62 protein-coding genes, 1 other RNA gene and 1 riboswitch (2 of these 64 only partly in view) are annotated in these 56,437 nt (G+C 40.5%); of the genes, 36 read left to right on the top strand and 27 right to left on the bottom strand.

Annotated elements, in window-relative coordinates:
- Nucleotides 1–492 carry the 3' portion of an EamA family transporter RarD gene (rarD, locus tag H5058_RS00565; RefSeq protein WP_011329218.1) on the top strand. It extends 429 nt beyond the left edge of the window, so 492 of the gene's 921 nt are visible here — the last part of the coding sequence; its start codon lies beyond the left edge, outside the window; the stop codon is at nt 490–492.
- Between the two features lie 106 nt (nt 493–598).
- On the opposite strand, the gene H5058_RS00560 is transcribed toward rarD, so the two are convergent.
- Nucleotides 599–973, bottom strand: coding sequence for a DUF413 domain-containing protein (locus H5058_RS00560; RefSeq protein WP_011329217.1), 375 nt, complete (start codon nt 971–973; stop codon nt 599–601).
- A 90-nt stretch (nt 974–1,063) separates the two neighbouring features.
- Here H5058_RS00560 and H5058_RS00555 point away from each other — a divergent pair, with 90 nt between their 5' ends.
- The 8 genes from H5058_RS00555 to ung all read left to right on the top strand — a co-directional run bounded on the left by H5058_RS00555 (nt 1,064) and on the right by ung (nt 8,726).
- On the top strand, nt 1,064–1,927 hold the full coding sequence (locus H5058_RS00555) for a LysR family transcriptional regulator (protein ID WP_011329216.1): 864 nt from the start codon (nt 1,064–1,066) through the stop codon (nt 1,925–1,927).
- Between the two features lie 162 nt (nt 1,928–2,089).
- A complete protein-coding gene (locus tag H5058_RS00550; RefSeq protein WP_182676507.1) occupies nt 2,090–3,028 on the top strand; it encodes a porin in 939 nt (312 codons plus the stop codon).
- Between the two features lie 45 nt (nt 3,029–3,073).
- Nucleotides 3,074–3,215: riboswitch (cobalamin riboswitch) on the top strand.
- Nucleotides 3,216–3,293: 78 nt separating this feature from the next.
- The gene (locus H5058_RS00545; protein ID WP_179806964.1) at nt 3,294–4,106 is read left to right on the top strand and encodes an ABC transporter ATP-binding protein; all 813 of its coding nucleotides are present in this window, start codon (nt 3,294–3,296) and stop codon (nt 4,104–4,106) included.
- Between the two features lies 1 nt (nt 4,107).
- Nucleotides 4,108–5,109: an iron ABC transporter permease gene (locus H5058_RS00540; RefSeq protein ID WP_011329213.1), complete on the top strand. Its 1,002-nt coding sequence runs from the start codon at nt 4,108–4,110 to the stop codon at nt 5,107–5,109.
- Nucleotides 5,110–5,118: 9 nt separating this feature from the next.
- Nucleotides 5,119–6,609, top strand: coding sequence for a cobyric acid synthase (locus H5058_RS00535; protein ID WP_179806965.1), 1,491 nt, complete (start codon nt 5,119–5,121; stop codon nt 6,607–6,609).
- Nucleotides 6,593–7,192, top strand: coding sequence for a cob(I)yrinic acid a,c-diamide adenosyltransferase (gene cobO, locus H5058_RS00530; protein WP_011329211.1), 600 nt, complete (start codon nt 6,593–6,595; stop codon nt 7,190–7,192). Before H5058_RS00535 ends, cobO begins: the two co-directional genes overlap by 17 nt.
- Nucleotides 7,192–8,067 carry a cobalamin-binding protein gene (locus H5058_RS00525; protein ID WP_179806966.1) on the top strand — a complete coding sequence of 292 codons (876 nt, stop codon included), beginning with the start codon at nt 7,192–7,194 and terminating at the stop codon, nt 8,065–8,067. Before cobO ends, H5058_RS00525 begins: the two co-directional genes overlap by 1 nt.
- A complete protein-coding gene (ung, locus tag H5058_RS00520) occupies nt 8,064–8,726 on the top strand; it encodes a uracil-DNA glycosylase (protein WP_179806967.1) in 663 nt (220 codons plus the stop codon). The genes H5058_RS00525 and ung overlap by 4 nt, the downstream gene beginning before the upstream one ends.
- A 57-nt stretch (nt 8,727–8,783) precedes the next feature.
- On the opposite strand, the gene H5058_RS00515 is transcribed toward ung, so the two are convergent.
- Both H5058_RS00515 and tal read right to left on the bottom strand, forming a co-directional pair.
- Nucleotides 8,784–8,963, bottom strand: coding sequence for a DUF3545 family protein (locus tag H5058_RS00515; protein WP_011329208.1), 180 nt, complete (start codon nt 8,961–8,963; stop codon nt 8,784–8,786).
- 269 nt (nt 8,964–9,232) lie between these two features.
- Nucleotides 9,233–10,183, bottom strand: a complete 951-nt coding sequence (tal, locus tag H5058_RS00510) for a transaldolase (protein ID WP_179806968.1) — start codon at nt 10,181–10,183, stop codon at nt 9,233–9,235.
- Nucleotides 10,184–10,414: 231 nt separating this feature from the next.
- Here tal and yaaA point away from each other — a divergent pair, with 231 nt between their 5' ends.
- Nucleotides 10,415–11,194: a peroxide stress protein YaaA gene (yaaA, locus tag H5058_RS00505; protein WP_011329206.1), complete on the top strand. Its 780-nt coding sequence runs from the start codon at nt 10,415–10,417 to the stop codon at nt 11,192–11,194.
- 132 nt (nt 11,195–11,326) lie between these two features.
- On the top strand, nt 11,327–12,283 hold the full coding sequence (locus H5058_RS00500) for a mechanosensitive ion channel family protein (protein ID WP_182676505.1): 957 nt from the start codon (nt 11,327–11,329) through the stop codon (nt 12,281–12,283).
- An 87-nt stretch (nt 12,284–12,370) separates the two neighbouring features.
- Here the strand turns inward: H5058_RS00500 and mgtE are convergent, their stop codons facing one another.
- The 12 genes from mgtE to H5058_RS00440 form a co-directional block, all read right to left on the bottom strand.
- The gene (gene mgtE / locus H5058_RS00495) at nt 12,371–13,729 is read right to left on the bottom strand and encodes a magnesium transporter (RefSeq protein WP_011329204.1); all 1,359 of its coding nucleotides are present in this window, start codon (nt 13,727–13,729) and stop codon (nt 12,371–12,373) included.
- A 147-nt stretch (nt 13,730–13,876) separates the two neighbouring features.
- On the bottom strand, nt 13,877–14,149 hold the full coding sequence (locus H5058_RS00490; RefSeq protein WP_011329203.1) for an HPr family phosphocarrier protein: 273 nt from the start codon (nt 14,147–14,149) through the stop codon (nt 13,877–13,879).
- A gap of 43 nt (nt 14,150–14,192) precedes the next feature.
- Complete coding sequence (gene rapZ, locus H5058_RS00485) at nt 14,193–15,038, bottom strand: RNase adapter RapZ (RefSeq protein ID WP_182676503.1); 846 nt, start codon at nt 15,036–15,038, stop codon at nt 14,193–14,195.
- A 21-nt stretch (nt 15,039–15,059) separates the two neighbouring features.
- Nucleotides 15,060–15,512: a PTS IIA-like nitrogen regulatory protein PtsN gene (gene ptsN, locus H5058_RS00480; protein ID WP_182676501.1), complete on the bottom strand. Its 453-nt coding sequence runs from the start codon at nt 15,510–15,512 to the stop codon at nt 15,060–15,062.
- Nucleotides 15,513–15,516: 4 nt separating this feature from the next.
- Nucleotides 15,517–15,804, bottom strand: coding sequence for a ribosome hibernation promoting factor (hpf, locus tag H5058_RS00475; RefSeq protein ID WP_011329200.1), 288 nt, complete (start codon nt 15,802–15,804; stop codon nt 15,517–15,519).
- A gap of 26 nt (nt 15,805–15,830) precedes the next feature.
- Entirely contained in the window at nt 15,831–17,324 is a 1,494-nt protein-coding gene (locus H5058_RS00470; protein WP_041454568.1) for an RNA polymerase factor sigma-54, read from the bottom strand.
- 69 nt (nt 17,325–17,393) lie between these two features.
- Nucleotides 17,394–18,119: an LPS export ABC transporter ATP-binding protein gene (gene lptB / locus H5058_RS00465; protein ID WP_011329198.1), complete on the bottom strand. Its 726-nt coding sequence runs from the start codon at nt 18,117–18,119 to the stop codon at nt 17,394–17,396.
- A complete protein-coding gene (gene lptA / locus H5058_RS00460) occupies nt 18,116–18,661 on the bottom strand; it encodes a lipopolysaccharide transport periplasmic protein LptA (RefSeq protein WP_182676499.1) in 546 nt (181 codons plus the stop codon). Before lptA ends, lptB begins: the two co-directional genes overlap by 4 nt.
- Nucleotides 18,651–19,208: an LPS export ABC transporter periplasmic protein LptC gene (lptC, locus tag H5058_RS00455; protein WP_089368740.1), complete on the bottom strand. Its 558-nt coding sequence runs from the start codon at nt 19,206–19,208 to the stop codon at nt 18,651–18,653. Before lptC ends, lptA begins: the two co-directional genes overlap by 11 nt.
- The gene (gene kdsC / locus H5058_RS00450) at nt 19,205–19,756 is read right to left on the bottom strand and encodes a 3-deoxy-manno-octulosonate-8-phosphatase KdsC (RefSeq protein ID WP_182676497.1); all 552 of its coding nucleotides are present in this window, start codon (nt 19,754–19,756) and stop codon (nt 19,205–19,207) included. Before kdsC ends, lptC begins: the two co-directional genes overlap by 4 nt.
- A complete protein-coding gene (locus tag H5058_RS00445) occupies nt 19,757–20,728 on the bottom strand; it encodes a KpsF/GutQ family sugar-phosphate isomerase (protein ID WP_011329194.1) in 972 nt (323 codons plus the stop codon).
- A 9-nt stretch (nt 20,729–20,737) separates the two neighbouring features.
- On the bottom strand, nt 20,738–21,706 hold the full coding sequence (locus H5058_RS00440; protein ID WP_182676495.1) for a calcium/sodium antiporter: 969 nt from the start codon (nt 21,704–21,706) through the stop codon (nt 20,738–20,740).
- A 266-nt stretch (nt 21,707–21,972) separates the two neighbouring features.
- On the opposite strand from H5058_RS00440, the gene H5058_RS00435 reads away from it, so the two are divergent.
- From H5058_RS00435 to murA, 7 genes are read left to right on the top strand one after another with little or no spacing between them, the layout of a single operon-like run.
- Nucleotides 21,973–22,788: an ATP-binding cassette domain-containing protein gene (locus tag H5058_RS00435; RefSeq protein WP_011329192.1), complete on the top strand. Its 816-nt coding sequence runs from the start codon at nt 21,973–21,975 to the stop codon at nt 22,786–22,788.
- Entirely contained in the window at nt 22,788–23,567 is a 780-nt protein-coding gene (gene mlaE / locus H5058_RS00430) for a lipid asymmetry maintenance ABC transporter permease subunit MlaE (RefSeq protein WP_179806993.1), read from the top strand. The genes H5058_RS00435 and mlaE overlap by 1 nt, the downstream gene beginning before the upstream one ends.
- A gap of 13 nt (nt 23,568–23,580) precedes the next feature.
- Nucleotides 23,581–24,129: an outer membrane lipid asymmetry maintenance protein MlaD gene (gene mlaD / locus H5058_RS00425; RefSeq protein WP_011329190.1), complete on the top strand. Its 549-nt coding sequence runs from the start codon at nt 23,581–23,583 to the stop codon at nt 24,127–24,129.
- A gap of 5 nt (nt 24,130–24,134) precedes the next feature.
- On the top strand, nt 24,135–24,815 hold the full coding sequence (locus tag H5058_RS00420) for a phospholipid-binding protein MlaC (RefSeq protein WP_179806970.1): 681 nt from the start codon (nt 24,135–24,137) through the stop codon (nt 24,813–24,815).
- Nucleotides 24,808–25,101 (top strand): lipid asymmetry maintenance protein MlaB, encoded by a 294-nt coding sequence (locus tag H5058_RS00415; protein WP_011329188.1) that lies wholly within the window; start codon nt 24,808–24,810, stop codon nt 25,099–25,101. Before H5058_RS00420 ends, H5058_RS00415 begins: the two co-directional genes overlap by 8 nt.
- A 5-nt stretch (nt 25,102–25,106) precedes the next feature.
- Nucleotides 25,107–25,364: a BolA family protein gene (locus H5058_RS00410; RefSeq protein ID WP_011329187.1), complete on the top strand. Its 258-nt coding sequence runs from the start codon at nt 25,107–25,109 to the stop codon at nt 25,362–25,364.
- Nucleotides 25,365–25,377: 13 nt separating this feature from the next.
- Entirely contained in the window at nt 25,378–26,637 is a 1,260-nt protein-coding gene (murA, locus tag H5058_RS00405) for a UDP-N-acetylglucosamine 1-carboxyvinyltransferase (protein WP_179806971.1), read from the top strand.
- Between the two features lie 67 nt (nt 26,638–26,704).
- On the opposite strand, the gene H5058_RS00400 is transcribed toward murA, so the two are convergent.
- The 3 genes from H5058_RS00400 to H5058_RS00390 all read right to left on the bottom strand — a co-directional run bounded on the left by H5058_RS00400 (nt 26,705) and on the right by H5058_RS00390 (nt 30,067).
- Nucleotides 26,705–27,787, bottom strand: coding sequence for a trypsin-like peptidase domain-containing protein (locus H5058_RS00400; RefSeq protein ID WP_179806972.1), 1,083 nt, complete (start codon nt 27,785–27,787; stop codon nt 26,705–26,707).
- A 99-nt stretch (nt 27,788–27,886) separates the two neighbouring features.
- The gene (locus H5058_RS00395; protein ID WP_086995406.1) at nt 27,887–29,239 is read right to left on the bottom strand and encodes a Do family serine endopeptidase; all 1,353 of its coding nucleotides are present in this window, start codon (nt 29,237–29,239) and stop codon (nt 27,887–27,889) included.
- 393 nt (nt 29,240–29,632) lie between these two features.
- The gene (locus H5058_RS00390; RefSeq protein WP_011329183.1) at nt 29,633–30,067 is read right to left on the bottom strand and encodes a YhcB family protein; all 435 of its coding nucleotides are present in this window, start codon (nt 30,065–30,067) and stop codon (nt 29,633–29,635) included.
- 125 nt (nt 30,068–30,192) lie between these two features.
- Here H5058_RS00390 and zapE point away from each other — a divergent pair, with 125 nt between their 5' ends.
- The 8 genes from zapE to H5058_RS00350 all read left to right on the top strand — a co-directional run bounded on the left by zapE (nt 30,193) and on the right by H5058_RS00350 (nt 36,690).
- Nucleotides 30,193–31,281 carry a cell division protein ZapE gene (zapE, locus tag H5058_RS00385; protein WP_182676493.1) on the top strand — a complete coding sequence of 363 codons (1,089 nt, stop codon included), beginning with the start codon at nt 30,193–30,195 and terminating at the stop codon, nt 31,279–31,281.
- 315 nt (nt 31,282–31,596) lie between these two features.
- Complete coding sequence (gene rplM, locus H5058_RS00380; RefSeq protein ID WP_011329180.1) at nt 31,597–32,025, top strand: 50S ribosomal protein L13; 429 nt, start codon at nt 31,597–31,599, stop codon at nt 32,023–32,025.
- Nucleotides 32,026–32,033: 8 nt separating this feature from the next.
- Nucleotides 32,034–32,426: a 30S ribosomal protein S9 gene (gene rpsI / locus H5058_RS00375; protein WP_086995409.1), complete on the top strand. Its 393-nt coding sequence runs from the start codon at nt 32,034–32,036 to the stop codon at nt 32,424–32,426.
- Between the two features lie 525 nt (nt 32,427–32,951).
- A complete protein-coding gene (gene petA / locus H5058_RS00370; protein WP_011329178.1) occupies nt 32,952–33,542 on the top strand; it encodes a ubiquinol-cytochrome c reductase iron-sulfur subunit in 591 nt (196 codons plus the stop codon).
- Nucleotides 33,542–34,807, top strand: coding sequence for a cytochrome b N-terminal domain-containing protein (locus H5058_RS00365; protein ID WP_011329177.1), 1,266 nt, complete (start codon nt 33,542–33,544; stop codon nt 34,805–34,807). Before petA ends, H5058_RS00365 begins: the two co-directional genes overlap by 1 nt.
- Nucleotides 34,804–35,547 (top strand): cytochrome c1, encoded by a 744-nt coding sequence (locus H5058_RS00360; RefSeq protein ID WP_011329176.1) that lies wholly within the window; start codon nt 34,804–34,806, stop codon nt 35,545–35,547. Before H5058_RS00365 ends, H5058_RS00360 begins: the two co-directional genes overlap by 4 nt.
- 79 nt (nt 35,548–35,626) lie before the next feature.
- On the top strand, nt 35,627–36,253 hold the full coding sequence (gene sspA, locus H5058_RS00355; protein ID WP_011329175.1) for a stringent starvation protein SspA: 627 nt from the start codon (nt 35,627–35,629) through the stop codon (nt 36,251–36,253).
- A complete protein-coding gene (locus H5058_RS00350) occupies nt 36,253–36,690 on the top strand; it encodes a ClpXP protease specificity-enhancing factor (protein WP_011329174.1) in 438 nt (145 codons plus the stop codon). Before sspA ends, H5058_RS00350 begins: the two co-directional genes overlap by 1 nt.
- Nucleotides 36,691–36,962: 272 nt before the next feature.
- On the opposite strand, the gene dolP is transcribed toward H5058_RS00350, so the two are convergent.
- The 4 genes from dolP to H5058_RS00330 are packed head-to-tail and all read right to left on the bottom strand — an operon-like array spanning nt 36,963 to nt 40,412.
- On the bottom strand, nt 36,963–37,529 hold the full coding sequence (gene dolP, locus H5058_RS00345; RefSeq protein ID WP_182676491.1) for a division/outer membrane stress-associated lipid-binding lipoprotein: 567 nt from the start codon (nt 37,527–37,529) through the stop codon (nt 36,963–36,965).
- The gene (locus H5058_RS00340) at nt 37,522–38,115 is read right to left on the bottom strand and encodes an SIS domain-containing protein (protein WP_011329172.1); all 594 of its coding nucleotides are present in this window, start codon (nt 38,113–38,115) and stop codon (nt 37,522–37,524) included. Before H5058_RS00340 ends, dolP begins: the two co-directional genes overlap by 8 nt.
- A gap of 34 nt (nt 38,116–38,149) precedes the next feature.
- Nucleotides 38,150–38,521, bottom strand: a complete 372-nt coding sequence (locus H5058_RS00335) for a YraN family protein (RefSeq protein WP_011329171.1) — start codon at nt 38,519–38,521, stop codon at nt 38,150–38,152.
- Between the two features lie 13 nt (nt 38,522–38,534).
- Complete coding sequence (locus H5058_RS00330) at nt 38,535–40,412, bottom strand: penicillin-binding protein activator (RefSeq protein ID WP_182676489.1); 1,878 nt, start codon at nt 40,410–40,412, stop codon at nt 38,535–38,537.
- A gap of 61 nt (nt 40,413–40,473) precedes the next feature.
- Here H5058_RS00330 and rsmI point away from each other — a divergent pair, with 61 nt between their 5' ends.
- Nucleotides 40,474–41,331, top strand: a complete 858-nt coding sequence (gene rsmI, locus H5058_RS00325; protein ID WP_086995415.1) for a 16S rRNA (cytidine(1402)-2'-O)-methyltransferase — start codon at nt 40,474–40,476, stop codon at nt 41,329–41,331.
- Between the two features lie 43 nt (nt 41,332–41,374).
- Nucleotides 41,375–41,739: RNase P RNA component class A (rnpB, locus tag H5058_RS00320), an RNA gene on the top strand.
- Between the two features lie 109 nt (nt 41,740–41,848).
- Here rnpB and H5058_RS00315 read toward each other — a convergent pair.
- Nucleotides 41,849–42,928, bottom strand: coding sequence for a mechanosensitive ion channel family protein (locus tag H5058_RS00315; RefSeq protein ID WP_011329168.1), 1,080 nt, complete (start codon nt 42,926–42,928; stop codon nt 41,849–41,851).
- 114 nt (nt 42,929–43,042) lie between these two features.
- Here H5058_RS00315 and H5058_RS00310 point away from each other — a divergent pair, with 114 nt between their 5' ends.
- Nucleotides 43,043–44,002 carry a YihY/virulence factor BrkB family protein gene (locus H5058_RS00310; RefSeq protein WP_011329167.1) on the top strand — a complete coding sequence of 320 codons (960 nt, stop codon included), beginning with the start codon at nt 43,043–43,045 and terminating at the stop codon, nt 44,000–44,002.
- Between the two features lie 60 nt (nt 44,003–44,062).
- Here the strand turns inward: H5058_RS00310 and H5058_RS00305 are convergent, their stop codons facing one another.
- The gene (locus tag H5058_RS00305) at nt 44,063–47,086 is read right to left on the bottom strand and encodes an EAL domain-containing protein (RefSeq protein WP_256620715.1); all 3,024 of its coding nucleotides are present in this window, start codon (nt 47,084–47,086) and stop codon (nt 44,063–44,065) included.
- A 335-nt stretch (nt 47,087–47,421) separates the two neighbouring features.
- Here H5058_RS00305 and H5058_RS00300 point away from each other — a divergent pair, with 335 nt between their 5' ends.
- Complete coding sequence (locus H5058_RS00300; protein WP_086993251.1) at nt 47,422–48,264, top strand: pirin family protein; 843 nt, start codon at nt 47,422–47,424, stop codon at nt 48,262–48,264.
- Nucleotides 48,265–48,367: 103 nt separating this feature from the next.
- Here H5058_RS00300 and H5058_RS00295 read toward each other — a convergent pair whose 3' ends face one another.
- The 3 genes from H5058_RS00295 to H5058_RS00285 form a co-directional block, all read right to left on the bottom strand.
- The gene (locus tag H5058_RS00295) at nt 48,368–48,610 is read right to left on the bottom strand and encodes a hypothetical protein (RefSeq protein WP_011329164.1); all 243 of its coding nucleotides are present in this window, start codon (nt 48,608–48,610) and stop codon (nt 48,368–48,370) included.
- Nucleotides 48,611–48,810: 200 nt separating this feature from the next.
- Complete coding sequence (locus H5058_RS00290) at nt 48,811–49,266, bottom strand: hypothetical protein (protein ID WP_011329163.1); 456 nt, start codon at nt 49,264–49,266, stop codon at nt 48,811–48,813.
- A gap of 6 nt (nt 49,267–49,272) precedes the next feature.
- Complete coding sequence (locus tag H5058_RS00285) at nt 49,273–49,599, bottom strand: hypothetical protein (protein ID WP_011329162.1); 327 nt, start codon at nt 49,597–49,599, stop codon at nt 49,273–49,275.
- Nucleotides 49,600–50,092: 493 nt separating this feature from the next.
- On the opposite strand from H5058_RS00285, the gene mraZ reads away from it, so the two are divergent.
- The 6 genes in view from mraZ to murF are tightly spaced (at most 28 nt apart) and all read left to right on the top strand, a layout consistent with a single transcriptional unit that may run on beyond the window.
- On the top strand, nt 50,093–50,551 hold the full coding sequence (mraZ, locus tag H5058_RS00280; RefSeq protein ID WP_011329161.1) for a division/cell wall cluster transcriptional repressor MraZ: 459 nt from the start codon (nt 50,093–50,095) through the stop codon (nt 50,549–50,551).
- A gap of 28 nt (nt 50,552–50,579) precedes the next feature.
- Nucleotides 50,580–51,518 (top strand): 16S rRNA (cytosine(1402)-N(4))-methyltransferase RsmH, encoded by a 939-nt coding sequence (gene rsmH, locus H5058_RS00275; protein ID WP_089368734.1) that lies wholly within the window; start codon nt 50,580–50,582, stop codon nt 51,516–51,518.
- Nucleotides 51,515–51,841 (top strand): cell division protein FtsL, encoded by a 327-nt coding sequence (ftsL, locus tag H5058_RS00270; protein ID WP_011329159.1) that lies wholly within the window; start codon nt 51,515–51,517, stop codon nt 51,839–51,841. Before rsmH ends, ftsL begins: the two co-directional genes overlap by 4 nt.
- The gene (locus H5058_RS00265; RefSeq protein ID WP_182676487.1) at nt 51,838–53,655 is read left to right on the top strand and encodes a penicillin-binding transpeptidase domain-containing protein; all 1,818 of its coding nucleotides are present in this window, start codon (nt 51,838–51,840) and stop codon (nt 53,653–53,655) included. Before ftsL ends, H5058_RS00265 begins: the two co-directional genes overlap by 4 nt.
- The gene (gene murE / locus H5058_RS00260; RefSeq protein WP_182676484.1) at nt 53,648–55,126 is read left to right on the top strand and encodes a UDP-N-acetylmuramoyl-L-alanyl-D-glutamate--2,6-diaminopimelate ligase; all 1,479 of its coding nucleotides are present in this window, start codon (nt 53,648–53,650) and stop codon (nt 55,124–55,126) included. Before H5058_RS00265 ends, murE begins: the two co-directional genes overlap by 8 nt.
- Nucleotides 55,123–56,437, top strand: partial view of a UDP-N-acetylmuramoyl-tripeptide--D-alanyl-D-alanine ligase gene (gene murF, locus H5058_RS00255; RefSeq protein ID WP_182676482.1) — the 5' portion only. It continues 68 nt past the right edge of the window; the window shows 1,315 of its 1,383 coding nt (coding positions 1–1,315); it begins with the start codon at nt 55,123–55,125; its stop codon lies off the right edge, out of view. Before murE ends, murF begins: the two co-directional genes overlap by 4 nt.

The raw sequence follows: 56,437 nt of genomic DNA, 5'->3' as shown, positions 1-56,437 counted from the left end.
CAATTAATAAGTTTTGGTTCATTTCCTGTGGTTGCTTTTTCGTTAGCTATATCATTTGCAATATATGGTTTACTGCGTAAGAAACTGCCAGTGGAAGCATTGTCCGGTATTTCAATAGAAGCATTTATACTCTTGCCCGTAGCGCTTATTTATTGGTATTTAATGGTGCCTACAGCAACGTCAAGCTTGCCTGCTAATGACTGGCATACCAATGTGTTACTCATTAGTGCCGGGATCATTACCACCTTACCACTACTGTGCTTTACCGGCGCTGCTAAGCGTTTGCAATACACCACTTTAGGCTTTTTTCAGTACATAGGGCCAAGTTTGATGTTTATATTAGCTGTGATGCTTTACGGTGAAGTGTTTGATGCCGAGCGAGTAGTTACATTTGTTTGTATTTGGAGTGCATTGGCTATTTTTAGTTGGGACTCTTTTAGGCAATCTCGTAAACGTAAAAAAGCCGCTATTGTGGCCTCAGGCGTGGTTTAAAAGTTAGTTAACTTAAGTAAGCACGTAGCGCGATGTATTTTGTACTCGCGCTAGGCTTGGTGTATGTTTAACTATTTAAAATGTAAAAATTAAATAGTTAAAGCAATTACATACTGTCTGACTCGGCGTAATAGTCTTGGCTTATTGGTGCTGGGGTCGCTATTTTTGAGCGGCCAAATAATGTATGGAACTTTGCTTTGCTGGTTGTTAACTTTAAGTATTTAACCCAAGCGCGCTCAATTGCATTGGTTGGCTCTAAAGCACCACTAATAACAGCGACAAATTGTTGCTGATGTTCATTTTGTGGCTCTAGGGCTTTATTATGTAAGCCTTTTAAAACAACACCGTGTTGCTCTAATATACTGGCTTCTAATAAGGTAAAGTTTCCGCTGCGACCAAATCCGCGTGGGAAATTTTGATCATCAAAAAACTGACGTTGACTAACAAATGCTTGGCGAAGTAGTGAAATATCATTGCTCATTGTTGTACCCTCATACCTTGGTAATTGCTGGAGTATGCGGCAAGTTTGCAAATATTTTAAACAAGTTATTTTTATCGTGAGGATAAAAAATTGGATATCGATTTATTAAAAACATTTGTTGAGGTAGTACGCACTCGTCACTTTGGCAAAGCGGCTGAAAACCTTTATATCACGCAGTCTGCAGTAAGCTTTAGAATTCGTCAATTAGAGCAAGGGCTTGGTGTTAATTTGTTTATTCGCCAGCGCAATAATATTCAACTAACAGCGCCAGGTGAGCGTTTATTACCCCATGCACAAATGATCATTACCGGCATGCAAAGAGCAAAAGTAGATGTGGCACTTGCCGATAATATGCATAAACAAATTTGCCTAGCGGGTACACCAAACATTTGGGATGCATTTTTACAGTTTGGTATTACTAATATTGTATCGGCAATGCCCGGTGTGTCTTTGGTGGCTGAGGTAAAAGCACAACAAGAAAGTACCCGCCTGTTATTAGAGCGCACCTTAGATTTAGCTATTTTATTTGATCCACCAAAAGTTGATGAGCTGGTGGTTGAGCGAATTTGTGAACTACCCATTATACCGGTAAGCGCGTTTGATACTGCCAGTTACGATAACTTTTTTGATAACCAGTACGTATATGTTGACTGGGGCACGACATTCTCACTGTGGCATGCTCGCCAGTTTACTGGCAAAACCCCACCCTACTTTAGAACAAGTACTGGGCGTATAGCACTTGATTTAATATTGCAATGCGGAGGGAGTGCATTTATTCCTCAAGTACTTGTTGCAGCGCATTTAGAAAAAGGCGAGTTATTTCATGTGAAAGACGTAGAAACCACCTCGCGCGATATATTTGTTGCCTATCACAGAGACAATGAGCAAAAAGAGTTAATAGAAACATTAGTAAATTTATTAACCCAAATGACCCCTAAGTTACCCGTAGAGTAAGGCCAATGGATTTGCTGTATATGTACGTTTGATTGCAACTATTATGTATTTTTATGAATTTAAAAGTGTAAAAATATGACGGCTGTAATATTTTTGTCATTTAACAGTGCCAAACTCCTGTTGCATTAAAAACGAGTCTGTTGTGATTATCGAGGAAATAACATGAAATTTGTAAAGTCGAGCTTATGTATAGCTTTATTAGGTGGTTTGTCTTTTAATGCGCTTGCTGAAGTGGATTTTTACGGTAAAGCGAACGTAACACTACAGTCGTCGGATGATGGTGAGGGGTCTTTTACCGAAATTAAAAGTAACTCATCACGTTTGGGCTTAAAAGGGTCTGAAAAAATATCTGATGGCTTAGAAGCTGTTTATAAGTTTGAATTTCAAGTTGATGTTTCTGACGCCGACTCAAAAGGTGATAATGACGACAATATCTCTGCTCGTAATCAGTATATAGGTTTAAAAGGCGCGTTTGGCCAAGTTGTTATTGGCCGTAACGATACCGCGCTTAAGCAGTCACAAGGTAAAGTTGATTTATTTAGCGACCTTGAAGGCGACATTAAAAATGCCTTTAAAGGTGAAAATAGAATGGGCAGTAGTGTTTCTTATGCCTCTAATTCTTACCAAGGTTTTAAGCTTTTGGCTACGTTTGTTGCAGAGGATAGCGATGCAGCAGGTGCTAAAAATGGCTATTCAATGGCAGTAACTTATGGTGACGCAGCCCTTAAAAAGAGCGCAATATATGCCGCTATTGCTGCCGATAGCGAAGTGAACGGCTACGATGTAGTGCGCGCATCAGTACAAGGTAAAGTAGCCGATTTTAAATTAGGCGCTATGTATCAAACGCAAGAAAAAGTTGATGGCAGTAGTGAGGCCGACGGTTATTTATTAAGTGCGGCTTACACTATGGCTAGCAATACCTTTAAATTGCAGTACCAGGCAATGGATTTTAAAGGCAGTGATGACAAAACGGCTATTTCGGCAGGTGTTGATCATCAGTTAAATAAAAACACTAAATTATTTGGTTTTTATTCTAATTTCGATATGGACAACAACGTTGACCAAGACTACTTAGGTGTAGGTATAGAATATAAATTTTAAGCAGTGCTTAGCACTGCCTTTTTAAGCCGTACTTTGTTAAGTGCGGTTTTTTTTGCTTTAAATTATTTACTTAGCCGCCCATAATAGAGTATTCATTTGGAATGAGGTGCAACTCCTCAACTGTTCCCGCAACTGTAATTAGCATAACGCTTTAAGTCAGATACAAATAAACTATTTTAACGAGCGGGTTTACTCATCTTCAAGTTATGTACTAGCCATAGTTAGTTGCATTGTTAGTGAGCGCATTCCTGCCTAGGGCTAACTATTGCAAACTCAAACGCCATTAAATACACCATTGTTAAATGTTAATCACGTGTCGTGGAATATTGGCAGTAAAACTATCCTCAACAATGTTAATTTGCAAATAAAGCAAGGTAAGTTCGTTGGCTTAATTGGCCCCAATGGCGCAGGTAAATCTAGTTTACTGCGGTGTTTGTATCGCTTTAATCAGCCCACTGCAGGGCAAATTAAATTTAATAATACTGATATTTGGCAGTTAAAAAGCCATGAATACGCAAAGCAGGTTGCGGTTGTTTTACAAGAAACCCCATCACAATTTAATTTAACTTTATTAGATGTGGTTGCACTTGGGTTAACCCCGCATAAAGCATTATTTAGCACCACCACAACAGCCGACACACAAAAAATAAACCAAGCTATAGCGCGAGTTGGCTTGCAGGATCATGCAAGCCAACGTTTTGAGTCGCTTTCGGGAGGAGAAAAACAACGTGCATTAATTGCTCGGGCTATGGTGCAGCAACCGCAACTATTAATTATGGATGAGCCAACCAGCCACTTAGATGTGAAGTATCAAATTCAGGTAATGGAGTTGGCTAAATCGCTTGGCGTTACTGTGTTTGCATCGTTTCATGATTTAAATTTAGCCGCTGCTATGTGCGATGAGCTGGTGGTTATAAATCACGGCGAAATTGTTAATACAGGCTCTCCCATCGATGTGCTCAGCGAGGACATGCTCAATGATGTATTTGGTGTATGTGCACAAGTAAGCCACCACCCGCAAATGTCTAAACTAGGTGGTGTTATTCCACATATTACTTACTTTTATAGGTATGAATAATATGCGCATGCTTAACAATCATTCAATAGCACTTTTAGTCACAGTACTAGCTGCATTATTTACGTTATTTACGGCGCTGAGTTATGGCGCTGCCGACACATCATTAACTGATGTATTTAAAAGTATTTTCACCTCAACAGAGGGCTCCTTTAACACTCGAATTATTGTTGAATTAAGAATGCCACGCACATTACTGGCATTTTTAGCTGGCAGTGGTTTAGCCATTGCCGGGCTTATTTTGCAAACCGTGACGCGTAATCCGTTAGCAGATCCTTATTTATTTGGGATATCGTCTGGGGCGTCTTTGGGGGTAGTTATACTCATGGCGTTTGTGGGCATTAGTGCGGGCTTTGCATTATCGGCAGCGGCATTGGCTGGCAGTTTAGTCGCTATGAGTTTACTTATATTGATTGCAGGGCGGCAGCAAAGTGGGCAAGTAGAATCTATGCTGCTGGCAGGTGTGGCCTTGTCATTTTTATTTAGCGCATTTACCAGTTTATTACTTTACTGGAGCGATCCTCAGGCAGTTGCGGCTATTTTATTTTGGACGCTCGGCAGTTTTGCACGAGCGCAGTGGGCAACGCTGTGGTTACCTTTTGTGGTTATTGTATTGTGTACATTTACAATGCTTAGTTTTAGGCGCCAACTTAATGCCATGCTGCTCGGCGATGAAAGTGCTATAACACTGGGTGTGCGGGTACATCGCTTTAGAATATTGATGCTAGTTTTAAGTTCGCTGATAACGGCAGTGTTAGTGGCTATGTGTGGCGGAATTGGCTTTGTAGGATTAATGGTGCCGCATATAGTGCGCTTTTTTATCTCCCAAGGTAGCTTATCAGGCTTACTGGTAACGAGTTTGGTGGGCGGTACTTTTATGGTTTGGGTTGATGTGCTAGCACGCACGTTATTAACTAATCAAGAGTTACCCGTTGGGGTTATTACTGCAGCTATTGGTAGCGTGTTCTTTTTAAGCTTATTGTATTTTCGTAAGCGCCAGGTGTAGGGCTATAAAATGAAAACGTTAATGGTGCAAGGCACCACATCCGATGCGGGTAAAAGTACACTGGTTGCGGCGCTGTGTAGAGTATTTGCTAATAGAGGGCTAAATGTAGCGCCATTTAAGCCACAAAATATGGCATTAAATAGTGCAGTTACAGATGATGGTGGTGAAATAGGTCGTGCTCAAGCACTGCAAGCTATAGCGGCAAAGGTAGCCCCTGAAACTGACTTTAATCCCATATTACTTAAGCCAAATAGCGATACTGGCGCGCAGGTTATTATTCATGGTAAAGCCATAAGTAATATGGAAGCTGGGGCGTATCACGATTATAAAAAAGTAGCTATGGATGCAGTACTCACGTCGCATAACCGTTTAGCAAAACGTTTTGATTTATTGCTGGTGGAAGGGGCGGGCAGCCCAGCCGAAATAAACCTCAGAGCCAACGACATTGCTAATATGGGCTACGCCGAAGCCGTTGACTGCCCCGTAATTATAATTGCCGATATAGATAAAGGCGGTGTGTTTGCTCATTTAGTGGGTACTTTGGCATTGTTGAGTGAGTCGGAGCAAGCGCGGGTAAAAGGCTTTGTAATAAATCGTTTTAGAGGCGATATAAGCTTATTACAAAGTGGACTTGATTGGCTGGAACAGTACACAAGTAAACCGGTGTTAGGCGTATTGCCGTATTTACACGACCTTGCATTAGATGCTGAGGATGCAATTGCTATTGATAATACGCTAACTAATGCCAGCGTTAATATTGCCGTGCTGCTTGTGCCGCACATTAGCAACCATACTGACTTTGATGCACTGCGCTTACATCCCAATATAAATATTAATTATGTAGCGCATACACAAGCGATCCCCGATGTTGATTTGATCATTTTACCGGGGAGTAAAAACGTATTAAGTGATTTAGCCTTTTTAAAAAATGAAGGTTGGGATACACAAATAAAACGCCATTTACGTTATGGTGGTAAAGTGCTCGGTATTTGTGGTGGTATGCAAATGCTTGGCAATAGTATTAATGATCCCCTAGGTGTTGAGTCATCATTACAGCATATGCCGGGGCTAGCGTTAAGTGATTTTACCAGCACACTTACAGCACAAAAAATATTGAGTAATGTAACCGCGACTATGCAATTAAATAACCAGCAAACACTTTGTAGTGGCTACGAAATTCATGCAGGCATTAGCCAAGGTGAAGCACTTAATAAACCATTTTTAAGCTTTAATGAACACCCAAATGGCTTTACAGCCGATGGGTTTATTAGTGATGATAACGCCATAGCGGGTACTTATTTACATGGCTTATTTGATCAAGCGAGTGCCACATTGCAAATATTAAAGTGGCTCAAAGCCGATACAGTTATTAATCCGGTTAATATTAACCAGCACCGTGAGCAGCAACTAGAGCGTTTAGCTGCCATGTGTGAAACGCATTTAAATATTGCACACATTATTAAAATTTATGAAGGGCATAATCATGAGCGAACAAAGTAAAGATAAACATCAGCAACGCCAACAAAAATTAAAAGATCAAGTTGATGCACGAATAGCTGCAGCGCAACAAGAAAAAGGTATTTTTCAAGTTATAACTGGTAATGGCAAAGGTAAGTCGACCTCAGGATTTGGTGTGGTAGCACGTTGTGTTGGCCATGGAAAAAAAGCCGCTGTGTGTCAGTACATAAAAGGCACTTGGGAATGCGGAGAGCGTAACTTGTTACAGGGTGTGGGTGTGGAGTTTGTGGTAATGGGCACAGGCTTTACATGGAATACCCAAGACAAAGAGAGCGATACCGCAGCCGCGCAAGCTGCTTGGCAAGAATCAAAGCGACTGCTTAGCGATGCAAGCCTAGATGTAGTGCTGCTCGATGAGCTTACCTACATGGTAACCTATGGGTATATTGATGTAGATGAAGTGCTAGAGGCGATTGGCAACAGACCGCCAATGCAGTCGGTTATTATTACCGGCCGCGCAGCCCATCGTAAATTAATAGAACTGGCTGACACAGTAAGCGAAGTGCGTAATGTAAAACATGCATTTGATGCAGGTGTTAAAGCTCTGCAAGGTTTTGATTACTAATGTTTAAACAGCTTGTTGTTGGCCTATTGTTACTCTGTTTATCCCAGCATGCGCAGGCCAACAAGGTACAAATTGATAAAATACAGTCAGCTAAAGCGCTGCGTATTGTGGCACTGGCTCCGCACATAGTAGAAAACCTGTATGCAATAGGCGCGGGAGATAATATTGTTGGCACAGTTGATTACGCCGACTACCCAGCAGCGGCAAAAAGTATTACTCGTATTGGCGGTTACTATGGTATTTCAATCGAAAAGCTTTTAGTACTTAAGCCCGATATAGTGATTGCGTGGAAAAGTGGTAATCAAAGCGATGATTTAGCACAAATAGAGCGCTTAGGTATTAAGCTTTATTTAACTGATCCAACGACAATTACAGGTATTGCCGATGAGTTGCTTATGCTAGGAAAACTTACCGGTAACATTAAACAAAGCGAGCAAGTGGTAAAAGCTTTTAATGCTAAACTTGCAGCCATTAAAGCCAAGCAACAGGGTAAAAGTAAACTCACTGGCTTTTATCAACTCTGGTCTGAGCCGATGATGACAGTGTCGAAAAATACCGGAATAAGTGAGTTAATAGCCACTTGCCAAGTAACCAATGTATTTGCAAATAGCCGCACCGACTATCCACAAATAAGCATAGAAAATGTGATTGTGGCTAAGCCGCAAATTATAATTATTCCGGATGAAAAATCAGCAACACCGCAACCTACTATTAATTGGCAGCAATGGCCAGAAATACCCGCAGTAAAAAATAAGCAGTTTTTATCTGTAAATGCCGACTTACTACATCGTTTTTCAGCGCGTATGCTAGATGGGCTGGCCGATATGTGTGATAAAATAGACGTATCACGTCAACAAATAAAGAGCATACAATGAGCGATTGGACTGCATTTTTAAAACAAGAATTACAGCAAGCATATATGCAGCAAACACTCGACTACGTTGCTAAGCGCCGCAGTGAAGGTGTTGCTGTTTATCCTCCAAAAGATCAAGTGTTTAGCGCATTTACTGCAACACCGCTTAGTGATATACGCGTTGTTATTTTAGGGCAAGATCCTTACCACGGTGAAGGCCAAGCGCATGGTTTGTGTTTTTCAGTATTACCTGAGGTTAAAAAGCTACCACCTTCGCTTAAAAATATTTATAAAGAGCTGGCTAGCGATATAAACGATTTTGTTATTCCTACCCATGGTTACTTGCAAAGCTGGGCAGAGCAGGGAGTGTTTTTACTCAATACAGTACTTACGGTAGAGCAAGGCCAAGCCCATTCGCATAAACACTTAGGGTGGGAGCAATTTACCGATAAGGTTATTGCGCATATAAACACCCATTGTGAAGGAGTAATATTTATTTTGTGGGGGGCTCATGCACAAAAAAAAGGTAAGGGAATTGATAGCGCACGCCAGCATATTTTAGCAGGGCCGCACCCATCGCCACTGTCTGCTCATCGAGGTTTTTTTGGTTGTAGGCATTTTTCAGACGCGAATGCGTTATTACAATCTCAAGGTAAAACGCCGATTAATTGGCAAGTATAATTTTAACTTTTAAAACCAAAGGCCCGCACAGTAATGCGGGCCTTTTTAGTTAGTCGTTTAAAAGTCGAGCTCATTAACGGCTATGCTGTCTGTAAAGTAGTCCAACTCCTGTAGTTCTTTGCGTAAACGATACTTTTCTTGTATTGCTTCGATTTCGCGCCATCTTCTTTTTTTATTTTTTTGAGAAGCTTCCTTTTTTGTTTCAGGACCTTCTATTATATTGCTTAGGCTATCCATGAATATCTCCTTTAGACTGCATTTGATACCAGTCTTATTAAAAACTAAGCTATAACTGCTCACTAATTTAATGGTATAGGTATTAACTTCGCGAATACCTAAACCATAGGCCTAGCTAAAATAGAATATAAAAGTGACATTTATGTTACTAAAGTGTGATTTGTTGATGAAGCTTTACTTTATGATGGGTTTATAAGTTTTTTGCATATAAATTACCGGCATAAAAAAACGTCGCAACTGCGACGTTTTTATACAAGCGTTTGAGCCAATTACATGGCTTTAAAGCGTGCTTCTAATTGCTCTTGAGCATCAGCAAAAGAGCGAATACCTTCAGCTAACTTTTCAGTCGCCATAGCATCTTGGTTATGCAACCAACGAAATTGAGCTTCGTTAAGCGGTGCCGGTTTTGGCTGCTGCGCAACATCTTTTGCTAGTAAGTATTCTGGTGCATCTTCAAGGTTACCCAACTCTTCTAAAAGATTAGGGCTAATAGTTAGCTTATCGCAACCAGTAAGGGCAATAATTTCGCCGGTATTACGAAAACTTGCACCCATAACTACCGTTTTGTAGTCGTGGCGTTTATAAAATTCAAAAATGCTGCGTACCGATTGTACCCCAGGATCTTGCAGTGGGTCGGTCGGTTTTTCCATACCGTTAGCAACATGCCAATCTAAAATACGACCAACAAATGGCGAGATTAAAAATACGTTAGCATCGGCGCAAGCACGTGCTTGGGCATCACTAAACAATAAAGTAAGGTTACATTTAGTACCTTCTTTTTCTAGTTGTTCAGCGGCTTTAATGCCTTCCCAAGTAGAGGCTACTTTAATTAAGATTTTATCTTTGCTTACGCCTTCTTTTTCGTAAAGACTAAGTAGCGTGTGCGCTTTATCAATAGTTGCTTGGGTATCAAACGAAAGACGTGCATCTACCTCAGTAGAAATATAACCAGGTACAATAGCGCTAATTTCTTTACCTAATAATACCGCAAAGTAGTCGCATGCTAGCGCTAGTTGCTTAGCTGGATCTTGCTCGGTTTCTTTGGCGTAGCTCCATGCTTTATTTAAATAAGGCTTATAGGCTTCAATCTCGCTCGCTTTTAATAGCAATGACGGATTGGTCGTTGCGTCTTCTGGTTGATGCTTTTTAATTGCTTCAATATCACCCGTGTCGGCCACGATTGATGAATGTTGTTTTAGCCTTTGTAGCGCGTTAGTCATTTGCTTTCCTCATTCCAAGCAAGTTAAAAGAAAATCTAAACTACTTTAATATTACACCATACTGCAACAGCGAAGTAATGCTTGATAGGTCTTATGTCCTTATCAATATAAAAACGGTTATGTATGAATTATTAAGGTAGGATCAGTCTGTTTAATATTAAACAAAACGTGCTTTTCGTTTCATTTAATGTTGAAATTGACATTAAATAAATTACAAGTCAATAGCTAACTATGATCACTGTTATTTCACCTGCAAAAAATCTTGATTACACCACGCCACCTGCAACCGATAAGTTCACTCAACCGGAATTACTTGAGCACAGCGAAGCACTGATGCAAGTATGCCGTGAACTAACCCCTGCGCAAATTGGCAGCCTGATGAAAATTAGCGATAAGCTCTCAGGGCTTAACGCTGCTCGCTTTAGTGAGTGGGCACAGCCATTTACCACAGAAAACGCTAAACAAGCGGTACTGGCCTTTAATGGCGATGTATATGGTGGTTTAGATGCTAGCACGCTAACGGCTAATCAGCTTGATTACGCACAAAGCCACCTACGCATATTATCGGGCTTATATGGGCTTTTAAAGCCGCTTGATTTAATGCAAGCGTATCGCCTTGAAATGGGCACCAAGCTTGAAAACAGTCGTGGTAAAAACCTGTATGAGTTTTGGGGCAGTGTAATTGCCAATAAACTTAACGAGGTATTAAAAGCCGAGGACGCCCAATACTTAGTTAACCTTGCTTCAAACGAGTACTTTAAAGCGGTTGATAAAAAAGCCCTTAATGCACAAATAATTACTCCACACTTTAAAGACTGTAAAAATGGTCAATATAAAGTAATTAGTTTTTACGCTAAAAAAGCACGAGGCATGATGGCGCGTTACCTCATCGAAAATAAAGTAACTCAGCTAAGCCAGCTTAAAGAGTTTACAGTAGCGGGTTATTACTTTAGCGCCGAAGCAAGTGTGAAAGAGCTTGAGCCAGTATTTTTACGCGATGAACAAAGCTAAAACTTAAACCTTTACCTAATCTATAAAAGCCATGCACAGCATGGCTTTTTTAATACTGGCGCTATACTTGCAATTGATATGCGAATTCAAGATTGATTCTAATCACATTATAAATCAATAGGTGCAAGTTACATGTTTAGTATTCCCTCAATTAGCGACGCCGAAAAACTTATCGAAGAAAAGCTCGGAGGGTGGTTTGATGTCGTTATAAGCCATATTCCTAATTTTATTGTGGCAGTTATTATTGTCATTCTATTTTCTATGCTGGCTCGCTTTGCCGGTAACTTAATGAAAAATTTATTACGCCGCTCCCTCGATTCAAAACAGATAGCTGATTTAATGGCTTCTATATTTAAAGTGCTGATATTAAGTGTAGGAGTGTTTATAGCACTGGATTTTATGGGCTTAAAAGGCACGGTAACGTCATTACTAGCTGGTGCCGGTATTGTTGGTTTAGCGATTGGTTTTGCATTTCAAGATATGACCGAAAACTTAATAGCAGGTATTGCTATGGGTATTCGTAAGCCATTTAAACCAGGTGATGTAATAAAAACTGATGATGTGTTTGGCTCTGTGCATTCAATAAACCTGCGTAATACACTAATAGAGAGCTTTTATGGGCAGCAAATACTAGTGCCTAATAAAATACTATTTAGAAATGTATTGCGAAACTACAGCACGCTAGGCATTAGACGCATAGAAGTGCCGGTAAGAATTTCATTAACAGAAGACATAGAAAAAGCCGCAAACGTTATTGTGGATAAAATTAATCAATTTGAGTTTGTAATACGCCAAGATGAAACGGCCGTATACGCAGAGAGTTTTGGCGACAGTAGTATTAATTTATTATTGTGGTTTTGGATTAAATACCCTGGTGAGCCAGACTTTATGACAGTACGCCACAAAGGTGTTGTGGCAGTACAGCAAGCACTAAATGAGGCTGATATTCGTATTCCATTCCCAATACGTAGTTTAGATTTTGGGGTTAAAGATGGCGAAAACCTCGATGCAATAATAAGTAATAAAGTAAATACACAATCGTCAAAGCAAGAAGGAGCCGATGGCTCTACAATCAATAAAGAAGACTAGATAACCTGAACGCTGGTTAAATTATATTGCGTAAAAGTTACTTTTAACCAGCGCGTATTTACACAGTAATGTGCGCTGGTTTATTTATTAAACCAGCAACCAAGTTGCGGTGCCTAAAAAGGCAAATATACCTACTATATCGGTTACTGTAGTGAGTATTACACTGCCAGCAAGTGCAGGGTCTATTTTCATACGTTTAAGTATTATAGGAATACACGCACCCGCCACACCCGCAACAACTAAGTTCATAAACATTGCAAACGCCAGTACCGCGCCAAGCATTAAGTCCCATTGCCATAGGGCTATAACACTGGCAATTAAAACAGCCCATAAAATACCGTTTAATGCACCAATGGCGAGCTCTTTTATCATTACAAAACGTTGGTTAGTTTGGTTAATATGACCCACTGCTATACCACGAATAACCAAGGTTAATGACTGGCTACCGGCCACCCCACCCATTGAGGGGACAATGCCGTTAAGCACGGCTAAAATAGGCAGTATTGCTAAAGTGCCTTCAAAAAAGCTGGCAACAAAAGCAGCTGCCAGAGCCGTTAATAAGTTAACACCTAGCCAAACAGAGCGTTTTTTTGAGCTTTTTAAAACCGGTGCAAAGGTATCTTCTTCATCATCAAGACCCGCTAAACCTAATAAGTGATGCTCTGCGTCTTCACGAATTACATCAACAATGTCATCGATAGTAACACGGCCAAGTAGCTGGGCGTTGTCGTCAACTACTGGGGCTGATATCCAGTTATGACGTTCAAATAACTGCGCCACTTCGCTTTCATCCATCGAAATAGGAATAGACTCACAGTCTTCATCCATCAGGTCGTGAACAATTTTTTCGGGCGAATTGGTTAGTAAGGTACTTAACGATAAAGCGCCTAAAAAACAGTTATGCTTATCGACAACGTAAAGGTCGTCGGTACCCTCAGGGAGTTCGCCGCGCAGACGAATGTAACGCAGTACCACATCTAGGGTTACATCAGGGCGAATGGTTACTGTATCTGTGTTCATCAGCGCGCCAGCAGAGCGTTCCTGATAGGAGAGTGCTTGCGTAGCACGTTCTCTATCTTGAATGTCCATGGCGCTAACCACGTCTTTATAAACCGTGTCAGGCAGGCTTCGCAGTACTTCACCTAAGTCATCGTGGCCCATGTCTTCAGTGGCAGCAGCAATGTGCTTAGGTTCCATTTGGGCAATAATGCCTAAACGTACATCTTCAGAGAGTTCTTCAAGGACATCACCTTGTACATCTGGATCAACTAATTGCCAGAGCAGGCGACGAACTTTATGTGGTGATGATTCTAGTAAAAGTGCGGTATCACAAGGAGCTGTTTTTGCCAGCATGCGCCTAACTTGAACAAACTGGCCACTATTGAGTGACTTGGTCACTTGTTGTAATTGTTGTAGTGGATAGTCTTGTTCGAAAGTTTCGGGCATTGGCGTCCTTAATTTATTTTTATAACGTTAGGGAAGAAGTTAGTCATTAACTTCGTTCAGTTTATCTTACTTTTTTTAGCCAAACTAGCTTAAGGTTTCACTAACCCTATATTTTAGCTCGTTTACTTGGTTTAAATAAAGTGCCTACTATTCTTGTTCGTTAAAGCGCTGCGCTATTAATTGGCCAACGGCATGTAAAGCATGCTCTGCATCGGGTCCTTCGCACACTACTTTTACTTCTTTACCTTGGCTGCTTTCTAGTAACATTAAAGCCAGTACGCTATCGCCAGCGGCTTCTTTTTCATCTTGAAATAAGGTAATAGATGCGTCAAATTGTACCGCTAATTGTGCTAATACGGTAGCAGCTCTAGCATGCAGGCCTAGCTTGTTTTTTATTAAAAATGTATTTTCTAAGCGCATAAGATACTCTACTTAAGCTGAACAGATGATTATTTAAATTGAATTATTTTTCTTGCTCGCGATGGCGAATTTTTACATTAGGGTGAGACATAGCAAAGCTTTCACCAATTGTTTGCGCTAAATAAACTGAGCGGTGCTGACCACCAGTACAACCAATAGCAATGGTTAAATAACTGCGATTATTACGCTCTAGGTGTGGTAACCACGTTTGTACAAAGGTTTGAATTTGCCAAGTGAATTTTTGCACAATACTATGACTAGCTAAATAATCTTTTACAGGTTGATCTAATCCAGTTAAAGGCTTGAGCTCCGGTTCCCAGTGTGGGTTTGGTAAAAAACGCGCATCAAAAACATAATCAGCACCTTTGGGAATACCATGCTTAAAGCCAAACGACTCAAAGGTAATGATAAGCTGTTTGTCTTTTTTACCGAGTATGGTTTCACGCATAGATTCAGCAAGTTGATGCACACTTAAATCGGTTGTATCAATGACATGATCAGCCTGCGTTACGAGTACATCGAGTAATTCTTTTTCTTTTTGTATTGCTAAATCTAGCGGTAGCGAATCAATCGAAAGCGGGTGCAAACGACGTGTTTCTGAATAACGGCGGATTAATGTTTGATCGTCGCTATCTAAATAAAATAACGTTGGTTTAGCAAAGTCGGGCAAGTACTCAAGAATATCGTTAAACTGCTGCTGGTCTTTAGGCAGGTTACGCACGTCTATACTAACGGCTATTTTATCGTAGTTATCAGAGACACTGCGCACTAATGAAGGCAGCAAATTTACCGGAATATTATCTACACAATAGTAACCTAAATCTTCTACAACACGTAAAGCAACTGACTTACCAGAACCTGATCGGCCACTTATAATAATTAATTCCATTTACCACCCCTTTATTAGTAACTAGGATTGATTCAAAATAACTTGGTATAACGCTTCATCAGACTTTGCCGCACGCAATTGCTTACAAAACTCTTTATCGTTTAGTTTATCAGCTATTGTGGCTAGTGTTTTCAAGTGCTGCTGGTTATCGCCATCGGGCACTATAAGCGCAACAAAAATATCAACTGGACGATTATCAATTGCATCAAAATTAATAGCGGTTTCGCTTATTAAAATTAAGGCAAGAGGCTCTTGTGCCCCGCTCATACGGCCATGTGGAATTGCTATTCCTCGGCCAATACCGGTACTACCTAACTTTTCTCTTGCCAATAAAGCAGTGAGAATATCTTGCTGAGGTAAATACGGCATTTTTTTATGCGCGAGTTCACTGATGAATTCTAAAATTCTTTTTTTACTATTAAAAAGGACCACAGCTTTGCTGCAGTCCTGGCATATAAGTGAGCTTAATTTCATAGTGTTAGTGTCGAGCAAACTTCTCTTTGTGTTTAATTACTTGACGATCGAGTTTGTCAATCAACGAGTCAATGGCAGCGTACATATCTTGGTGTTCGGTCGATGCAAATAGCTCAGCGCCACTTACAAAAATTGTTGCTTCAGCTTTTTGACTTAATTTTTCTACATCGAGAATAACATGCACATTAGTTATGTGATCTGAGTGTCTTTGCAGCTTTGCAAATTTATTATTTACATAGTCTCTTAATGAGTCTGTAATGTCTACATGACGACCAGTTAAGTTTAGTTGCATCAGCATTTTCCTCTTTGTTGTACGTCTTAAATCAAGCTTTTACGTTGATTCGACGGGGGAATAGCCAGAGATTCGCGATATTTTGCAATTGTCCGTCTAGCTACTTTAATTCCTTGCTCAGCCAATATATCTGCAATCTTGCTATCACTCAATGGTTTGGCTAAGTTTTCTGCAGCTATCAACTTTTTAATCAAGGCACGTATGGCAGTTGATGAACATTCGCCACCATTTTCGGTGCTTACATGGCTTGAAAAAAAGTACTTAAGCTCAAAAATGCCACGTGGAGTGTGCATATATTTTTGCGTAGTGACCCGTGAAATAGTCGACTCGTGCATTTCAACTATTTCGGCAACATCGTTTAAAACCATAGGTTTCATGGCTTCTGGGCCATGTTCAAAAAACGCTTGTTGCTGCTTAACAATACAATTAGTTACTTTCAGGAGGGTTTCGTTTCTACTTTCTAGGCTTTTAATAAACCATTTAGCTTCTTGTAAGTGCGAGCGAATAAATTGGCTGTCACCGCTGGATTTTACTGTACGAGACATAGCCGCATATTGGCTGTTAACACGTATTTTTGGCATGCTATCTGGGTTTAGCTCTACCACCCAGCGGCCTTTTATTTTTTTAACAGACACGTCAGGTATAACGTATTCAGACTCTTCTCTGACAATAGTATCCGCAGGCTTAGGATTAAGCGTATGAATAAGTGTCATTATTTCTTTAAGCTCTTCTTCTTTGAGCTTAGTTTTTTTCATTAACGTACGATAGTCGCGAGCAGCGAGTAAATCGATATGATCAGTTAACACCATTTTTGTTTCGTTAATATAAGGGGTGTCTTTATCAAATTGATTTAATTGAATGCATAAGCATTCTTGCAAGCTGCGAGCTGCAATACCAACAGGATCAAATAATTGAATGCGCTTTAGCACTGCTTCTATTTCATCTAGTTCTACTTCGTGTTCGTCGTCAGTTTCTTGGTTAAAGCTTGCTAAAAGGTCTTCGCAACTGAGGGTTAAAATACCAGAGTCATCTACGGCTTCAACGATAGCTATGGCAATAGCTTCGTCGGTAGGGCTAAAAGGGGTGAGCTGTAATTGCCACATTAAGTATTCATGCAGGGTTTCGGTTGATGCACCTTGATAAATAGATTCATCTTCAGGCATTGGCCCTGATGAAGAGGCAGGCGCTGCGCTCATATATTCATCCCATGATACATCCATGGCCATGTCGTCGCTTATGGTGTCTTTATTTAGTGCTTCGCCGCTATCTTGCTCATACTCGCTTGGGGTGTCGTCAGCAGAGGCGCTAACAGTAATGTCATCTGCTTTTTGCTCGTTTTTACCTGCTGATTCTTCCGTGTAATCTTGTTCATCAACTTCAAGTAATGGGTTGCTATCAAGTGCTTCTTGTATTTCTTGCTGGAGATCCAAGGTACTAAGCTGCAATAAGCGAATAGCCTGTTGCAGTTGCGGAGTCATTGTAAGTTGCTGGCCCATGCGCAGCTGTAATGATTGCCTCATTTATCTCTAACAATCCTTATAAATTGATATGATTAATCTTAGCAGATGCTTATAGTAATAACATAAATATTACAGTTTGAACTGCTCGCCTAAATAAACATCACGTACTGTTTTATCGTTTAATACAAATTCAGGAGTACCAGATGCAATTAGCTCCCCATGAGAAACAATGTAGGCTTTTTCACAAACATCAAGGGTTTCCCTTACATTGTGGTCGGTAATTAGTACGCCAATACCACGATTTTTAAGGTGTTCTATAATTTTTTTAATATCGAGTACTGAAATAGGATCCACGCCAGCAAAGGGCTCATCAAGCAATATAAATTTAGGATCTGCAGCTAAAGCACGTGCTATTTCTACGCGGCGACGTTCACCACCAGATAGCGCCATACCTAAGCTGTCGCGAATATGTTGCAGGCTAAATTCGTCCAATAAACTATTTAGGGTTTCTTCCCTGGCTTGTTTATTTAGTTGCTTACGCGTTTCTAAAATAGCCATTAAATTTTGATACACAGTGAGCTTTCTAAAAATAGAAGATTCTTGTGGTAAATAACCAATACCTAAACGAGCACGGCTGTGCATAGGAAGTAAGGTAATATCGTTATCATCAATTAATATTTTACCTTTGTCGCTAGGAACTAAGCCTACAATCATGTAAAAGGTAGTGGTTTTACCTGCGCCATTTGGGCCAAGTAAACCAACAATGCTGCCAGCTTTTACTTCAAGTCCTACATTTTTAACAACTTCACGGCCTTTATAGCTTTTTGCTAATAGCTCTGCTTTTAATGTACTCATGGCTGACCTTTATTGAGTTTTTGTTCTTTTTTTACGTCTATAGGCACTAAAATAGTGTGTACCCGATCAGTTGAGTTTTCATCTTTTTCAGCACTTATAAGCTGTTGCTCTATATCGTAGGTGATGCTTTTAGCCGTAATTTTTTGCCCAGCTTGAGAAATGTTTGCATCTCCTACCAGGGTTAAAAAACGTTTCGCTACATCGTAACGTACTTCGTTAGCGCTGGCGCTCATGACAGTACCATCTGCTTGCTTTTCTTCAAAATATGCAGGACTGCCCGTGGCAATTAATAGTTGTTTATTATCGCCAAGTTCGTCGCGCTTATGTACTTCTAAACGATCGGCGGTGATACGACGATTGCCGTGAATTATCTCGACATTTTTTTCAAAAATACCAACGTTTTCTTTTAGTTGACCTTCTTGTCGGTCAGCACTAATAGAAATTTGATTAGCTAATGGGGAAGTACTTTGCTCTGCCGCATTACTATTAAATACAAGTATAAGCGATGGAATAATAAGTATTTTTGCAAGGTTATTGGTCATAATATAGTGTTCGCGTATGGTTAATTAGTTTTATCACCTCGGTTGTTAAATTGGCTTCAAGGCCTTTACCGGTGATCTTTAAATTCGGTCCAGTTATAATAACGGGCTGTTCGCTGCGCATAGTGAGTAGCATTATATCTACTTGAATATTGTCGGCGGTAATTTTGTCTATCATTGCGCCATCAATTAAGTTTTGGGCAGTTACATTACCCTCTAAAATTAATTGTCTTTCATCGTAAAGTGTTGCTTCATCAGCATTGATACGCCACGTTTTTTGTCTGTCGTCGTACAATATGAAAGTAGGTTTTTCGAATAAGGTAAATCCTAGCTGCTCGTAAAGCTCCGTTTTAACCGCAGTTACTTTATGGCTAATTTCACCGTTTTCGTCAAAAGCTGTTTGTTTTAGCTCAATGGCGGTGTAATCGGGTTTAGCTATTACTTCTGAGTCGGCTTTAGCAACCGTATTTACCTGAGTAAAATAAGGGTACCAAAGCCAAACCATACAGGTGATGAATAAAACGCTTAAGACTATGCGCGCTATATTCATGAACTGGTGCCTTGGCTAGTTAATGGTTTATTGTTTTCAAGCATAAGTAAGTCGGTTAGCTCTCTTACTGCACCAAAACCACCCGGCATTCGCGTAGTGTAATGTGCTAAGCGTTTAATTAGTGGGTGCGCGTCGTTTACTGCGACTGCAAAGCCAACTAACTCCATAACAGGCATATCAGGGCCATCATCACCAATATAAGCAATTTGCTCATCGCTCAAATTAAGCTTGTTTTTAAGTTCTTGGTAGGCAATAAGCTTGTTTTCTTGACCTTGATAAATATGCTGCACGGTTAAGCTGGTCATACGTTGTTGTACTATTTGCGAGTGCCTGCCGGTAATAACCGCTACTTCAAAGCCGCTGTTAATAAGTGCTTTAATACCAAAGCCATCTTTTGTATTAAATGCTTTTAGCTCTTCACCTTGGTTGCCAAGATAAATTCGGCCATCAGAAAATACACCATCAATGTCGCATATAAGTAGTTTTACTTTTTTTGCGCGCGCTTTAGCGTCATCACTTAGCGCTTGATAGAGTTCTTCAAATTGCATTTATAATACTCCTGCTTTAAGTAGGTCTTGCATATTGAGTGCCCCAATAGGCTGATTATGCTCATTAATAATAATTAAGCCATTAATGCGTTTATGTTCCATGATATTAAGCGCTTGCGCAGCAAGCATATCTTGGGTTGCCGTGGTACACGATTTAGTCATTACTGCATCTATTGACGTGGTATGAATATCAACGCGTTGCTCTAAAATACGGCGTAAATCACCATCGGTAAATAACCCAGCGAGTTGCTGATTATCGTCAACTATGGCGGTCATACCTAAGCCTTTAGCTGTCATTTCAATCAGCGCATCTTTAATAGTTTGCGAAGTAGTTATAATAGGCGTATTTACACCGCTGTGCATAACATCTTTTAAGGTGAGCAGTAATCGCTTCCCTAAACTGCCACCGGGATGCGATAGTGCAAAGTCATCGGCAGTAAATCCGCGTGCTTCTAACAGTGCTACCGCCATTGCATCGCCCATAGCGAGTGTTGCCGTGGTACTGGCTGTTGGTGCTAAGCCTAATGAGCAGGCTTCTTTTTCTACTTTAATGCATACATGCACGTTAGCAAGTGTGGCCATGGTTGATTGTGTATTTCCTGTCATGGAAATAATTTTTGCACCAAGGCGTTTTAACACTGGAATAATATTAAGTACTTCACTGGTTTCGCCTGAGTTAGAAATAAGCATAACGACATCGTTTTTAGTGATCATGCCCAAATCGCCGTGGCTGGCTTCGCCTGGGTGCACAAAAAAAGCAGGGCTACCAGTGCTTGCTAAAGTTGCCGCAATTTTATGGCCAATATGCCCCGACTTACCCATACCAATAATTATAATACGGCCGCTGCAGTCATACATAAGCTGACATGCCTGATGAAAATTATCATCTACATATTGTTTTATATCAAAAAGTGCTTGGCGCTCGATATCAAGAACACGTAGCCCTTGCTCGATAAAACTTAGCTTGGTCATAGACAACTCTTACCCTATTTGACTAAAGATGTAACCTTGGTAAATCAAAAATGCGCTTAGCAGTAAACCACCTTCTACTCTATTGATACGCTGAGCGCCTCTAAAGTTCAATGACATAACAATAAGTGCCAAGGTTGCTGCAATCATAATCAGTACATCACGATTAGCAATAGAAGGGTCGATTATCGATGGATTGATAATACCGGCAAGTGGTAACACGGCTAAAATATTAAAAATATTTGAGCCCACAATATTACCCAGTGCTAGGTCATCTTCATTTTTAAGCACACCTGCAACAGACGCTGCCAGTTCTGGTAAACTGGTGCCAATAGCAATAATAGTTAAGCCAATTACCAAGTCACTTAAGCCAAAGAATTTTGCAATATCGACAGCTGAGCCAACTAAAAAGTGAGAACTAACAGGAAGTAATATCAAGCCTACAATGAGCCAAAAAACTGCCTTTTTAGTGGGAACGTTATCGGGTACTTCATCGCAGGCTTCGTTTACAAATGGATCGTTATTATTTTTAGCTCTTAGGGAGATAATAATAAGTCCAAAAATAAATACAACAAAACCAATAAGTAGGGAAATTGCTTCTGGGTATGAAAAATAGTTATCTGAAAAAATATACCAAGTAGCTAACGAAATAATTAATACCAAAGGTATTTCACGTTTTAAGGTGCTTGATGAAACAGACAGCGGGCGCAATAAAGCGGTAATACCCAGTACTAATAAAATATTGGTTATGTTTGAGCCAACGGCATTGCCTATGGCAGTATCGGTTTTACCGGCTAAAGCGGCAGAAGCCGAAACCATCATTTCAGGCGCTGATGAACCCATTGCAACAACGGTTAACCCTACAATTAAAGTAGGCACACCAAAGTTTTTCGCCAGTGCTGCGGCGCCATAAACGAACTTGTCAGCGCTCCAAACTAGGCCAGCAAGACCAAAAATTAAAATAACAAATGAGGTAACCATTGTATTGAACCAGTTATTGAAAATACATATTGCGCGAATAGTAACAAAAGCCAATCTGAAAGTATAAATAAAACAGTGGCGAAGAGAGCGGTTAATCACTTATTTTATAAATATTTAGGGTATGCTATGCAAAGGTTTAAGCCAAGGTTAAGGTGGTTTGAGCGAGCCTTATAACTGTTTTGGCAATTACATTACAAAATCTTACGAATTGTTTTTTCCATCTTGGTCGAAAAAGCCTTAAAATAGGAATACGAGTGAATATTGTTATGGAGAGCGACTTGTCGCAATCAATAGTAGAAGTCAAGGATGTTTGCTTTTCAAGGGGCGATAGAATCATATATAAAAATATGAGTTTTAGTGTTCCTAAAGGTAAAATCACTGCCATTATGGGGCCAAGCGGCATTGGTAAAACTACCATGCTACGTTTAATTGGCGGTCAGCTAAAGCCTGACTCTGGTGATATTTTATTTGAAGGCAGTAGCATTCCAAAAATGTCACGTAAAGCCCTATATGAAGCGCGTACCAAAATGAGTATGCTTTTTCAAAGTGGTGCATTATTTACTGACATGTCGGTATTCGATAATATAGCTTTTCCGATTCGAGAGCACACTAAGCTAAGTGAAGACCTTATTCGTTTAGTGGTATTAATGAAGTTACAAGCTGTGGGTTTACGAGGCGCTAAAGATTTAATGCCATCGGAGTTGTCAGGTGGTATGGCTCGCCGTGCAGCTTTAGCCCGCTCTATAGCACTTGACCCTGAATTAATTATGTATGATGAGCCATTTGCAGGCCAAGACCCTATTTCTATGGGAGTACTGGTAAAGCTTATAAAGTCACTCAATGAAGTGCTTGGTTTATCGTCTTTAATCGTGACCCATGATGTGAACGAAGTCATGAGCATTGCCGATCACGTTATAATAATTGCCGATCAAGGTGTTATTGGCAGTGGATCGCCAGAACAAATGCGTCAACATGAATCTCCTTTGGTACAGCAGTTCTTAAAAGGCTTATCGGATGGTCCTGTGCCATTTCATTTCCCGGCACAAATATATGCAGATGAGTTGCTTGGAGAGAATAAATGATGTTGAATTTTCTGCAAAAAATAGGGCATAAAACACTAGGTCGTTTTGCAGCGCTAGGGCGCTCAGCGAACATGTTATTTGGTGCACTTGTGCACATACCTAACTTTAAAAAAGGCCCCCCCTTACTCATTCGCCAGCTTTATATGGTGGGCTCACAATCGTTGCTCATTATTGTGGTGTCGGGGTTGTTTATTGGCATGGTATTAGCGCTGCAAGGCTATACAGTGCTGGTTGGTTATGGTGCAGAGGATAGCTTAGGCCCTTTAGTTGCGCTGAGTTTGCTCAGAGAGTTAGGTCCTGTGGTTACTGCATTGCTATTTGCTGGGCGGGCGGGCAGTGCGCTCACCGCTGAAATTGGCTTAATGAAAGCAACCGAGCAATTGTCATCACTCGAAATGATGGCCATTGATCCATTGAAACGTATAATTGCACCGCGTTTTTGGGCTGGTTTAATAAGTATGCCGTTGTTAGCATTAATATTTTCGGCAGTGGCTATTATTGGTGCCCATTTAGTCGGCGTTGATTGGCTAGGCGTTGATACCGGAAGCTTTTGGTCAATTATGCAATCACAAGTTTCGTTTCAGCAAGACATACTCAATGGCATAATTAAAAGCGTTGTATTTGCTATTGTAGTGACCTGGATCGCCCTTTATAAAGGATATGATTGTGTACCAACTTCTGAGGGGATCAGTAAAGCAACCACAGAAACCGTGGTGCACTCATCTTTAGCAGTGTTAGGGTTTGACTTTCTTTTGACAGCGGTAATGTTTACCAACTAGTAGGGTATAGATAATGAATTCACGGAAATTAGAGATTTTAGTTGGTTTTTTTGTCGCACTAGGCATTTTAGCATTTGCTATGCTTGCGCTTAAAGTGGCCAACACTGGTATTAGTGGCTCAGGTGACACATACACACTTAATGCTAAATTTGAAAACATAGGCTCATTAAAGCCCCGTGCACCCATTAAAGTGGGCGGTGTGGTTATTGGCCGGGTAGAATCTATTTATGTTCATCCGCAAGAATTTTTACCAGTTGTTAATATGACCATTGATGCACAGTATTTATGTCGTTTTTCAGACACTAGCTCAATCTCTATTTTAACGTCAGGCATTTTAGGTGAGCAGTACTTAGGGATTAATCCTGTTATTGCACCAGAATCTGCAGAGCAGCGTTGTTTAGGTTTAACTGTGGTACATAACGAACAAGATCAAGCAATTGATGATTTATTTGGCGTAGAAAGTAAAGCGCTAGGTGACGGTGGATCTATTACCGATACTAAGTCTGCCTTAGTGCTAGAAGAGTTAATTGGGCAGTTTTTATTCAACCAAGGTAGTGAGTAATTATTATGTTGAAAAAGTTTTTAGTTATTGCAGCGCTTAGTACCCTAACGTTTGCACAGGTAGTTAAAGCTGCCGATGTTAAACTAACAGATCCTAACAAAATGGTACGTCAAGTGGCAGATAATACCTTTGAGCGGATCACAAAAGATCAGCCATTAATTATTAAAAATAATGAGCATTTACGTGTCATTGTTGAAGAAGAATTAATGCCCTACATTGACTACAAATATGCGGCACTGCGAGTGTTAGGCAGCGAAGTATCAAAAGTGCGTGCAATAACCGATGAAGCTGAAAAAGCGCGCGCAATTAAAGATATTCAGCGCTTTATTGTAGTATTTAGAGAGTACCTAGTAGCAACGTATGCAGGTGTTTTTACCCAATACACCAACCAACAAGTCGAGTTTGGCGCACCACAACCTTTTAAAGGTAAAGATGTGGTGGTAGTAAAAAGCAAGATAATTGAAGCGGGTAAACCCGATATTAAAATTGACTTTAAAGTACGTGAAGACAGAAGTGGTGAATGGCGTGCTTACGATATGATTGCAGAAGGTATTAGCTTACTAGATGCAAAGCAAAGTGAGCTACAAGGCATGTTACGCCAACAAGGTATTGACCACGTAAGTAACCTTTTAGAGCAAAAGAGCCAACTGCCAGTACAGTTTAGAGGCAGCGACACCAATGACTAAGTTGGTGATAAGCCAAGTTGATGAGCAACATTTTCGAGTCAGTGGTGAGCTTACTCGAAGTTCAATTGGCGATGAAAAAGGCCTGGGCAGTCAGGCAATAACCAAGCATAAAATCTGCTACTTTGACCTTAGTGACGTATCTAGGGTTGACACAGCAGGCTTAGCTTGGTTAATTCACACTTTTGCGCAGTACAAGCAACAAGGCATTCGCCTTGAGTTGCAAAATCCACCTGAACAATTGCAAAATTTAATGCAATTGGGTCAAGTTACAACCCTATTTGAGTGAGAGTTATGGAAACTAGCCAAGTCGAAATATTATTACGCGATGAACTTCAATTAGCAGAAGTACATGTTAAAGCCAATGGTAGCCATTATGAAGTAATAGCTGTTGGCGAATGCTTTGACGGTTTAAGCCGAGTGAAAAAGCAACAGCTAGTTTATGGACCATTAATGAATACTATTTCAGATGGCACCATTCACGCAGTATCAATTCGCGCTTTTACTCCTGTAGAGTGGAAACGCGAACAAAAATTTATTTTACCGCAATAAAAAAGGCCCCTACATGGATCAATTTGTAATTCAAGGTGGCACTTCGCTTGCGGGTGAAGTTACTATCTCTGGCGCTAAAAATGCGGCACTTCCTATTTTATTTGCCGCATTATTAGCCGATGGTAAAAGTACGTTTACTAATGTACCGCGCTTGCGTGACATAGTTACCACCGAAGCGTTATTAAAAACCTTAGGTGCGAGTGTTAATTGGCAAGGCGACACGCTTGTGATTGACGGCGCAACAGTGGATAAAACACTTGCTCCGTATGACCTAGTTAAGCAAATGCGTGCATCGGTACTGACACTCGGGCCTTTAGTGGCGCGTTTTGGTGAAGCACAAGTGTCACTCCCTGGTGGCTGCGCTATTGGGGCTCGACCTGTGGATATTCATATTCAAGGCTTAGAGCGCATGGGCGCACAAATCAACGTAGAAAACGGCTATATTAATGCCAAAGTAAATGGTCGCTTAAAAGGCGCTGAAATCTTTATGGAGATGGTTAGCGTTGGCGCTACTGAAAACCTATTGATGGCCGCGACCTTAGCCGATGGCAAAACTGTGCTTGAAAATGCAGCTTGTGAGCCAGAAATAACAGACTTGGCTAATTGCTTAATTGCTATGGGCGCTAAAATTACGGGTGCGGGTACAAACCGTATTGAAATTGAAGGCGTTGAGCGTTTAGCGGGTTGTGAGCACCGTATTTTACCAGATCGTATTGAAACAGGTACTTTTTTAGTTGCTGCTGCTATGGCCAGTGGCGAAGTGCTGTGTAAGATGACCGATTTTCATTCACTTGAGCCGGTAATTGAAAAGCTACGTGCAACCAATGCATTGTTAGAAGTACATGACAACAGCATTTATTTAGATATGCGCGGCAGAGAATTAAAAGCCGTTAATATTAAAACAGCTCCGCATCCTGGTTTTCCTACCGATATGCAGGCGCAGTTTACCGCATTAAATGTAGTGGCTAATGGTAGTGCCACCATTACCGAAACTATTTTTGAAAACCGCTTTATGCATGTACCTGAGCTACAACGTATGGGCGCAAATATTCGCTTAGAAGGCAACACAGCTATTTGTGGTGATACAAAAACTCTTAGCGGTGCCCAAGTTATGGCAACCGACCTACGTGCATCAGCCAGTTTAATTTTAACCGGTATAGTGGCGCAAGGTGAAACGATAGTTGATCGTATTTATCATGTTGATAGAGGTTATGAGCGCATTGAAGATAAGCTCAGCGCGTTAGGTGCTAATATTAAACGTAGAAGTAGTTAAATAACTATTTAGTTAGTTAAGGTATTTTTAAAGGCCGGATAAGCTAATTTGCTATCCGGCCTTTTTATTAAAGCTTAGTTTCAAGCTCTGCAACCGTCACCATTATTTTTTCTATTTTACCATTGCGGTACAGCTCAAATTCTATTTCTTTACCGGGTTCGGTATTGCCTATTTTTTCTAACACTTTTTGTGGGTTTGCTACCGAAAGTCCTGCTATTTCAATTACAATATCTTGCTCTTCAATACCGGCCTGCCAAGCTGGGCCTAGTGGATCTAAGTTAGTAATACGCATACCTGCCACGGGCGTTAGGCTGTCGTTTACTTCTTTGCCTGTGCTATCTACAGCTGTCCCCTCAAAGCCTAAGTAGCCACGAACCACTCGGCCATGACGAATTAGTTTTGCCATAACCTCTTTTACTAAAGAGTAAGGAACCGCAAAAAATATTCCCTGTATGTTTAAGTTTTCGCGAGTTTTAAATTGCGCAGAAGTAATACCGACTAAATCACCATTGGAATTAACTAATGCACCGCCCGAATTGCCTACATTAATGGCTGCGTCCATTTGCAATAAATTATTATAAGGACTGTCGGTGATTTTTTGTTTGCCGGTGGCGCTAATAATGCCTTGGGTAATGGTTTGCCCTAAATTTAAAGGGTTACCAATGGCCAGTACAATGTCGCCAACACTTGATGAGTAGTCATCGTTAACAGGAATAACAGGTAAGTGATCGGCATTAATTTTTAAGAGCGCAAGGTCAGTAATAGTATCAAAACCAATAAGCTGTACATCAAAAAAGCGTCGGCCATCGGTTAATATAACCAGTATTTGGTCGGCATTATTAATCACATGATAATTGGTAAGAATATAGCCATCTTGCGACATGATCACGCCCGAACCTAGTTCTTGTACGGTGTTTTGTTGTTTATAGCGTGGTTCTTTAGAGATACTTTCTGAAAAAACGGTGACTACCGAAGGAGCCGCACGCTTAACCGCATCTGAAAAGCTTAAATGGTTGCTACTCATAGCACTGGGCAGTGGCACATTAGGCAGCAATGCAGTGCGCATATTAGGACTAAAAAAAACCACTAAAAAAGCAATACCTAGGCCTGCAAATAGAGGAGGGAGTATAAATTTTAAGATTTTTAGCACAAGATTCTTATTGTTAGTGAGCAATCTCTTTATGATGGCCAAAAAAAATAACAGCGGCAAGTGCCGCTGTTACTTTTATTGCATTTTAACGGTTATAAATTATTGAATGAGTACAAATATAGACTCACGACCGCGTTTTACCCCTAATACAATGTTGCCTTTGATGTTTTCAATGATCTGGTTCATATCATTTATGCTTTCTACGCGCTGGCGATTTACTTGCACAATAATATCACCTTCTTCAAGACCAACACGCGCTGCAGGAGAGCGCGGATCTACCGTACTAACTTCAATACCCTTAGCGTTATTTTTCTTAACGTTTTCTAATGTGGCACCTTGAAATGCAGGGTGTAATTCTTCGCCAGTTGCGGTAATACCAGATGCGCCATCTAGGGTTACTTTAACGGTTTTTATCTTACCATCGCGGTAAATACCTAATTTAACGTCTCGGCCTTCGCCTAAGGTTGCTATTTTACTGCGTAATTCATGAAAGCCGCTAATATCACTACCATTAATGCTAATAATAACATCGCCTGCTTGTATGCCCGCTTTGCTGGCTGCAGTGTTATCCATTACTTGCATAACATACGCGCCCTGTTTTACGTCAAGCTGCTGTGCTTTGGCAAGCCCAGCATCGAGAGGGCGACCTGATATTCCTAGCGAGCCACGGCGAACTTCACCGTGTTCAATAATTTGATCAACTAAGTTTTTCATCATATTAGAAGGAATAGCAAAGCCAATACCTACGTTACCGCCAGATGCGCCTAAAATTGCGGTGTTAATTCCAATTAGCTCGCCATTTAAATTAACTAATGCACCACCAGAGTTACCTTGGTTAATAGCGGCATCGGTTTGAATGAAATCTTCGTAACCTTCAATATTTAAGCCACTGCGACCAAGTGCGCTTACTATGCCAGATGTAACCGTATGGCTTAAACCAAATGGGTTACCAATGGCAACAGCAAAGTCGCCCACCCGTAAATTATCAGAGTTAGCTAGCTTTACTGCGGTTAAATCATCTGCATCTATTTGTAATAAGGCGATATCAGACTCTTTATCAGTGCCAATTTTGGTTGCCTCAAACTCTCGGCCGTCTTCAAGGGTGACTATCATTTTTTCGGCGTCTTGGATCACATGGTTGTTAGTGACCACATAACCTTTCTTAGCATCAATGATAACCCCTGAGCCTAACCCGCTAAATTGACGTTTTTGACTGCGAGGTTGTGGGTTACCAAAAAAGAACTCCAGCGGATCGGCGCGGCGACGTATTTCTTTTGAGCCCGAAACCTGGATACTGACAACACCAGGAGTTATTTGCTCTAACATAGGCGCAAGTGTTGGTAATTGTTGGCCATTTACTGCAATCGGCATTTTTGCGTAAGACGTAACCGGGCTCAATAATAGGCTAGTAGACAAAATAGCTGCGCTGATAAGTGATAATTTCATTTTCATAGTCAGGGTTTACTCCACTTAGGATAAGCGAAAACAAAAAGGGCTACTTTAAAAGCAGCCCTTTTCGGTTTATTTAGGGCCTGTTGACCTTTCAGGATTGTAATTTGTTCTATCTAGAGGGGATTTAATCGCGGCGCGAGATTTGTAACCTAGTGGGCTAAGTAAAAACCGAGCAACAATGAGTAAATTCCCCCTAGGACGAACCCAAGGGCAGCGCATGTTTGTTATTTATGCTGCGTTATCGCCTGTTTATGTGAAATAACCACATGGCACAGGCTCTGCCTTGCCTAAAAATCAAACATACTGCTGCAAATTCAACCTCGAAAGAAAAACAGGCCCTTTAAAACAACAAAGCTGTTATATCTAAAGACTATGGGGTTGAAAAAAAGTTCATCAAGATGCTGTTGAAGATTTTGCTTCGCCAGCAAACAAACCAGACTCACCCGATACGTAATCAGCCGGCTGTGCATCGGCGTTAGAGCGATCTGAGCGGCGCTCTTTAAGTGAAGCTTGTAACTGCTCAGTCATCTCTTTAGAGAAAAAAGGTTCAGCAGGTGCTTTATTTCTGTCCTCTAGTAACAACTGATTAGTTTCTTCAACATGGCTAAGTAACTGATCGTAATTGTCTTTCATTTTAGTTACTAACTTACCAGTATTTGCTAAGTGATCAGCTACATCTTGTCGATATTGCTCTAGCGTATTTTTTGCTTGTTCAACCTGCTCTTCTAATTCATCATGCTTGAACTGTTTTTTAGTGACAAATGCACCGATGAAAAATGCGGCTATAGCAACAATAATAACTAAACCGACCCATGTAAATGTACCCATAAATATCACCTCTTTGGGAAAATAACTAACGAATATCTTAAATCAAACTAAGTCTAATATACCCTGACTAATGATGCGTGTTAATATGCTTTGTAAATTAAACTGCGTTTTAACTGTAAATAGATATGACTCCTTGGCAAACATACCAGCAAGACCTCAAGCGTGATGACTTTGTATACGACGCAGCACAAGAAAATGCTGTACGTCATTTACAGCGCTTATATGATGATTTAACTCAAGAAAAACCGCAACCTACCGGTTTTTTTGCAAAGCTATTTAATAAAACAGAGCCTGCACCTATAAAAGGTTTGTATTTTTGGGGCGGAGTAGGGCGTGGTAAAACGTATTTAGTTGATACCTTTTATGAAGCACTACCGGGGCAGCGTAAAATGCGCGTGCATTTTCACCGCTTTATGCACCGAGTACATGACGAGCTTAAAAAATTAAATAAAAAAGAAAATCCACTAGAAATAGTAGCTGATATTTTTAAAGCCGAAACCGATATAATTTGTTTTGATGAATTTTACGTTCAAGACATTACCGATGCTATGTTACTTGGTGGCTTAATGGAAGCACTGTTTGCTCGTGGCATAGTGTTAGTTGCTACGTCGAATATTATTCCCGATGAGTTGTATCGAAATGGCTTACAGCGCGCGCGCTTTTTGCCCGCGATTGCGCTTGTTAATGCAAATACAGAAATAGTAAATGTCGATTCGGGCATAGATTACAGATTAAGAACTTTAGAGCAGGCAGAGATATTTCACAGCCCACTCGATGAGCAAGCCGATAAAAACCTATTTGAATACTTTGATAAGTTATCACACGAACAGGGTAAATCTAATACCGCCATTGAAATTGAAGGGCGCATGATTAAAACCCGTAAAGTATCTGATTGTGTTGTAATGTTTGAGTTTAGCGAATTATGTGAAACCGCGCGTAGCCAAGTAGATTACATGGAAATTAGCCGTTTATATAACACAGTTATTTTGTCTAACGTAAAACAATTTGGGCAAGTGAATGACGACGCAGCAAGACGCTTTATTGCATTAGTAGATGAATTTTACGAACGCCACGTGACTTTAATAATTTCGGCAGAAAAACCCATTACAGAGCTCTATACTCAAGGTAATTTAAGCTTTGAGTTTAAACGCTGCATAAGTCGCTTACAAGAAATGCAGTCGCTAGAGTATTTAGCGAAAGAGCATTTAGCATAAAAGTTAGCGTCTTAGGGCTAATTTACTCTTTTGAGGAAAGGGCTCAATGCTAGAGCCCAATACACAGCGAAGGTCTCTTTAATATAAAGTGCCTAGCAGTTAAAAAATTTGTGGAAAAAACAACCCGCCGGTAGTAATGCAATAAAAGTGCTGATATACTCCCGCTCCTGCCACGTTGCGTTCTATGCCTTCATATAGTCTAGCCACTTGTGAGCGGCGCAAAAGTCTAAAACTCGAAGGGGTTATAGCAAACTTAGAGCAGTAGTTAATATTAACTACTTGTGGTTTTAATTGAAAAACATTGGATTTTTATAAATGAAAACGTTTGTTGCTAAACCAGAAACAGTAAAACGTGACTGGTACGTAGTTGACGCTGAAGGTAAAACTTTAGGTCGCATCGCTACTGAAATCGCTCTCCGCCTACGCGGTAAGCATAAAGTTGAATATACACCGCACGTAGATACTGGTGATTATATCATCGTTATCAACGCTGAAAAAGTTACTGTAACTGGTAACAAATTCAAAAACAAAGTGTACTATTCACACTCTGGTTTTCCAGGTGGTCTTAAGTCTACTACTTTTGATAAACTTCAAGCTGCAAAGCCTGAAATGATCATCGAAAAAGCTGTTAAAGGCATGTTGCCACGTGGTCCTTTAGGCCGCGCTATGTACCGTAAACTTAAAGTTTACACAGGTACTGAGCATAACCATGCTGCACAACAGCCTCAGGTTCTAGACATTTAAGGAGCACCATCATGGCAAATCAATACTACGGTACAGGTCGTCGTAAAAGTTCTAGTGCTCGCGTGTTCTTACGCCCAGGTACTGGTAACATCGTAATCAACAAGCGCTCTTTAGAAGAGTACTTTGGTCGCGAAACAGCACGTATGGTTGTTCATCAAGCTCTAGAGCTTGTTGATATGACTGAAAAGTTTGATCTTCACATCACCGTTTCTGGTGGTGGTACAACTGGTCAAGCTGGTGCAATCCGTCACGGTATTACTCGTGCACTTATGGAGTTTGACGAGTCACTACGTCCACAACTTCGTAAAGCAGGTTTCGTAACTCGTGATGCACGTAAAGTTGAACGTAAGAAAGTGGGTCTTAAGAAAGCGCGTAAGCGTCCACAGTTCTCAAAACGTTAATATTTACGTTATCAAGAATTCAAAAACCCAGCTTATGCTGGGTTTTTTGTTTTTCGCGACATAATAAATGGTAACTTTGACGATAGGTAATTGATAAAATCAGCGTGTTTAATGAGCAAAAGTAAAAAAACACTCAGTGAATACTAAAAAAGTTAAATAATTATCGTAATTAGTTTAAATCCATCAGTTAATTGGTGAATTTTTTTGCTACAATTGGCTGGCAAATAATGTGAGCAGGTTTAGCCCTAGCAAATGCAGTTGTTACTGCTTGTTTTGGTGAGGTTGACCTGAGTCAGTATATTATTTTTACAGAAGCGATATGATAGTCATTCGGCTTCATACTCGAGCTAACTTAATCTATTTTTTGAGCAAGTCAGGATTATTCGAGCATGGGGCTGTGAGTAACCTTGTTTTAAACAAGGATTTAAATATGATCGTTTCTATTTTATAATTCAAAAAAATTAACCTGCTGTAACTGATGTTCTCAATATAGCAAGTGTTGAGAATCATAGTGGAGATAAGTGGATGAGCAATGCGCCTGTAGACAATGGCCGACGTCGCTTTTTAACCATAGCTACCTCTGTTGTTGGTGGTGTTGGTGCGGCTGGGGCTGCTGTTCCTTTTATTGCGTCTTGGAATCCAAGTGAGCGAGCTAAATCTGCGGGTGCGCCTGTAGAAGTAGACATAAGCAAACTTGAGCCAGGACAATTAATACGTGTCGAGTGGCGTGGTAAACCTGTATGGGTTGTATCACGGACCCCAAAAATGCTTGAGCAAATGAAAGGACATGAAGATCAACTTCGTGACCCGCATTCGCAAGAGCCACAACAATTAGAATCATCAACAAATGATTACCGTTCATTGCGTCCAGAAATATTTTTGGCTGTAGGTATTTGTACTCATTTAGGATGTTCACCTAGCTTTTTACAAGGTGGCTTTGGTGAAAAAGTGGAAGGGACTGACGACGGTTTTTACTGTCCATGTCATGGTTCTAAGTTTGATATGGCTGGCCGTGTATTCCAATCGGTACCTGCACCATTAAACCTAGAAATACCACCATACACTTTTCTTGATGAAACCACTATATTAGTGGGCGAAGAACAAGGAGTGGCCTAATGTTTGGTAAGATTATTGGTTGGCTAGACGACCGTATACCATTGACACGTGTCTGGAACATGCATATTGCACAGTACCCAGCACCTAAAAACTTTAACTTTTGGTACTTCTTTGGCTCACTAGCTATGTTAGTACTAGTTAACCAAATTCTTACAGGAATTTGGTTAACTATGAACTATGTACCTTCTGCTGAGGGGGCGTTTGCATCAGTTGAATACATCATGCGTGATGTTGATTATGGCTGGTTATTACGTTATTTACACTCAACCGGTGCATCAGCGTTTTTCATCGTTGTATATTTGCATATGTTCCGTGGCATGATCTACGGTTCTTATCAAAAACCACGGGAATTACTGTGGGTATTTGGTATGTTTATTTTCTTAGCGCTAATGGCCGAAGCATTCATGGGGTACTTATTACCATGGGGGCAAATGTCATTTTGGGGTGCACAGGTAATCATTTCACTATTTGGAGCAATTCCGGTTATAGGTGATGATTTAACACTTTGGATCCGTGGTGATTACGTAATATCAGGTGCAACGCTTAACCGCTTCTTTGCATTGCATGTTATTGCTTTACCATTAGTTATCGTGATTTTAGTATTTTTACACATAGTTGCACTACATGAAGTAGGGTCAAATAACCCTGAAGGCGTAGATAACAAGCGTAAAAAAGGTACGGTAGCTGAAGAAGATAAACCTAAGTTTAAGTTCCATGAATATTATACTGATAAAAAAGATATTCTTGATGCGATCCCGTTCCACCCTTATTACACAGTAAAAGATATTGTGGGTGTGGTTGGTTTCTTAATATTGTTCTGTTGGGTGGTGTTCTTTATGCCAGCCATGGGTGGTTTCTTTTTAGAAGCGCCAAACTTTGAAGCGGCTAACCCGCTGAAAACACCAGAGCATATTTTTCCAGTTTGGTACTTTACGCCATTTTATGCAATCTTACGTGCGATCCCTGATAAGTTAATGGGTGTTGCAGCAATGGGTGCATCTATTGTAGTGCTTGCGTTATTACCTTGGATAGATCGTGGTTCAGTTCGCTCAGTTCGTTACCGTTGTGGTTTCCACAAATGGAACATTGCAGGCTTTGTTGTTACTTTTGTTCTTTTAGGTTGGGTTGGTGCAACACCACAAACTGACATGAAAACAATTGTTTCGCAGATATGTACTGTGACTTACTTTATGTTCTTCGTACTGTTATTTGTATACAGTAAGAATGAAAAAACTAAGCCATTGCCTGAGAGGTTACTGAAATGATGAAAAAGCTACTTATTGGTTTATTTGCTTTATCAATTAATGTGTTGCCGGCAATGGCTGCAGGTCCTTCAGTGGCATTATTAGATGCTGGTAATGACCTAACAGATCAGCCTTCGTTGCAACGCGGTGCTAAATTGTTCATGAACTATTGTGTTGCTTGTCATCAAATGCAATACCAGCGTTATGAACGTACTTTTCGTGATATCGGTATTCCAACGGAAATTGGCGCAGAACAGTTAATTTTTGACGGTTCAAAAGTAGGTAGCCATATTACCAATGCGATGGCGAAAGAAGATGCTGAAAAGTGGTTTGGTGCTGCGCCACCAGATTTAACTAACGTTGCACGTGTTCGTGGTTCTGATTGGATATATACGTATTTAAAATCGTTCTACAAAGATGAGTCACGTCCATTTGGCGTAAACAATACATTGTTTCCATCTGTAGGTATGCCGCATGTTCTGCAAGAACTACAAGGCTTACCAACAGCTATTACAGAAGAAGTAGAAGTGAATGGTCATACTGTGACCAGAATTATTGCTACTGAAACTGATGGCTCAGGTGAATTAAGTGTAGATGAATACGACCAAGCTGCTCGCGATTTAACCAACTTCCTTGAGTACGTGGGTGAACCTTCACGTCTTGAGTCAGAAGCAATAGGTATTAAGGTAATTGGATTTTTATTCATCCTATTTATCTTGGCATTTATGCTTAAGAAAGAATACTGGAGAGATGTTCATTAAGTTTGAACATGTTTAAAGGTAATTTTGCAATAGGGGCTTAAGCCCCTATTGCTGTTTTAGTTATTTAATGGAGGTAGGCATGGCCGTAGCTGCCAATAAGCGCCCTGTAATGACCCTTTTTTCTGGTGCTAACTGTATGTATAGCCACCAAGTACGCATTGTACTTGCTGAAAAAGGTGTAAGTGTAGATATTCATTTGGCTGAAAAAGATAACCTGCCAGAGGCACTTCACGAAATTAACCCTTACGGTACAGTGCCAACACTGATTGACCGTGAGCTTGGTTTATATCAGGCAAATATCATCATGGAATACCTTGATGAACGTTTCCCTCATCCTCCACTAATGCCTGTTTACCCGGTAATGCGTGGCCGTAGCCGTTTAATGATGCACCGTATTGATACTGATTGGTACAGCCTAGCTGACAAAATCACTAACAACGCACCAGATGCTGCTCAAGCTCGTAAAGAGCTAACAGAAGCATTGCTTGCGGTTGCAGCAATCTTTAGCGAAGCACCTTACTTTATGAGTGAAGAGTTTAGCTTAGTAGATTGTTATCTTGCTCCACTATTATGGCGTTTACCTGAATTTGGTATTGAGCTTAACGGTGCAGGTTCTAAAGAGCTTAAAGAGTATATGATCCGCTTATTTGAGCGTGAATCATTCCAAGCTTCTTTAACTGAAACTGAGCGTGAGATCCGTTTATAATGACGCCTAATCGTCCTTATTTATTACGCGCTTTTTTTGATTGGATTGTTGATAACGAATGCACGCCACATTTAGTGGTTGACGCTGATTACCCTGCAGTACAAGTGCCAACACAGTTTGTGCAAGACGGACAAATTGTATTAAACATAAGTCCTTCAGCGGTAACGCAGTTTTCGTTAGATAATGAGCAGCTTAGCTTTAGCGCGCGGTTTGGTGGTCAGCCAATGCAAGTGTATGTGCCTTTAAGGGCTGTACTTGCAATATACGCGCGTGAAAATGGCGAGGGTACGGTCTTTACAGCAGATGAGTTTTTAGAGGACGAAGACGATTTTGCTCCAGATTTTGAAAGTGTTGATTCATCAGCAAATTATGTTGACGAAACACCACCAGAAAAGCCTGAAAAGAAAAAAGGTTCGCATTTACGTGTTATAAAATAATACATTTTATAATCTGTTAATGATAAAAGAAAAACCGCTAATAAGCGGTTTTTTTATGTCTGTATAAAAGTAAAAGGTTTTAGGTATTAGGTATTAGGTAGAGATTAAGCCAAGCACAAAGTTTCGCTTAAGGCTTTATGCCTTAACGTTTGCGGGAGTGGGCTGCGAGACGTGGGTTAAGGTTGATTGTTGTAACGGCGGATTTTCCCACCGGTATAAAAAACCTTGCAGTGTTAACTACAAGGCTTTTATATTCCTCGAACCAGCTATCTTTACAAATATTCAAATACTTTAATTACGCGCTCAACACCCGATACATTACGCGCAATATTTACTGCTTGCTCTGCTTCTGCGTCAGAAACTAAACCCATCAAAAATACTTCGGCATTTTCAGTCACTACTTTAATATTATTACTACTAATATTTTTAGCGGTTAATAGCTGTGCTTTTACTTTTGAGGTTAACCAAGAGTCATGAGTTTGGGTAGTCACCCCAGTATTTGAACCAATACGAATTTGGTTATGTATTTTTCGAATGCCAGCAACACTCTCAATGGCTCTATTAGCTTCGTTTTTCATTTCTTCATTGGCAACTTGGCCAACTAATAAAACAATGCCATTAACGCTTACAGCGCTAATATGAGCAAATTTATGCAAGCGATCTACTTCACTAATTGCAATGCTAGCTTTTATTTCAATATTGCTGTCATCGATCTGAGAGCCAATTGTGCGACGATCGTTTGCAGCTGTTATTGCACTAGCAGTACCAGCAACCACTGCGGCTGCACACCCTTGCAGTAATACAACCGTGCCTAAAATAATAAGGGAGCGTTTAAACATAATTTTCATCCTGCGGGAAAAGCGTTAAATCAACCAGTTCACTTAAACAATGTAAGTTAACTAAATGCGACTCGATAATACGGCTTGGGCGTTTAGAAGGCGTTCTAATCTCAACATCATTAGGGCCAAGTAAACCAACTAGCTCACCGCCGTCATCACCAACCATAACTATGACCTTCATATCCTTAGTTAGTGCCGCCTCTACCGCTGAAATAATTTGTTTTTCATTACCATTAATAGCCAGTGCCAGCAGTAAGTCACCTTGTTGAGCAAAGGCACGTACTTGACGAGCAAACGTGTCGTAATCGTCAACCTGAGTACTTTGCCCTAAGTTAATACTCTCTTGCGATAACGCAATAGCTGGCAGGCAAGGGCGCTCGGTTTCATAATGATTAACTAAAACACCTGCCATGTGTTGAGCAAGCATATGGCAGTTAGCTGTACCGCAACAAATAAGCTTATTGCCGTTGATCAGGCTTTGAGCAATGGTAAAAGCGGCTGACTCTAATGCACTGGGTAATACCTCACCCGCTGCTATTTGTACCTGAATGCTTTCTGTAAAAATTTCTTTAATTGTGTCTTGCATAGAATACCAACAATTTATACCTAGTTCTTTGTTTTTAAAATACGTTTTTGAGCCAGTTAATATGCATAGACGGCTCTCCAGTGATTGCTACATAATCGATTCTTAACGGCTGATTTGTTAGGTTTTTAGCGGCTAAGTAATGATAAATACTGCGTTTTAAGCGTGCTTGTTTTTGTATACTTAATGCGTAATTAGCGCCGCCGCGAGCGTGGTTTTTACGAAACTTAACTTCCACAAAAACCAAAGTGTTACCGTCTTTCATAATTACATCAAGTTCGCCAAAGGGGCAGTAATAGTTACGCTCAATTGCTGTTAACCCTTGAGAAACTAAATACTTTTGTGCCTGGAGCTCATAATACTGGCCTTTTTCACGACTGTTTTGCCACAGCTGTTTAAACCAAGACATGTCGCCCCCTTAGTTATTCGGTAATGTATAAGTCACTGGCTGATTGCATAAATAACGGCACAGGGCGTTGTGTTTTTAGTTGCACTGCCTTAATCCGACGATTGGTATATTGTGCCCAGTCTAATGTGCGTTCAATATGCCCGCTGGTATTAACCGAGAGCTTACCACTTAAACCGCTAAACTGATTCCCAGGGGAAAGACTTAGTTGTTTAATGTCATGTAATATAGTTACTGCATCGTAGGCCATAGCAAATAAACGCTGACTTATATCGGCGTGCTCTGGCCACAATGTTTCGTATTGCTGGCGAAGATTATGCTGTTTAATTTGCGACTTTAACATCCAAGGAAGTTCGGTAAAGTATAAGCCATCTAAGTCGCCTTTATCGGTACGATCAATTTGGCTACTATGGCTTTTAGAACTAGCATAAAGCGGGATCCTATCAGCAAATGTACTTACATTAACGTCTAAATACGGCTTTATTAAACGGGTTTCTATTGCATCGCCTAAAATATAAATAGCGTCTATATCGCTGCGCGAGCGTGTTTCGTTTTCGACTTCTTGCTTAAATAAAGTTTTAACGGTTTTGATCCGCTCTTTACTTTTATCAACTTCAAGTAAGCTGGTAATCGTATCAGGCATGTCTTGATTACTGTTATAAAAGCCAATTTGTGGTTTGGTTTCGCTATAGCGTTGCCACTGCAGGTTAAAGTAATCAACCAAACGCTGCCCGTTTGCATTATTAGGCGCAAGTAACATAGGCTTTTGGTAGCCCTGAGCTAAAAAGTGCTCTAATGCTTGTTGTACTTCATGCTCGGGATTAAGGGCAAAAAAGTAGTGCTGTAACGAAAGCCGCTCACCATCAAAGGTATTTAAATGCATAGTAGGTATGTCTATAAGCACTTGCGCATTAGCAAGTTTATCTATATTCGCTTTTAACAGTGGACCAACAACAAAGTCGGGTTTTATTTGCGCTATTTTAGCCGTAATTTCATCAACATCACTGTTTTCATCAATAAAAATGGTTTCATTAATGCTTTGCTGATCAAGTGCTGCGAGCACGCCGGCTTTAAGTGCATCACCTAAGCGTTCATTAGCACCAGATTGCGGCAGTAGTACAACTAAACGCTCTATTATTACAGGCGTTAAGTCATTCACTAACTCATCTTGTTTAGGTAAAACTACTTTAGCAGGGTGCCCGGGGTAGCGTCTCAACCAATTATTAATAGCTTGGTCAAGTTCAACGGCACTGCCAGTATAAACTTGATGGTACAAAGCAAGGTTAACCCAACCTTGTTGAATAACCGACCCTCTGTTAAAGCGTTCAAGTGTATAAGAGGAAAGCTTTTTTAAGTTATCCCATAAGTTTTGGTTTAGCTGTGCAATATCAATATTGTTTTTAGTAGCAGACTCAGACGCTGCAAAAAAGTAAGGGGCTGCGCGTTTCGCAAAGTCTTGCGATGCATACACACTGGCGGTTAAAAATTGATGCCAGGCAAAATGTTCAGGCTGTTTAAGTTGACCATCTAACGACTGCAAAATAACTAACGCTTGAGCGTTTTTATTTTGCTGCTTTTGCGCAAACGCAATATAAAGACGATTTTGAATCTGATCAACACTTGGGGTTAATTCTAACTCACCGCATACCTTTTCTAATAACGACCAACTTTGCTCATTCACTGCAGCATCGCGGGCACTATAAAGTAGCTGTATTTTATCGGCACCTTGGCGGTTTTTCGCCAATTGGTAGATAGATAACGCACTATTAGCTTGGTTTTTTAGTGCATTGGCACTGTTACTGAAGTTATCACTGTTTTTAGTTGGTTTTTCGGTTGTGCTACACGCCGATAACCCTGACAATATAATTAATAGACTAACTAGTTTAAGTCGCACAATGATTTCCCAATACGTTAACGCGATTTGCTTATATTACTGACTGACGCAGGAGACCTCAATGTTAAATGAGGAGAATTCACAGAAAATTGGCACTCTTTACATTGTAGCCACCCCAATTGGCAATTATGACGACTTAAGTCAGCGTGCAATCGCGACATTATCGCAAGTTGACTTAATCGCTGCTGAAGACACACGCCATACTGGCAAGCTACTTAGCCACTTTGGTATCAAGGCTAAAACCTTTGCTTTACACGATCATAACGAAAAGCAAAAAGCACAACAAATTATCGATCAGCTCAATCAAGGCTTAAATATAGCCTTAGTATCAGACGCAGGCACACCTTTGATCAGCGATCCTGGCTATGCGGTGGTTAATTTATGCCGCGAGCAAGGCGCACATGTTACACCCATTCCTGGAGCATGCGCTGCAATAACCGCTGTATGCTGTTCTGGCTTACCAACTGATCGCTTTCAATTTGTTGGTTTTACACCAGCAAAAAGTAAAGCACGCCAAGAATTTTTTATTGATGCAGTTAATTCTGGCATTACTAGCATAATGTATGAAAGTACCCATCGTATTATGGCAAGCCTTGATGACTTAGCCGAGGCACTTGGCGATGATCAGCAAGTGGTGTTTGCTAAAGAGCTGACTAAAACCTTTGAAACATTTTTTAATGGCAGTGTGAGTGAGTTAAAAGCATTTTTAACTAACGATCCTACCAAGCAGCGCGGCGAAATAGTACTCATGTTGCCGGGTAAACCTAAGCTAATAGACGACGTACCGCCTGAAGCACGTAAAATGCTAGCGCTGCTTGAAAGCGAAATGCCAATGAAAAAAGCCTGCGGTATTGTAGCCGATTACTTTGGTATGAAAAAAAATGCGCTGTATAAAACAATAATTGACGAAAAAGGGTAAATCTTTACTGCGCTTGGCATTATCCTCAGGTATAATCCGCGCCGAGTTAGCCAAGATAATCGCTGCCTGTGACGAAAATGATCAGGGGGAGGAAAGTCCGGGCTCCATAGGGCAGAGTGCCAGTTAACGGCTGGGGGGCGCGAGCCCACGACAAGTGCAGCAGAGAGAAGACCGCCAATCTTCGGATTGGTAAGGGTGAAAGGGTGCGGTAAGAGCGCACCGGGCCGCTAGTAATAGTCGGTTGCAAGGTAAACTCCACTCGGAGCAAGACCAAATAGGGTTCCTTATGGCGTGGCCCACGTTGGAACCGGGTAGGTTGCTTGAGCCATAGAGCGATTTATGGCCTAGACGAATGATTATCACTTTCTTCGGAAAGGACAGAACCCGGCTTATACGGCTAACTCACTCATTCAATAAAAAGCCCGCAGTGCAAACTGCGGGCTTTTTTGTGTCTAAAATAAAAGTAGGCTCGATATAACCTGATACGACCTTATAAAACTAGCTCCCTGATTTTTAACTAGATAATATTTTTACCTTGCTCGGGATCGCGGGATTGATCTGCTTGCTCGCGTATTTCATCGGTGTCGCTACTTACGTCATCTAAGTTTTTGGCTTGAGCTTGTGTTTCTGATACTTTTTTAGTTGGCGCTATAGGCTCACTTTTTTCTGGGGTTACAGCTTCAAGGTTAGGATCGCTAAGTATAATGCGTTCTCTGGCATCGTCTGGCATGCTGATGTTATGACTAGTAAATTCGTTTACTAATTCTCGCATTAGCTGTGAGGCCACTTTAGCGGTACTGAACTGCTCGCTATTAACCCAAAAAAATAACGTAAAGTTAATTGTTGATGAGCCTAGGTTTTTAATTAATACCTGCGCAGGTGGATCGGTTAATACTGCGTTTTGTTGGTTTGCAATTGTGAGGGCTAGGGTTTGTGCGCTGCGTATATCGTTATCATACCCTATGCCTATTTCTACTTTGCCGCGCATTTTAGGGTTGGCAGTGAGGTTTTTAATAATATTTTTGTACACAGTGGCATTAGGTATTTGAATATGGTTACCGTCGTAGTCAACTAAAGTGGTTGCGCGAGCGGTTACTTTTTTAACTATGCCGAGGCGGCCTTCTACCTCAATTACATCATCTATTTTAAAAGGGCGTTGTATGCTTAATAATAAACTAGCTATAAAATTTTCGGCAATATCTCTAAATGCAAAACCGAGAATAAGCCCTATCAAACCTGTGCCACTCATTATAGCTACGGCAAACTGTGTCAGCCCAGCTAAACGTAAAAACAAGTAAATACCCAATAGTAGGATTAAAATACTTATACTTCGTCTTATAACCAGATGAATAAGTGCACTATCGGTTAAATATTCAATAGGTTTAATTAATAGGCGTGATAACGGCCTGGCAAGGATGTAACTTATTACAACTATAATAATCCCTAAAAATAGGGTGGGTAAGGTTTGCACTACTACATGTAGGAATTGCATGCTTTGCTCTTGCAAAAACGCCCACGACAATACATCGGCTTTAATGCTTGGAGTAGCAGGGGCTGCATTAACTGCAGTTATAATGTTATTTAAAGCACTGAGCATGGGTGTTATCCGTGTTAAATCATCTTTATAAACAATAATAGCAAGTTTAATACCAAGCGCATTGGTGTTGGCAAACATTTTGCTCTCTTACTGCTATATAACAAAGGAGTTAAAATGAGCGATGTAAAACGTGGTCAAGATGCACAGCAACCAGTAAATATTCCGTTGCTTGGTTGGTGGGATATTACTAAGCGTATTTTTACTCAAATGAGTCGTGATAATTTATCGTTAGTGGCCGCTGGCGTGGCATTTTATGCGTTACTGGCTATTTTTCCAGCGCTTGCTGCACTTGTATCTATTTATGCCTATTTTGCATCACCTACAGATATAGGGGCGCATTTAAGTCAGGTAATTGAGCTGCTACCAGAGAGTACCGGAGAGTTAATTTTGTCACAAATAGCCAGTATCGCCCAAAGCTCAAGTACTAGCTTGAGTTTGAGCGCAATTGGCACATTAATATTAACTATTTGGAGTAGTTCAAAGGGCAGCCAAGCATTAATTACAGCCTGTAATATAAGTTATCAGGAATATGAAAAACGCTCATTTTTTAAAGCACAACTTGTACGCTTTCTGTTTTCGATTGGCGCTATTGTGGTGGCTATTTTTGCGCTGTTAATTATTGGTATTTTACCGGTAGTACTTAATTTAGTGGGATTAAAAGAAAATATAGATTTACTCATCACGTTTATTTCATGGCCATTATTAGCATTTACTTTTAACTTTGCCTTAGTGCTTTTATACCGTTACGCGCCGCATCGTAAACCTGCTAAATGGCGTTGGATCACCTTAGGATCTGTTATTGCGACAATTTTATGGATAGTCGCTTCAATTGGTTTTTCATTTTATGTATCGAAATTTGCCAGTTATAACGAAACTTATGGCTCGTTAGGTGGGGTGGTTATTATGCTGATGTGGCTATACATTAGTGCTTATATTGTAATTTTAGGGGCGACAATTAATGCTGCCTCAGAGCAACAAACTGCAATAGATAGTACAATAGGCCCAGATAAAAAAAGAGGTGAGCGCGGAGCCTATGTTGCCGATCATCTTGATGTGAAAGAGCTTAATAGGTAAGTAACTTTACAAGTACTCATAATAGAGTACTTGGGTAATGTTTGGTGCCTAACGCTGTGGTTATTTTAGTGCAATGATTTGGCTTGTGGTTAGTAAGCTCATAAACTGCTCTTTAGGTAAGGGTTTTGAAAATAAATAGCCTTGCCCATAGTCGCAACCAGCTTCAAGTAACAGTTGCATTTGCTGCTTGGTTTCTATTCCTTCAGCAATTACTTTTAACCCTAACTGATGCGCCATAACGATAATGGTTTCGCACAATACCAGCTCCTGGCTACCTTTATTAATGTTATCAACAAAGCGTTTATCTATTTTAAGGTAGTCGGTATCCATTTCTTGTAAGTAAGCGAGAGAAGAGTAACCGGTGCCAAAATCATCAAGGGCTAATTGCATTCCCGACTGAACCAGTGCCTTTAAACGGCTTTGTGTTAAAGCCTCAGGGTTGACCATTAAGCCTTCTGTTATTTCAGCAACAATTGATGATGCAGGCAGGTTTGCTGCATTAAGCATAGCTCCCCACTCATCTATCCCGCTATCTGGGGTAGATAGCTGTATTGGCGATACATTAACGCTCAGCTGAAAATCATTGGTTATGTGTGCTTTTATATCATTGAGTGTTTGTAATGCTTGGGAGAAAACAAATTGCCCAAGTATATTTATTTGTCGGGTTTCCTCAGCTAACGGAATAAAGTCAGCAGGGCTTATTAAGCCTTTTTCAGGGTGACGCCAACGAATTAATCCTTCAGCTTTGTGTACGTGCAAGTCTTTTAGGCAGACGATAGGTTGATAAAACAATTCAAACTGCTCAAGCTCTATTGCTGTTCGTAATTCTTTAAGTAGCAGCATGCGCATTTGCGCTTTTTCGCGCATGTCATGGGAGAAAAATTCAAAGCCATTACGGCCATTAACTTTTGCTTTATACATTGCTTGATCGGCTGCTTTGAGTAACTGCTCAGTATTTTCGCCATCATTAGGGGCTGAGGCAATACCTATACTGGCACTAATAAACAACTCTTCGTTTTCAATATAAATAGCCGATGACAAGCTAAGTAAAATATTTTCAGCTATTTGCTTTATATGCTGTTCTTTAATTTTACTAAATACGATTACAAATTCGTCGCCGCCAATGCGGGAAACAAACTCGGCATTTTTTGCTGACTCTAAAATACGCTGCGACACAAATTTAAGTAAAGCATCACCATAATGGTGCCCTAAAGTGTCGTTAACGTCTTTAAAGTGATCTATGTCGAGCAACATAATAACCAGTTGCTCGGCATTATTTTCTACACGCGTAAAACATTCATTTAAACGTTTTTTTAACTCTAATCGATTCGGTAAGTCAGTAAGGTGATCAAAGTGAGCTTGTTTCCAAATAAGCGCATCGGCTTGTTTTTTTTCTGTTAAGTCTGTAAATATGGCTATACGACGAACCGGCATGTTATTGTCATCATACACAGTATCTATAGTTAACCATTCCACGTAAAGCTCACCATTTTTACGGCGATTAATAATTTCTCCCTGCCAACGCCCCGTGCTTGTTAGTTCTGCCCACAGAGCCTGATAAAATGTCTTATCGTGCTTGCCAGAGGACAAAACACTGATCGTTTTATTAATTACTTCTTCTTTAGAAAAAAGCGTGGTTTTACTAAAAGCAGGGTTAACATCGAATATAATGCCATTTTCATCGGTTATAGCCATTCCTTCACTACTGTTACCGTACACAAGCGACGCTAAGTGTAGGGCTTCTTCATTTTGTTTGCGCTGGGTTATATCGCGTAGCACTACTACAAACTCATGGTTAGTTTGCATTGGGTTTATTCTGGCTTCAAAGCTTTTAATATCAGTTTGGCTTTGCAAGGTAAACTCTAAGTTACTTGAGCTTTTTGAAGTTGAAGTAGGGAGGTTATTGAGAATTAACTGTGCATTACGCTCAGTAACAAAACTAGCTAAAGTTAAGTTGTTTACCGATTGCGTAACATCAGGAATATTAAATGATCCCCCAATATTAGAAACATCACCTTTGTTGTTAATCTTTAAGTAACTATCTGGCAGCGCACTTAATAAACTGGTTAACTCATCGTGTTTATTTTTAAGGTTAGCCTCAGTAGCTAAGCGAGTTTCAGCCATTATTTTAAAGCGTTGATATAAAACCTTGAGTTCGGGGCTGTTAGGAGTGTCATTTTGCTCAGATGGCATAACGCCATTTGCTAAGCTGTCGGTTGCTTTAGTTAGGTTATTAATAGGTGTAAAAATACTTACTTTAAGTAGTTTGTAGGCAATAAATGTTAGCAGTAATAAAAAGATTATAAATACAGTTAAAGAGATTATAAAGTTATGATTTATTTGTGCTAAAACATCGGTGACGGGTAAACCAATATAAATATCTAAGTTGTTATTATGTGGATCGTTATAAATAGTTGAGCGAGAAAAAATACGGATAACACCTTGCTCATCTGTAATAAAATGAGAATCAGCCTGCATCGACTCCACATAACTTTGGGCAATGCTATTACCTATTAAAGTAGTGTTTTTGGGGTAGTGAGCTAAAATTTTAGTGTTAGAATCAACAATGGCAACTAACGATCCATCAGGTAAGTTAATTTCATTTATTGCTGCATTCCACCAATCTAAGGCAATCACAATTATAACAGCGCCTTTGGTAACCCCTGCGGTATTTTTTAACGACAGCGCAAAATTCACCGTTGTTGTTTGTAAACTTCGATCTAGCTGAAAATAGCCTACAGATAGCATGTCGCTATTTAATGCATTTTTAAAATAATCTCTATCTGCAATATTTATATTTTTTACTTGCCCCGATGTGGCGCAACTAACATTCCCCTGCAAGTCAATCATGCCAATATTAGCAACATTATTGTAGAGTGACTTAAATAGCTCAAAATAGTTAGGACAGGTGGTTAGCAACTCATCATGCTTGCTTTCTTGTTGTGCGATATAGCGCGCTAAACGCTCAATATCGTCAAGCATATTTTTTTGTTGTAATGAAAAACGGTTGGCAATATTGGTTGCTTGTAGCTCACTTTGCTTAATTGAATAGTTACGTTCTAGTAATAACGTAAAAATGATCACAGCGACCCCAGGAATGCTAAATAAAATAAGCAAACGGTAAAGCTGATTTTTAAGTGAAGTGGTAAAAATAATAATGCCTTAATAGAGATTTACGCCAAAAATAATTGTAGCTAACTTTTTGTTTAATAACCATATAAATAATATGGATTAAAGTGTTACTTATTAAACAAAAATCAGCTGTAATAACTACTATAACAGCAAGTCATTTTATAACAGTAATGTTTTAGGATAAAAGCTAAAATTCGTTTAAAAAGAATAAATGGTACGAATTAAACATATATACGTAAATTTTCAGTGTGATTAAATAGTGTTATCTACTTTATTGGAGCAATAAAATGAAAGTAATTAAACAACTAAGTGCGCACGCAACCCAAGATGGTGATGGCGTTAATATTAGTAGAATTCCCGGTTTTGATGGCAAGCACCTAGATCCCTTTTTAATGATTGACGAACTAAAGTCAGATAATAAAAACGATTACATTGGCGGTTTTCCTGCGCATCCTCATCGTGGTATGGAAACCTTTACCTATATTATTAAAGGTGGCTTTGAACACCGTGACCAAATGGGTAATAAAAAGGCCATAAAAGCAGGCGATGTACAATGGATGAGTACAGGTAAAGGGGTAATGCATAGTGAAATGCCATTGGCAGATGCCAATGAAGGGTTACATGGTTTTCAGATATGGATCAATATGCCCAGTGCAGAAAAAATGCGCGCACCAATTTACCAAGATACAACAGCGCATCCTGCGCCAGTTGCCACCAATGATAATGGAGTAACACTTAAAGCATTGGCAGGCACATGGCAGTTTGCCGATCAGGCTTTAACATCAAGCCTACAAACGCTCGCTGCAAATGCCGCTTTAGCTGATGTAACTTTACCTGCAGGACAGCGTTTTGAGTTGCCACCACTGAGCCAGCAAAAAGTGATGCTATATATTCATACCGGTTCGTTAACTACGCAAGCAGGTAACGTTATTGCAGCAAAACAGCTGTTAATACTAGAACCAGGGAGTGACATTGACTTATATACAGAGCAAGGAGCAGGTGTGCTTATTTTAGCTGGTGATGAGCTTCAACAACCAATTGCTCACATGGGGCCATTTGTAATGACCACTGAAGCTGAAATTCAGCAAGCTATTCGTGATTATCAAAACGGTGAGTTTGGTAATATTTAGAATCGCCGATTTATGATCAATGATCAATTAAGCCGCTTAACAAAGGCTAAAGCTATCAATTAGTGCTGCGCTATTATTTATTGCGCGGCACTGGTTTTATCCATTAAGCTAATAATCTTGCTAGCCAAGCATATTTTTTGATTAAACCAGATTTAGTACTACTAGCCTGCACAACAGCACCGGCTAAAAATGCGCTTGAAATACCAACTTTGGTAACCGCAAAGCGTTTTAATCTGTACTTAAACGCCATGTGATGTTGGCGTTTTAATTCACTTTGTAAATCCATTTGTTTACTAAGATTATTCACCGCTTTGTTTGGCGACTGAATTAAATAGTTAACCAGCATTGTTATCTCCTTGAAGGTTAAATAACCTGAACTTTGGATAATAAATCTATCTCAAACAGCTACTTTAAGCGCTAACTGCGTTGAATTTACTTGCAATAGGCCAGCTATTGACGCGTCAATTCGTCTTGTTTTCACTGAAAGTTTCTGGCTAGAAAAAATAAATTTAAACATAGCTATGATTCAATACGTTAGTAAATCTTTTAACCAGAATTCAGGTTAAATAACTGTTTTAAGCTACGTAATGTTTTACTAAAGCCAATTTTGTTACTTAAATAAATAGCACTTTTCCAAAGCCAAATTAAGCCTATAACTTGTAGTAAAGTTGCGGTTGCTATACTTAGCCATACAGAGGCAAATAACTCATAAACTCCAAAGCCAATTGCGCCCAATAAAACAATCCACAACAAAATCAAACCGCTGGCAAAACAACCCAAAAGTATAGTAATGAGTGCAAGTGATCTGAGCGACAAATGCCACTCAGCTTTTGCTAATTGTTTGGTAAGTTTGCCTTGCGTTTTGTAGTCATCCTTAATTTGCTCAGAATAGGCTAAAAGCTTAGCAATATGATCTTGCCAATCTTCCTTTTGGCTCGCGTCTTGGGCCGTTTGATTTTGAGCGTCACCATCCTTGGTCGCTGTTGTTTGTGGATTATTCATCATTGTTTACTTACGACGAAACAATGCAGTTACTAGCATACCTGCGGCAAATGCAATTCCAGCTGTTGCTAATGGGTTCTCTGCTGCAAGGGTGCGTGTTTTAGATGTATATTCACCTAGTTTTTCACGGGCAATGAGTTGCTTTTCACTCAGTGTTTCAGCAGAGCTAGTTGCCCCTTTTCTTACGCTGCTCTCTGCTACGGCTGCTTTACTAGAAAGTGCATCTACTGCGTCGTGTGCAGCCGATGTTGCTTTTTCTGTAAAGGGTGCTTCGTTAACTTCAGGTTTAGTCGCTGTAGTTGTTGATGTTTTAGTATTTGTTGCAGTAGCCATAATCAATCCTTAATAAAAATAAAGTTAAAAAAATTTATTGGTAAGTATATAGCTGCAATGATCAAACCAACTTTAAAATAACTTTAACTACATGATTTATATTAATATATGTGTTTTACGGTTGGCCAGCTTTAACTTGAGTCGTAACAATTGCCATATAATTGAGTAAATTTTACAAATGGCTAAATCATGCCTTAAAATTTGTAATTGTTCACTGGTTATTCAGTAAGCAAAAAGTGTAAACGAAAGGTTACTTAAAATGATAAGAAAAAATCTCACCACGAATTCCATTTTTTCCCACTTAATTCAATCGCTTTACGCTAAGCCTTATTTTTTCTAGCTTTGAGACGCGTTAAAGGAAGCCTGATTACTTGACAAAAAGCCTTGTCAAGCCCTAAACTGGAGCACTGTGGTAAAAAGTGGTTTATAGTGGATCAAAATGGATCGGGTTAATCAAAAGTGTTGATTAAAACAATTTTAAAGTAGGCTTTTTATGTTTCGTGGCGCAAGTTCGCTGAGTTTGGATGATAAAGGACGTTTTGCGGTACCCACTAAGTACCGAGACGATCTATTGTCTGAAGATCAGGGAACGGTTATTTGTACCGTCGCATTAAATGAGCCGTGTTTATGGTTATATCCATTGGCACAATGGCAAGAAATAGAAAGCCGCCTAGCAAAAATATCTAATATGAACCCACGAGCCCGTCGTATGCAGCGCATGTTGCTGGGTAATGCTACTGAATATCAACTTGATAAAAATGGCCGGATTTTGCTAGCGCCTTCGTTGCGCGCCCATGCAGATCTTGGCAAAAAAATCATGCTAGTTGGTTTAATGAATAAATTTGAAATATGGGATGAAGCGCGTTGGCATCAGCAAATGCGCCAAGATACAGAGCTTGAAAGGCTTGGTGATTTTGAACCACACCCAGATTTAGATAATTTCACACTCTAACGGCACAATAAAAGGCAAACAATAGCTAATGACAGCACAATTTGAACACGTATCCGTGCTTATGGACGAAACCATAGATGCACTTGCAATTAAGCCAGACGGTATATACATGGATGGCACTTTTGGACGTGGCGGTCATTCAGGTCAAATATTAGCGCGCCTTGGTAGTGAAGGTCGCCTACAGGCCATAGATCAAGATCCACAAGCAATTAAATCGGCTGAAAAATTTGCAGATGATCCACGCTTTGCAATTGCTCATACACGCTTTTCAAACCTATACGATGTGGCTGAGCAAAACGATCTGATTGGCAAAGTTGATGGCATTTTACTTGATATTGGCGTGTCGTCGCCACAGCTTGACGATGCACTGCGTGGCTTTAGCTTTATGAAAGATGGCCCGCTAGATATGCGCATGGATCCAACCACAGGGCGCAGTGCTGCACAGTGGCTGGCCGAAGCTGAACTTGACGATATTACCCATGTTATTAAAAAACTAGGTGAAGAAAAGTTTGGTAAGCGCATTGCGCACAAAGTGCTGGAAGTTCGCGAACATACGCCAATTACCACCACTAAGCAGCTTGCCGACTTGGTAGATGAAGCGGTACCGGTTAAAGATAAATTTAAACACCCAGCTACACGAACTTTTCAGGCTATTCGCATTTATATAAATAGTGAATTAGAAGAAATTCAAACAGCATTACAATCTGCGATTAAAGTTCTTAAGCCAGGTGGTCGCTTAGTTGTTATTTCGTTCCACTCTTTAGAGGATCGTATTGTAAAACAATTTATTAGAAAGCAAAGTCGTGGCGAGACGCTACCTCGAGGTTTACCTTTAACTGACGCACAAATAAATCAAAATTTGACATTAAAAGCTGTGGGTAAAGCCATTAAGCCAAGCGCTGCAGAAGTAGAGCGTAACCCACGTTCACGTAGCTCTGTACTTAGGATTGCGCAGAGGCTGGGATGAGTAAAAAAGCGAGCTATCGTCAACCTAATTTATTTTTTGAAATAATTAAAGGCCTAGGTGCTAATAAGCTTACCTCGGCCTTATTGGTTGTGATACTCGCTTCTAGTTTAACTTTGGTGCAAATAACGCACCTTGCGCGAGGGCAACTTATCGAGCAAGACTCGTTACTGCAACAACGCGACGAATTAGATTTAGAGTGGCGTTACTTATTAGTAGAAGAAGAGTTTTACTCTCAGCATGCACGCATTGAAGAAGTTGCTATATCGCAGTTAAAAATGAAACGGCCAACCAGCCAAGATGAGCAGGTGATAATACTACAATGAGAACTCGCGGCAAAAAACCGGTTAATAATTTAATCACATGGCGCTTTACTTTAGTTTGCGCAGTGGTGTTTTTAGTGTTTGTAACACTGGTAGCCCGTGCTGCTTATTTGCAAATATTAGAACCAGATAAAGCCCGCTCAGAAAGCGATAAGCGTACGGTGCGAGTTGAAAAACTGCATGTACAACGAGGCATGATATTTGACCGCAATGGTAAAGAATTAGCGGTAAGTGTACCTGTAGTGAGTGTGTATGCAGACCCCAAAGCACTGCACAAATCATTGGTATCTAAAGTACTAAGGCAAGCACGTAAAAATGGTGAAGATCACCAAGCATTAGCAGAAAATGCTGCTGAGCTAGATAAGCGTACTGCACTTTATTATAAAAACGATTTGCGCTGGCGTGAGCTTGCCGATGTTTTACGTTTAGAACCTAAAAAAATAAACTCACGCTTGCTAAACGATCCAACGCGCCGCTTTGTATATTTAAAGCGTCAAGTAACCCCCGCAGTGGCAAATTACATTGGTGATTTACGCCTACCAGGCATTCATTTACTCGACGAGTCAAAACGCTATTATCCCGCAGGCGAAGTAACTGCGCATATTATTGGCTTCACAAATATTGATGGTAAGGGTATTGAAGGCATAGAAAAGCTTTACGAAAATGCCCTTACAGGTGAAGAAGGCCGTCGTACAATTCGTAAAGACGCCCAAGGCCGTGAAGTTGCAGTACTTGACGAGCGAGAGCGTGTAGAGCCCGAAAGCATTCACTTAAGTATTGATCAGCGCATTCAAGGTATTGCTTACAAAGCGCTAAAATCGGCAGTGCTTACTTATAAAGCTACATCTGGCTCTGCCATGGTGGTAGATGTTAAAACCGGCGAAGTATTGGCTATGGTAAATAGCCCATCGTTTAATCCTAATAATTTAAATGACGCTGCCCCGCATAAGCGCCGTAACCGTGCTATTACAGATTTGTTTGAACCAGGTTCAACCGTTAAGCCTCTAGCCATTTTAGCTGGGCTAGACTACGGCGCAATTAAGGCCGATGACACCATTGACACCTACCCAGGTTGGATGCGATTAGGCGGCAGCTTAGTACAAGATACCCGTAACCACGGTGAGATGACGCTGCGCGAAATTTTAAAATATTCCTCAAATATGGGCGTTGCTAAAGTAACTCAGTTGGTACCCAAAGATTATTTAGTGGGATTATTTCAAAAGGTAGGATTTGGATCGGATTCTGGCACCGGTATGGTGGGTGAAAGCAGTGGGTTGTTTTATCCAAATCGCCGTTGGTCTGACTTCGAAATTGCTACATTATCATTTGGTTATGCTATTGCGGTAAGTACCGCGCAAATGGCACGTTTTTACACCATGTTAGGCGCAGGCGGAATTAATCGGCCATTAACCATTTTAAAGCAAGATGACATCCCTGAGGGGGAGCGTGTTTTTAAACAAAAAGACGTAGAAGCGGTTGTACACATGATGGAAAGTGTATTTGAAAAAGACGGTACAGCGCGCAGAATTAACGTAGATGGTTATCGAGCTGCTGGTAAAACAGGTACTTCTAAAAAAGCAGCTGTTGGTGGCTACGGTGACGAATATGTAGGCTACTTTGCCGGTATTGCACCTGCAAGTAATCCTAGATTAGCAGTGGTAGTGATGATTAACGAACCCGGCGGCGATGTGTACTATGGAGGTGCCACTGCTGGCCCTGCATTTGCAGAAATCGTCTCTAACGCATTAAGAATATTAAACGTAGCGCCCGATAAGGAAGAGGTAGCGTACGTAAAAGGTAAAGAGAACGATGCGTGATTTAAAAGCAATTTTAAAATATATAGAGATAGATGCCCCCTCGCAGCAGGTAGGGCACCTACGCCTTGATAGCCGGGAAGTAACGCCCGGTGATGTATTTGTGGCAATTAAAGGTCATCAATTAGATGGCGGACAATTTATTGCGAAGGCAATTGAAAATGGCGCGGTTGCAATTATTGCCGACAGATTATGCGAATTTGAAACTAGTTTTGAGCCACTTTACTTAGTGTCAGAGCTGACTAAAAAGCTCCCTGAGCTGGCGAGTCGCTTTTACCAGCAGCCAAGCCACATGCTTGATTTAATTGGTGTGACAGGTACAAACGGTAAATCGACCACCACGGCTATGATCGCTCATTTAGCGCAGTTTTGTAACAGCCAGTCGGCCATTATTGGCACCTTAGGCTATGGTCATCCAGATAATCTAACACCACTAATAAATACCACGCCATCGTCGGTTGATTTACAACGAATTTTAAATGATTTAAAGCAACAAAATACCAAGCTAGTGGCGATGGAAGTGTCATCCCACGGATTAGTACAGCAGCGGGTTGCACAGTGTCAATTTAAAGCGGCGGTATTTACTAATTTATCGCGCGATCACCTCGACTACCATGGTGACATGGCGCGTTATGGTGATGCTAAGCTAATGTTGTTTAAAGACTTTGAGCCTGAACTTGTGGTTCTTAATCAAGATGATGGACAAACAGATCAGTGGCTCGAAAAATACAGCTTTAACAGTTTAGTGTGTTACGGGCGAAAAAACTTACCACCTAAAAATGCACAGTTTGTGTACTTTTCAGACGTTACTTATTCAGCGCAAGGCATAGCAGCACAATTAACTACAAGCTGGGGCGATATTGCTATAAAGTCGCCGTTATTTGGCGAATTTAATTTATATAATTTAACTGCGGCACTTGCAACTTTATTGGGGCTAGGTTATCCGCTAGCACAATTAATTGCAGGCTGTGCGCAATTGCAACCGGTAGCCGGACGCATGCAAGCATTTAGCGCCAAAGGCAAGCCAACCTGTATTGTTGATTACGCTCACACACCCGAGGCGCTTGCGCTTGCGCTGCAAGCATTACAGCAGCATGTACCTGGTGGAGTAAGTTGTGTATTTGGTTGTGGTGGCGACCGCGATAAAGGCAAGCGGGCATTAATGGCACAAGCGGTAGAGCAAAATGCGGATAAGGTTATTATTACCAGTGATAATCCACGTTCAGAAAACCCTGACGCCATTATTGCCGATGTAGCACAAGGTTTAGCGCAACCAACAAAAGCTTATTTAGAGGCCGATAGAGCAACAGCTATTAGTTACGCTATAAACAATGCCAAAGCAGACGAGGTTATTCTTATTGCTGGTAAAGGCCATGAAGACTATCAAATAATAGGCGAACAGCGCATCGATTTTTGCGATCGCCGTTACGTACAACAACAACTAAAAAAAGCAGTAAGAGGGACTCAAGCATGATCCCGATGGATTTTGATTGGCTAGCTAACGTGCTGGCAACCGATTATCAAGGTGATAATCAACCAGTGCTAAATATAAATACAGATACTCGCAGCATTTGCAGTGGTGAAGTGTTTTTAGCACTAAAAGGGCCAAATTTTGATGGTCATAAATTTATTGCCCAAGCAAAACAAAATGGCGCGATTGGCGTTATTGTGCAGCACAAAGTTGATGTTGATATTCCACAGTTTATAGTTGCCGATACCCGTTTAGCATTGGGAATTATAGGCGGCGCAGTAATGGCGCAAGTAGCCCCTAAAACTATTGCCATTACTGGCAGCGTTGGCAAAACCACAGTAAAAGAAATGTGCGCTGCAATTTTATCTGTGCATGGCGATGTACTAGCTACTAAAGGTAATTTTAATAACGATATTGGCGTACCGCTAACCTTATTGCGCTTAGAGCCGCAACACCGTTTTGCCGTTATAGAGTTGGGTGCAAATCATTTAGGTGAAATTGCTTATACCACCGCTATGACCAAACCCGATGTTGCCGTGGTATGTAATGTAGCCGCCGCTCACTTAGAAGGTTTTGGCAGCTTAATGGGTGTGGCTAAAGCCAAAGGCGAAATTTTTGATGGGCTTAAAGATGATGGCGTTGCCATTGTTAATTGCGACAGTGAGTTTAGCCAATATTGGCTAGATAAACTCGATGGCCGTAAAGTAACGCGTTTTTCGAGCAGTGAAAAACTCGATATTTGGGCTGAAAATATTAGCCTAGATGAAAATGCTCGCGCTAGCTTTACCCTATGCACTAAAAACGCACAAATACCGGTTAAGCTTGCGCTACCAGGTAAGCATAATATTAGTAATGCACTTATTGCAGCAGCACTAACCAGTGAGTTTGATGTCACCCTTGAGGATATAGCCAATGCGCTGGCAACCATGCGGGATGTAAAAGGCCGCGTTAATTTAATTAATGTTTCAGACTTATTAACTGTGGTTGATGATACCTATAACGCCAATGTTAAATCGGTTAAAGCCGCCATTGATTTACTAAGTGACATGCAAGGGCATCGTATTTTAGCACTGGGCGACATGGGTGAACTTGGCGAAGAAGCACGTCAATATCATCAAGAAGTAGGCGAATATGCATTAGAGCAAGGCATCAATGAGCTGTTTACTTTAGGTGTATTAAGTCGCTATGCCAGTGATGTGTATGGCCTGCCAAATAGGCACTTTTCAAACCGTGAGCAAATGCTGCAACAAATTCAAACAAGTATTAAAAAAGTAGATAAAAAAACCACCATAGTCGTGAAGGGATCACGCAGTT

This window comes from Pseudoalteromonas sp. SR45-4 (genome assembly GCF_014163535.1).
Taxonomy (GTDB): Bacteria; Pseudomonadota; Gammaproteobacteria; order Enterobacterales; family Alteromonadaceae; genus Pseudoalteromonas; species Pseudoalteromonas nigrifaciens.
This window is presented reverse-complemented; position numbering and strand designations above follow the sequence as displayed.

Bases quoted from the DNA above. Each gene is read 5' to 3' on its own strand.
- H5058_RS00560 (WP_011329217.1), bottom strand. From the start codon at position 973: ATGAGCAATGATATTTCACTACTTCGCCAAGCATTTGTTAGTCAACGT.
- H5058_RS00550 (WP_182676507.1), top strand. From the start codon at position 2,090: ATGAAATTTGTAAAGTCGAGCTTATGTATAGCTTTATTAGGTGGTTTG.
- H5058_RS00540 (WP_011329213.1), top strand. From the start codon at position 4,108: ATGCGCATGCTTAACAATCATTCAATAGCACTTTTAGTCACAGTACTA.
- H5058_RS00535 (WP_179806965.1), top strand. From the start codon at position 5,119: ATGAAAACGTTAATGGTGCAAGGCACCACATCCGATGCGGGTAAAAGT.
- cobO (WP_011329211.1), top strand. From the start codon at position 6,593: ATGAGCGAACAAAGTAAAGATAAACATCAGCAACGCCAACAAAAATTA.
- H5058_RS00525 (WP_179806966.1), top strand. From the start codon at position 7,192: ATGTTTAAACAGCTTGTTGTTGGCCTATTGTTACTCTGTTTATCCCAG.
- ung (WP_179806967.1), top strand. From the start codon at position 8,064: ATGAGCGATTGGACTGCATTTTTAAAACAAGAATTACAGCAAGCATAT.
- H5058_RS00515 (WP_011329208.1), bottom strand. From the start codon at position 8,963: ATGGATAGCCTAAGCAATATAATAGAAGGTCCTGAAACAAAAAAGGAA.
- tal (WP_179806968.1), bottom strand. From the start codon at position 10,183: ATGACTAACGCGCTACAAAGGCTAAAACAACATTCATCAATCGTGGCC.
- yaaA (WP_011329206.1), top strand. From the start codon at position 10,415: ATGATCACTGTTATTTCACCTGCAAAAAATCTTGATTACACCACGCCA.
- H5058_RS00500 (WP_182676505.1), top strand. From the start codon at position 11,327: ATGTTTAGTATTCCCTCAATTAGCGACGCCGAAAAACTTATCGAAGAA.
- mgtE (WP_011329204.1), bottom strand. From the start codon at position 13,729: ATGCCCGAAACTTTCGAACAAGACTATCCACTACAACAATTACAACAA.
- H5058_RS00490 (WP_011329203.1), bottom strand. From the start codon at position 14,149: ATGCGCTTAGAAAATACATTTTTAATAAAAAACAAGCTAGGCCTGCAT.
- rapZ (WP_182676503.1), bottom strand. From the start codon at position 15,038: ATGGAATTAATTATTATAAGTGGCCGATCAGGTTCTGGTAAGTCAGTT.
- ptsN (WP_182676501.1), bottom strand. From the start codon at position 15,512: ATGAAATTAAGCTCACTTATATGCCAGGACTGCAGCAAAGCTGTGGTC.
- hpf (WP_011329200.1), bottom strand. From the start codon at position 15,804: ATGCAACTAAACTTAACTGGTCGTCATGTAGACATTACAGACTCATTA.
- H5058_RS00470 (WP_041454568.1), bottom strand. From the start codon at position 17,324: ATGAGGCAATCATTACAGCTGCGCATGGGCCAGCAACTTACAATGACT.
- lptB (WP_011329198.1), bottom strand. From the start codon at position 18,119: ATGAGTACATTAAAAGCAGAGCTATTAGCAAAAAGCTATAAAGGCCGT.
- lptA (WP_182676499.1), bottom strand. From the start codon at position 18,661: ATGACCAATAACCTTGCAAAAATACTTATTATTCCATCGCTTATACTT.
- lptC (WP_089368740.1), bottom strand. From the start codon at position 19,208: ATGAATATAGCGCGCATAGTCTTAAGCGTTTTATTCATCACCTGTATG.
- kdsC (WP_182676497.1), bottom strand. From the start codon at position 19,756: ATGCAATTTGAAGAACTCTATCAAGCGCTAAGTGATGACGCTAAAGCG.
- H5058_RS00445 (WP_011329194.1), bottom strand. From the start codon at position 20,728: ATGACCAAGCTAAGTTTTATCGAGCAAGGGCTACGTGTTCTTGATATC.
- H5058_RS00440 (WP_182676495.1), bottom strand. From the start codon at position 21,706: ATGGTTACCTCATTTGTTATTTTAATTTTTGGTCTTGCTGGCCTAGTT.
- H5058_RS00435 (WP_011329192.1), top strand. From the start codon at position 21,973: ATGGAGAGCGACTTGTCGCAATCAATAGTAGAAGTCAAGGATGTTTGC.
- mlaE (WP_179806993.1), top strand. From the start codon at position 22,788: ATGTTGAATTTTCTGCAAAAAATAGGGCATAAAACACTAGGTCGTTTT.
- mlaD (WP_011329190.1), top strand. From the start codon at position 23,581: ATGAATTCACGGAAATTAGAGATTTTAGTTGGTTTTTTTGTCGCACTA.
- H5058_RS00420 (WP_179806970.1), top strand. From the start codon at position 24,135: ATGTTGAAAAAGTTTTTAGTTATTGCAGCGCTTAGTACCCTAACGTTT.
- H5058_RS00415 (WP_011329188.1), top strand. From the start codon at position 24,808: ATGACTAAGTTGGTGATAAGCCAAGTTGATGAGCAACATTTTCGAGTC.
- H5058_RS00410 (WP_011329187.1), top strand. From the start codon at position 25,107: ATGGAAACTAGCCAAGTCGAAATATTATTACGCGATGAACTTCAATTA.
- murA (WP_179806971.1), top strand. From the start codon at position 25,378: ATGGATCAATTTGTAATTCAAGGTGGCACTTCGCTTGCGGGTGAAGTT.
- H5058_RS00395 (WP_086995406.1), bottom strand. From the start codon at position 29,239: ATGAAAATGAAATTATCACTTATCAGCGCAGCTATTTTGTCTACTAGC.
- H5058_RS00390 (WP_011329183.1), bottom strand. From the start codon at position 30,067: ATGGGTACATTTACATGGGTCGGTTTAGTTATTATTGTTGCTATAGCC.
- zapE (WP_182676493.1), top strand. From the start codon at position 30,193: ATGACTCCTTGGCAAACATACCAGCAAGACCTCAAGCGTGATGACTTT.
- rplM (WP_011329180.1), top strand. From the start codon at position 31,597: ATGAAAACGTTTGTTGCTAAACCAGAAACAGTAAAACGTGACTGGTAC.
- petA (WP_011329178.1), top strand. From the start codon at position 32,952: ATGAGCAATGCGCCTGTAGACAATGGCCGACGTCGCTTTTTAACCATA.
- H5058_RS00365 (WP_011329177.1), top strand. From the start codon at position 33,542: ATGTTTGGTAAGATTATTGGTTGGCTAGACGACCGTATACCATTGACA.
- H5058_RS00360 (WP_011329176.1), top strand. From the start codon at position 34,804: ATGATGAAAAAGCTACTTATTGGTTTATTTGCTTTATCAATTAATGTG.
- sspA (WP_011329175.1), top strand. From the start codon at position 35,627: ATGGCCGTAGCTGCCAATAAGCGCCCTGTAATGACCCTTTTTTCTGGT.
- H5058_RS00350 (WP_011329174.1), top strand. From the start codon at position 36,253: ATGACGCCTAATCGTCCTTATTTATTACGCGCTTTTTTTGATTGGATT.
- dolP (WP_182676491.1), bottom strand. From the start codon at position 37,529: ATGTTTAAACGCTCCCTTATTATTTTAGGCACGGTTGTATTACTGCAA.
- H5058_RS00340 (WP_011329172.1), bottom strand. From the start codon at position 38,115: ATGCAAGACACAATTAAAGAAATTTTTACAGAAAGCATTCAGGTACAA.
- H5058_RS00335 (WP_011329171.1), bottom strand. From the start codon at position 38,521: ATGTCTTGGTTTAAACAGCTGTGGCAAAACAGTCGTGAAAAAGGCCAG.
- rsmI (WP_086995415.1), top strand. From the start codon at position 40,474: ATGTTAAATGAGGAGAATTCACAGAAAATTGGCACTCTTTACATTGTA.
- H5058_RS00315 (WP_011329168.1), bottom strand. From the start codon at position 42,928: ATGCTCAGTGCTTTAAATAACATTATAACTGCAGTTAATGCAGCCCCT.
- H5058_RS00310 (WP_011329167.1), top strand. From the start codon at position 43,043: ATGAGCGATGTAAAACGTGGTCAAGATGCACAGCAACCAGTAAATATT.
- H5058_RS00300 (WP_086993251.1), top strand. From the start codon at position 47,422: ATGAAAGTAATTAAACAACTAAGTGCGCACGCAACCCAAGATGGTGAT.
- H5058_RS00295 (WP_011329164.1), bottom strand. From the start codon at position 48,610: ATGCTGGTTAACTATTTAATTCAGTCGCCAAACAAAGCGGTGAATAAT.
- H5058_RS00290 (WP_011329163.1), bottom strand. From the start codon at position 49,266: ATGAATAATCCACAAACAACAGCGACCAAGGATGGTGACGCTCAAAAT.
- H5058_RS00285 (WP_011329162.1), bottom strand. From the start codon at position 49,599: ATGGCTACTGCAACAAATACTAAAACATCAACAACTACAGCGACTAAA.
- mraZ (WP_011329161.1), top strand. From the start codon at position 50,093: ATGTTTCGTGGCGCAAGTTCGCTGAGTTTGGATGATAAAGGACGTTTT.
- rsmH (WP_089368734.1), top strand. From the start codon at position 50,580: ATGACAGCACAATTTGAACACGTATCCGTGCTTATGGACGAAACCATA.
- ftsL (WP_011329159.1), top strand. From the start codon at position 51,515: ATGAGTAAAAAAGCGAGCTATCGTCAACCTAATTTATTTTTTGAAATA.
- H5058_RS00265 (WP_182676487.1), top strand. From the start codon at position 51,838: ATGAGAACTCGCGGCAAAAAACCGGTTAATAATTTAATCACATGGCGC.
- murE (WP_182676484.1), top strand. From the start codon at position 53,648: ATGCGTGATTTAAAAGCAATTTTAAAATATATAGAGATAGATGCCCCC.